At 41.9% G+C, this 57,671-nt stretch carries 48 protein-coding genes and 1 pseudogene (2 of these 49 only partly in view); 28 read left to right on the forward strand and 21 right to left on the reverse strand.

The genetic code is table 11. The features are described from left to right. Together minD and minE are read left to right on the forward strand one after the other, a co-directional pair. Positions 1-577: the 3' portion of a septum site-determining protein MinD gene (gene minD, locus L3V38_RS07515; RefSeq protein WP_062568058.1), read on the forward strand. Its footprint begins 233 nt before the window's first position; only the last 577 of its 810 coding nucleotides appear in the window; the start codon falls outside the window, past its left edge; its stop codon occupies positions 575-577. A gap of 1 nt (position 578) precedes the next feature. Further along, a complete protein-coding gene (minE, locus tag L3V38_RS07520; RefSeq protein ID WP_062568059.1) occupies positions 579-842 on the forward strand; it encodes a cell division topological specificity factor MinE in 264 nt (87 codons plus the stop codon). Positions 843-882: 40 nt separating this feature from the next. Here minE and L3V38_RS07525 read toward each other — a convergent pair whose 3' ends face one another. The 3 genes from L3V38_RS07525 to L3V38_RS07535 all read right to left on the reverse strand — a co-directional run bounded on the left by L3V38_RS07525 (position 883) and on the right by L3V38_RS07535 (position 4,158). Next, the gene (locus tag L3V38_RS07525) at positions 883-1,173 is read right to left on the reverse strand and encodes a GNAT family N-acetyltransferase (protein ID WP_237118950.1); all 291 of its coding nucleotides are present in this window, start codon (positions 1,171-1,173) and stop codon (positions 883-885) included. Next, positions 1,143-1,298 (reverse strand): hypothetical protein, encoded by a 156-nt coding sequence (locus L3V38_RS07530; protein WP_237118951.1) that lies wholly within the window; start codon positions 1,296-1,298, stop codon positions 1,143-1,145. The genes L3V38_RS07525 and L3V38_RS07530 overlap by 31 nt, the downstream gene beginning before the upstream one ends. 70 nt (positions 1,299-1,368) lie before the next feature. After that, positions 1,369-4,158, reverse strand: coding sequence for a TonB-dependent receptor (locus tag L3V38_RS07535; RefSeq protein ID WP_237118952.1), 2,790 nt, complete (start codon positions 4,156-4,158; stop codon positions 1,369-1,371). Positions 4,159-4,547: 389 nt separating this feature from the next. Between L3V38_RS07535 and L3V38_RS07540 the strand changes: the two genes are divergently transcribed. Further along, a complete protein-coding gene (locus L3V38_RS07540; protein ID WP_237118953.1) occupies positions 4,548-5,276 on the forward strand; it encodes a copper homeostasis protein CutC in 729 nt (242 codons plus the stop codon). Between the two features lie 2 nt (positions 5,277-5,278). Beyond that, a complete protein-coding gene (locus L3V38_RS07545; protein WP_237118954.1) occupies positions 5,279-6,139 on the forward strand; it encodes a BadF/BadG/BcrA/BcrD ATPase family protein in 861 nt (286 codons plus the stop codon). On the opposite strand, the gene L3V38_RS07550 is transcribed toward L3V38_RS07545, so the two are convergent. Continuing rightward, a complete protein-coding gene (locus L3V38_RS07550) occupies positions 6,136-6,861 on the reverse strand; it encodes an AraC family transcriptional regulator (RefSeq protein WP_054552042.1) in 726 nt (241 codons plus the stop codon). The two genes, L3V38_RS07545 and L3V38_RS07550, sit on opposite strands and share 4 nt — an antisense overlap. Positions 6,862-7,024: 163 nt before the next feature. On the opposite strand from L3V38_RS07550, the gene L3V38_RS07555 reads away from it, so the two are divergent. The 7 genes from L3V38_RS07555 (at position 7,025) to L3V38_RS07585 (ending at position 14,558) form a co-directional block, all read left to right on the forward strand. Further along, positions 7,025-8,185: a Gfo/Idh/MocA family oxidoreductase gene (locus L3V38_RS07555; protein ID WP_237118955.1), complete on the forward strand. Its 1,161-nt coding sequence runs from the start codon at positions 7,025-7,027 to the stop codon at positions 8,183-8,185. Positions 8,186-8,191: 6 nt separating this feature from the next. Continuing rightward, positions 8,192-9,244, forward strand: coding sequence for a sugar phosphate isomerase/epimerase (locus L3V38_RS07560; protein ID WP_237118956.1), 1,053 nt, complete (start codon positions 8,192-8,194; stop codon positions 9,242-9,244). Positions 9,245-9,277: 33 nt separating this feature from the next. Further along, positions 9,278-10,498: an MFS transporter gene (locus L3V38_RS07565; RefSeq protein ID WP_130152236.1), complete on the forward strand. Its 1,221-nt coding sequence runs from the start codon at positions 9,278-9,280 to the stop codon at positions 10,496-10,498. A 24-nt stretch (positions 10,499-10,522) separates the two neighbouring features. After that, positions 10,523-11,215: a DUF1080 domain-containing protein gene (locus tag L3V38_RS07570; RefSeq protein WP_237118957.1), complete on the forward strand. Its 693-nt coding sequence runs from the start codon at positions 10,523-10,525 to the stop codon at positions 11,213-11,215. Between the two features lies 1 nt (position 11,216). After that, positions 11,217-12,896 (forward strand): GMC family oxidoreductase, encoded by a 1,680-nt coding sequence (locus L3V38_RS07575; protein ID WP_237118958.1) that lies wholly within the window; start codon positions 11,217-11,219, stop codon positions 12,894-12,896. A 2-nt stretch (positions 12,897-12,898) separates the two neighbouring features. Beyond that, positions 12,899-13,654 carry a gluconate 2-dehydrogenase subunit 3 family protein gene (locus L3V38_RS07580; RefSeq protein ID WP_237118959.1) on the forward strand — a complete coding sequence of 252 codons (756 nt, stop codon included), beginning with the start codon at positions 12,899-12,901 and terminating at the stop codon, positions 13,652-13,654. A 73-nt stretch (positions 13,655-13,727) separates the two neighbouring features. Next, on the forward strand, positions 13,728-14,558 hold the full coding sequence (locus L3V38_RS07585) for a sugar phosphate isomerase/epimerase (RefSeq protein ID WP_237118960.1): 831 nt from the start codon (positions 13,728-13,730) through the stop codon (positions 14,556-14,558). Between the two features lie 133 nt (positions 14,559-14,691). Here the strand turns inward: L3V38_RS07585 and L3V38_RS07590 are convergent, their stop codons facing one another. The 5 genes from L3V38_RS07590 to L3V38_RS07610 all read right to left on the reverse strand — a co-directional run bounded on the left by L3V38_RS07590 (position 14,692) and on the right by L3V38_RS07610 (position 27,043). Beyond that, positions 14,692-23,295, reverse strand: coding sequence for an Ig-like domain-containing protein (locus L3V38_RS07590; RefSeq protein ID WP_237118961.1), 8,604 nt, complete (start codon positions 23,293-23,295; stop codon positions 14,692-14,694). 187 nt (positions 23,296-23,482) lie between these two features. Further along, complete coding sequence (locus tag L3V38_RS07595; RefSeq protein WP_237118962.1) at positions 23,483-24,100, reverse strand: tail fiber protein; 618 nt, start codon at positions 24,098-24,100, stop codon at positions 23,483-23,485. Between the two features lie 138 nt (positions 24,101-24,238). Next, a complete protein-coding gene (locus L3V38_RS07600) occupies positions 24,239-24,724 on the reverse strand; it encodes a hypothetical protein (protein ID WP_237118963.1) in 486 nt (161 codons plus the stop codon). A 142-nt stretch (positions 24,725-24,866) separates the two neighbouring features. Beyond that, a complete protein-coding gene (locus L3V38_RS07605; RefSeq protein WP_237118964.1) occupies positions 24,867-25,793 on the reverse strand; it encodes a formyltransferase family protein in 927 nt (308 codons plus the stop codon). Next, positions 25,790-27,043 carry a hypothetical protein gene (locus L3V38_RS07610; RefSeq protein WP_237118965.1) on the reverse strand — a complete coding sequence of 418 codons (1,254 nt, stop codon included), beginning with the start codon at positions 27,041-27,043 and terminating at the stop codon, positions 25,790-25,792. The genes L3V38_RS07605 and L3V38_RS07610 overlap by 4 nt, the downstream gene beginning before the upstream one ends. 484 nt (positions 27,044-27,527) lie before the next feature. Here L3V38_RS07610 and L3V38_RS07615 point away from each other — a divergent pair, with 484 nt between their 5' ends. Beyond that, positions 27,528-28,043 (forward strand): hypothetical protein, encoded by a 516-nt coding sequence (locus tag L3V38_RS07615; protein WP_237118966.1) that lies wholly within the window; start codon positions 27,528-27,530, stop codon positions 28,041-28,043. A gap of 132 nt (positions 28,044-28,175) precedes the next feature. Here L3V38_RS07615 and rnd read toward each other — a convergent pair whose 3' ends face one another. From rnd to L3V38_RS07630, 3 genes are all read right to left on the reverse strand, one after another. Continuing rightward, the gene (rnd, locus tag L3V38_RS07620) at positions 28,176-29,306 is read right to left on the reverse strand and encodes a ribonuclease D (protein WP_130152246.1); all 1,131 of its coding nucleotides are present in this window, start codon (positions 29,304-29,306) and stop codon (positions 28,176-28,178) included. Between the two features lie 48 nt (positions 29,307-29,354). After that, the gene (gene fadD, locus L3V38_RS07625; protein ID WP_237118967.1) at positions 29,355-31,016 is read right to left on the reverse strand and encodes a long-chain-fatty-acid--CoA ligase FadD; all 1,662 of its coding nucleotides are present in this window, start codon (positions 31,014-31,016) and stop codon (positions 29,355-29,357) included. 117 nt (positions 31,017-31,133) lie between these two features. Further along, a complete protein-coding gene (locus L3V38_RS07630; RefSeq protein ID WP_237118968.1) occupies positions 31,134-31,985 on the reverse strand; it encodes an alpha/beta hydrolase in 852 nt (283 codons plus the stop codon). Between the two features lie 110 nt (positions 31,986-32,095). Here L3V38_RS07630 and L3V38_RS07635 point away from each other — a divergent pair, with 110 nt between their 5' ends. Continuing rightward, positions 32,096-33,385, forward strand: a complete 1,290-nt coding sequence (locus L3V38_RS07635; RefSeq protein ID WP_237118969.1) for an alkaline phosphatase — start codon at positions 32,096-32,098, stop codon at positions 33,383-33,385. A 68-nt stretch (positions 33,386-33,453) separates the two neighbouring features. Here L3V38_RS07635 and L3V38_RS07640 read toward each other — a convergent pair whose 3' ends face one another. The 5 genes from L3V38_RS07640 to L3V38_RS07660 all read right to left on the reverse strand — a co-directional run bounded on the left by L3V38_RS07640 (position 33,454) and on the right by L3V38_RS07660 (position 40,682). Next, positions 33,454-33,777, reverse strand: a complete 324-nt coding sequence (locus L3V38_RS07640; RefSeq protein ID WP_237115691.1) for a hypothetical protein — start codon at positions 33,775-33,777, stop codon at positions 33,454-33,456. A gap of 76 nt (positions 33,778-33,853) precedes the next feature. Further along, positions 33,854-34,546, reverse strand: a complete 693-nt coding sequence (tsaB, locus tag L3V38_RS07645; RefSeq protein ID WP_237118970.1) for a tRNA (adenosine(37)-N6)-threonylcarbamoyltransferase complex dimerization subunit type 1 TsaB — start codon at positions 34,544-34,546, stop codon at positions 33,854-33,856. 10 nt (positions 34,547-34,556) lie between these two features. Continuing rightward, positions 34,557-36,473 carry an ATP-dependent DNA helicase gene (locus tag L3V38_RS07650; protein ID WP_130152252.1) on the reverse strand — a complete coding sequence of 639 codons (1,917 nt, stop codon included), beginning with the start codon at positions 36,471-36,473 and terminating at the stop codon, positions 34,557-34,559. Positions 36,474-36,568: 95 nt separating this feature from the next. Beyond that, positions 36,569-38,374 carry a M28 family metallopeptidase gene (locus tag L3V38_RS07655; protein WP_237119329.1) on the reverse strand — a complete coding sequence of 602 codons (1,806 nt, stop codon included), beginning with the start codon at positions 38,372-38,374 and terminating at the stop codon, positions 36,569-36,571. A gap of 118 nt (positions 38,375-38,492) precedes the next feature. After that, entirely contained in the window at positions 38,493-40,682 is a 2,190-nt protein-coding gene (locus L3V38_RS07660) for a pre-peptidase C-terminal domain-containing protein (protein WP_237118971.1), read from the reverse strand. 382 nt (positions 40,683-41,064) lie between these two features. Here L3V38_RS07660 and L3V38_RS07665 point away from each other — a divergent pair, with 382 nt between their 5' ends. Both L3V38_RS07665 and L3V38_RS07670 read left to right on the forward strand, forming a co-directional pair. Continuing rightward, on the forward strand, positions 41,065-42,144 hold the full coding sequence (locus tag L3V38_RS07665) for a mechanosensitive ion channel family protein (protein ID WP_237118972.1): 1,080 nt from the start codon (positions 41,065-41,067) through the stop codon (positions 42,142-42,144). A gap of 226 nt (positions 42,145-42,370) precedes the next feature. Beyond that, entirely contained in the window at positions 42,371-43,654 is a 1,284-nt protein-coding gene (locus L3V38_RS07670; RefSeq protein ID WP_237118973.1) for a sodium:proton antiporter, read from the forward strand. A gap of 116 nt (positions 43,655-43,770) precedes the next feature. On the opposite strand, the gene L3V38_RS07675 is transcribed toward L3V38_RS07670, so the two are convergent. Beyond that, positions 43,771-44,004, reverse strand: coding sequence for a hypothetical protein (locus L3V38_RS07675; protein ID WP_062568088.1), 234 nt, complete (start codon positions 44,002-44,004; stop codon positions 43,771-43,773). 344 nt (positions 44,005-44,348) lie between these two features. Between L3V38_RS07675 and hisG the strand changes: the two genes are divergently transcribed. From hisG to hisIE, 8 genes are read left to right on the forward strand one after another with little or no spacing between them, the layout of a single operon-like run. Beyond that, positions 44,349-45,248 carry an ATP phosphoribosyltransferase gene (hisG, locus tag L3V38_RS07680; RefSeq protein ID WP_237118974.1) on the forward strand — a complete coding sequence of 300 codons (900 nt, stop codon included), beginning with the start codon at positions 44,349-44,351 and terminating at the stop codon, positions 45,246-45,248. A 6-nt stretch (positions 45,249-45,254) separates the two neighbouring features. Then, entirely contained in the window at positions 45,255-46,556 is a 1,302-nt protein-coding gene (hisD, locus tag L3V38_RS07685; protein ID WP_237118975.1) for a histidinol dehydrogenase, read from the forward strand. After that, complete coding sequence (hisC, locus tag L3V38_RS07690) at positions 46,546-47,643, forward strand: histidinol-phosphate transaminase (RefSeq protein ID WP_237118976.1); 1,098 nt, start codon at positions 46,546-46,548, stop codon at positions 47,641-47,643. Before hisD ends, hisC begins: the two co-directional genes overlap by 11 nt. Next, positions 47,640-48,701 carry a bifunctional histidinol-phosphatase/imidazoleglycerol-phosphate dehydratase HisB gene (gene hisB, locus L3V38_RS07695; protein WP_237118977.1) on the forward strand — a complete coding sequence of 354 codons (1,062 nt, stop codon included), beginning with the start codon at positions 47,640-47,642 and terminating at the stop codon, positions 48,699-48,701. The genes hisC and hisB overlap by 4 nt, the downstream gene beginning before the upstream one ends. Then, positions 48,698-49,288 (forward strand): imidazole glycerol phosphate synthase subunit HisH, encoded by a 591-nt coding sequence (gene hisH / locus L3V38_RS07700; RefSeq protein WP_237118978.1) that lies wholly within the window; start codon positions 48,698-48,700, stop codon positions 49,286-49,288. Before hisB ends, hisH begins: the two co-directional genes overlap by 4 nt. A gap of 27 nt (positions 49,289-49,315) precedes the next feature. Next, a complete protein-coding gene (locus L3V38_RS07705) occupies positions 49,316-50,050 on the forward strand; it encodes a 1-(5-phosphoribosyl)-5-[(5-phosphoribosylamino)methylideneamino] imidazole-4-carboxamide isomerase (protein ID WP_063707479.1) in 735 nt (244 codons plus the stop codon). After that, positions 50,032-50,811 carry an imidazole glycerol phosphate synthase subunit HisF gene (gene hisF, locus L3V38_RS07710; protein ID WP_054552014.1) on the forward strand — a complete coding sequence of 260 codons (780 nt, stop codon included), beginning with the start codon at positions 50,032-50,034 and terminating at the stop codon, positions 50,809-50,811. Before L3V38_RS07705 ends, hisF begins: the two co-directional genes overlap by 19 nt. Then, positions 50,802-51,416, forward strand: a complete 615-nt coding sequence (hisIE, locus tag L3V38_RS07715; protein WP_054552013.1) for a bifunctional phosphoribosyl-AMP cyclohydrolase/phosphoribosyl-ATP diphosphatase HisIE — start codon at positions 50,802-50,804, stop codon at positions 51,414-51,416. The genes hisF and hisIE overlap by 10 nt, the downstream gene beginning before the upstream one ends. Before the next feature lie 33 nt (positions 51,417-51,449). Here hisIE and L3V38_RS07720 read toward each other — a convergent pair whose 3' ends face one another. Next, entirely contained in the window at positions 51,450-52,340 is an 891-nt protein-coding gene (locus L3V38_RS07720) for a LysR family transcriptional regulator (RefSeq protein WP_237118979.1), read from the reverse strand. A 111-nt stretch (positions 52,341-52,451) separates the two neighbouring features. Here L3V38_RS07720 and L3V38_RS07725 point away from each other — a divergent pair, with 111 nt between their 5' ends. The 3 genes from L3V38_RS07725 (at position 52,452) to L3V38_RS07735 (ending at position 54,799) form a co-directional block, all read left to right on the forward strand. After that, positions 52,452-53,639, forward strand: coding sequence for an MFS transporter (locus L3V38_RS07725; RefSeq protein WP_237118980.1), 1,188 nt, complete (start codon positions 52,452-52,454; stop codon positions 53,637-53,639). Between the two features lie 196 nt (positions 53,640-53,835). After that, a complete protein-coding gene (locus L3V38_RS07730) occupies positions 53,836-54,657 on the forward strand; it encodes an alpha/beta hydrolase (RefSeq protein WP_237118981.1) in 822 nt (273 codons plus the stop codon). Continuing rightward, positions 54,635-54,799, forward strand: coding sequence for an alpha/beta hydrolase (locus tag L3V38_RS07735; RefSeq protein ID WP_237118982.1), 165 nt, complete (start codon positions 54,635-54,637; stop codon positions 54,797-54,799). The genes L3V38_RS07730 and L3V38_RS07735 overlap by 23 nt, the downstream gene beginning before the upstream one ends. A 107-nt stretch (positions 54,800-54,906) precedes the next feature. Here the strand turns inward: L3V38_RS07735 and L3V38_RS07740 are convergent, their stop codons facing one another. After that, positions 54,907-55,821 (reverse strand): AraC family transcriptional regulator, encoded by a 915-nt coding sequence (locus L3V38_RS07740; protein ID WP_237118983.1) that lies wholly within the window; start codon positions 55,819-55,821, stop codon positions 54,907-54,909. A gap of 176 nt (positions 55,822-55,997) precedes the next feature. Here L3V38_RS07740 and L3V38_RS07745 point away from each other — a divergent pair, with 176 nt between their 5' ends. Continuing rightward, a complete protein-coding gene (locus L3V38_RS07745; RefSeq protein WP_105181850.1) occupies positions 55,998-56,489 on the forward strand; it encodes a cupin domain-containing protein in 492 nt (163 codons plus the stop codon). A 14-nt stretch (positions 56,490-56,503) separates the two neighbouring features. Then, positions 56,504-56,851, forward strand: a pseudogene (locus L3V38_RS07750) (cyclophilin-like fold protein). A 69-nt stretch (positions 56,852-56,920) separates the two neighbouring features. On the opposite strand, the gene L3V38_RS07755 reads toward L3V38_RS07750, so the two are convergent. Further along, positions 56,921-57,671, reverse strand: partial view of a serine hydrolase gene (locus tag L3V38_RS07755; protein WP_237118984.1) — the 3' portion only. 629 nt of this gene lie beyond the right edge of the window; 751 of the gene's 1,380 nt are visible here — the last part of the coding sequence; its start codon lies beyond the right edge, outside the window — the gene reads right to left on this strand; it ends in the stop codon at positions 56,921-56,923.

Consider the following 57,671-nt stretch of genomic DNA (forward strand, 5'->3'; position numbering starts at 1 on the left):
GCGAGTTGATAAGTTACACATTTTACCTGCGTCACAAACACGTGATAAAGATGCCTTAACCCGTGACGGTGTTGAACGTGTACTAAATGATTTGAAGAAAGACTTTGATTACATCGTATGTGATTCGCCAGCGGGTATTGAAGCGGGCGCAATGATGGCAATGTATTTTGCTGATGAAGCAATTATAACAACAAATCCTGAAGTATCATCAGTACGTGACTCCGACCGAATTTTAGGTATTTTGCACAGTAAATCTAAGCGTGCTGAAGAAGGCCTAGAAAGCGTTAAAGAACACTTATTATTAACACGTTATAACCCTGAGCGTGTTGAAAAAGGCGAAATGCTATCAGTTGAAGATGTGCAAGAAATTCTTGCGATTAAACTTTTAGGTGTTATCCCTGAATCACAAGCAGTATTGAGTGCATCAAACTCTGGTCAACCAGTGATTTTAGACGGTGAATCAGATGCAGGCCAAGCCTATACTGATGCAATTAATCGTCTACTAGGTGAAACAGTCGATTTCCGCTTTTTAGATGTAGAGAAAAAAGGCTTATTTAAACGGATTTTTGGAGGTTAATGTGTCTTTACTTGACTACTTCCGCTCAGAGAAGAAGAGCAGTGCGTCATTAGCAAAAGAGCGATTGCAGATCATTGTCGCACACGAGCGCTCACAACGTGGTACACCTGATTATCTGCCACAGCTAAAACAAGATATTCTTGATGTGATACGCAAATATGTGAATGTAAATACCGATGCTGTTCAAGTTCAGTTTGATCAAAATGAAGATGACTTAGCAGTACTTGAGTTGAACGTGACTCTGCCAGAAGAAGAAAAGAAATAGTCAAAATTGGGCGCTTTGTTAATGCTAACAGCGCCCTTTTTTATTTCTGCCACTGCATATGAAACTCATAGTCGTCTGCACCTAGCGTTTTGAATCCTGCCCGTTGATATAGCCCATACGCTGGGTTTGCTTTTAGCACCGTTAAATTAATTTCTGATGTTTGTGCTTTTAGTGCATTTAACACCTGAGTGCCTAGCCCTTTGCCCTGCTGTTTGGGTGCTATTTGTAACTGTAATAAACTGATTGTTTTGTCACTAACAATGAACTTAGCAGCGCCTACACATTGCCCATCATTTAACACTAAGTGGCTGTGTTCAAAGTGTTCCGCCACTCTTGCTTGATGTTGTTCAAGCGATAAAATAAACCTTGGTTCTCAAGGTGTTCAACCATGGTATTTAACCTTAAGTCTAGTAAATAGGCTTTGTCTTGTTCTGTAACCGCTACAAATTCAATCATTATTGTCTTAAAAAAGAAAAAGGTACTTTAGTAAAAGTACCTTTTTAGGTTGCAACAAACAACATGTCGGTTAGAAGTTATAATTTGCGCCTAAGTAAAAACGACGACCCGAATACTGGTTATAGGTAAAGCGATTACTCTGTTTCCAATAACCTTCTTCAAGCTCTTCTGTTAGGTTTACTACAGATGCAGTAAACGAGAGCTGCTCAGTTAGATTATATGATGCATTCACATCTAGCTGACCATAGTCTTTGGTGTAAAAGTTATATCCTTTGTGTATGCCGTTAGCACGGTCATCTTTCCAGTTATAAGAGGCGCGAACGCTAAAGTCATCGTTCTCAAAATACACTGAAATATTATATTGATGCTTAGCTGTACCTGGGATCTCAGCATCTGTTTTTTGCCCGTCTGTCGAGACTTCGCTAGTGCTGGTATCTGTGTAGGTATAGTTAGTTAAAATACCAAAACCATTATCAAACGAATGCTGGAAGAACAGCTCTAAACCCTCTGATTTTGCATCACCGCCCCCTACTTTGGTGTTCATTTCAACTTCAATTGGGCCATTACAGCAATCATGCTCTCGCTGCACAATTTCGAGAGTTGAGATTGGTAGGTTTGAGATATCTTTTGAAAATACCGTCGCCCCTAACGCAGAACCTTCTCCATAATACCACTCGACACCTAAATCGAATTGATCAGACAACATAGGGTCAAGACCAGTATTCACAGATGTTCCTCGGCCTCGTCCTGTCCATGAGTCCGGCGAGTTTATATTCACCGGAGGACCATAAGTTTCAGACTGGCTTAAATCTGAATAACTAATTCGTGACATGGTTCGTGCCGCAGCAAAACGCACAACTAAATCTTCTGTGGCATCCCAAGCGAGATTAAAACTTGGTAAGACTTCGCCGTCATCACTGCTACGCTCATTTGGGTCGGTATCATTATTATCTTGGCCAATCACTTCATCATACGTAAGTGTTGTCAGCTCAGTATTAACATAGCGTACACCTAGGTTACCGCGAAAGTTTTGCCATTCGAAATCAGCTTGCGTATACACAGACCAGATCTTTTCTTCTAATGCATAAGTACCCGAAAGTGACGGTACAACGGTTCGACTAAAATTGTCTTTTAAGTAATTATCAAGGGCATTGAAATCAAACGCTAAAAAGTTAAATGCGCCTGTATCCCCTGCGCTATTATCCACCACATGATCGCTCACCAGTGTTGGTGCATCTGGGTGAAAATCAGGATTATGGAACCACTCTGTACCTGGTAAATAGCCACGGTAACCGCCGTTGTCAGCTATGCCATCATCCCAACGAAAATCATTACGCATGCCTTTAATTTCGTGGTCGCGATATTTTCCCCCCACATACACGCGGGTAAAAAAGCTGCCATCAAGGTCAAATTTTACGTCTGTTTGAATGTAATTTTCAGAGTCTTCATTTTCAGATGAGTAAGAGTCAAACCAATCATAGTATTGATACGCTTCTTTATCGGTGGCTAAATCTGTAGATACTTCGTAAGATGGCTTGCCCCCTTTTGTTGACCAATGCCAGCTATTTACAGAGCCAAGGCGAGCATCAATATTTGCATAGGTTTCTTTTGATGAACCACCGTCAGCTTTTGTATGTCCAAGCTTTAACGTAATGCTGTATGCATCACCATAATAAGTACCTTCAAAATCAAATGTATTAGACTTTGATTCACCAAAACGCTCACGACCCGTTAGTTGAGGCGACAATAAACCACGGCGAACCGGCACGCCGCCGTTTACATCGGCATCACCCCAGTTATTCTCATTTAATAAACCATTATCACCATTACCATAAGCAACGACTGTGTCGCCGTCTAATTCAACACCAAAATAGGGATTGTGATTATCATTCCACTCGGCAAAGAACACTTCTTGTCCGACTTGGTCATAACTTAATTTTGCACCAAAATAATTAAAGCTCAGATCTAAACGGTCTGTTGGCATCCATTGAATAGCAACTTGATACCCATCACGGTCACGATCTTGGTCTGCGTTTTTCACATGTATGCCAGACGATGCCCAAACATTATCATAAACTTCACCTGTAGCTTGGTCTACAATAGCTGGTTGATCTGCATCTTCCGCCGAATCAGAGTAAAAACGCCAACCAAAAGACTCATTTGAAACAGTAACCACCCGTCTTTCTTGGCGTGTAAAGCCTGCTAAAATACCGAAGTTTTCCTCATCGTTTTTCCATGAGTACAATACATTCACTTGTGGTTTTGTGTCCTCAGACACATCATCGTAAGTCACCTCAGCGCTTAGCGCCCCTGAATTTGCTTCCATTTCAAGTGGTTTACGGGTGTGTAATATAACCGTGCCGCCAATACCGCCCTCATCAATACGAGCTTCAGCACTTTTGTACACTTCTACACTTTTGATCATGCTTGATGGCAATAGTGTGTAGTTGAAACTGCGTGCAGGGCTCCCTGTGCCAGACGAAGCAATATAGTTACCGTTTAATTGGGTGAGAGTCCAATCTGGTGACGTACCACGAATACTGACACGACTACCTTCGCCACCATCGCGATCAATGAGTACGCCTGATACACGTTGTAATGAATCAGCGACGTTTTTATCAGGAAATTTACCAATATCTTCTGCGGTGATTGCATCAACCGTGGCAGCTGAAAGTCGTTTTATTGCTAAGTTTTCTGCGGTTGATGAACGAATACCTCGGACTTCAATCACTTCTACATCTTCATTCGCTTGCTCTGCCGCGTAACCTGTATTGATTGCCGCGAGTAACGAAATCACAATTGCATTGTGTTTAAAATGCCGTCCTTGCCCTTTTATTTTTATCGCACTTTGCTTGCCCATGCCTATCTCCAGTTGTGTGTTCTGCAAGCTTTATGAGGTCTATACATCTCATAAAACATCTTATTGTTGTCGGTTTTAAACTGATTATTGGGAGTTAATAGCTTGTTAAACTCAGTTTCAGAATAGGGGGGAGCGGTCAAAAAGTGATAATAAAAATTCGGTGACCGATATAACAAAATCGGCGTAAGGAATATTTTATATTCACTTTTGTATTTTCTGACTTATAGTTAGCCCAACAACATTTTAGTTTTTAAGCAGTGCTATGAAACAACCAAAATAAAAATAAATCACTGATTATAAATAGTAAAATAATAAAAACTGTTCTTATTGAATAGGTATAAAATGAGTAAATAAAAACTAGGTGTAATAGATATGGTAAAAACACGACCATGAACAATGGTAAAATTCTCGAAGTGTGCATAAACGAAGGCGATTTAAAGCTGCTTGCTAACAACATTTCGACGGCTAGTAACTTAGGCGCAAAGCGCTTTGAACTGTGCAGTAATTTACACCTAGGTGGCTTAACTCCGAGTTTGTCTGCAATTGATTGTGCTGTAAAAAGCCTGACCAATAGCGCAGAGTTAATGGTGATGGTTCGCCCTGAAGCGGGCGATTTTATTGTTAGTGCTGAGTGTTACGAATTAATGGAAAAGCAAATAACAATGGCAGCTAATGCGGGGGCACATGGCGTAGTATTTGGTGCAGTTAAAAGAGGCGAACTTGATTTAGAAGTGACCCGCTCTTTAGTTGCCACAGCCAAACAGCATGGCCTGATGGTGACCTATCACCGTGCATTCGATACCCTTACAAACTCGTTAAGCGCACTTGATAAACTGATTAGTTTAGGCGTTGAGCGCATCTTAACAGCAGGCACGCCGTGGCAAAGCGGTCAGAGTGCAGTTGATGGTCTAAATCAGCTCAACACATACTTAGCGCACAGCGCTAATCAGATAGAAATTGTAATTGGTGGTGGCGTTACTTTAGAAAACGCGCCAACACTTTGGCAATTAATAAAAAACCATTCAGCAAAGGCAGCTGTGCATGTACACTCATGCGTGCACAACGAAAATGGTGCAATTAATGCTGAGGCTATCAATAAGCTTCTTTCAAAGGATTAAGCATGGCAATGTATTTTTTAGGTATTGATGGCGGTGGCAGTAAGTGTAAAGTTCGTTTAGAAAACGAAAACGGCTCATTGCTTAGCGAAGCCATAAGTGGCTCAGCAAACGTGGCCACCAGCTGCCAACAAAGCCAAGAGTCAATACTCCACGCAACTGAACTTGCATTTCATGAAGCTGGGCTTGCCTTAAGCGAGCTGAAAAACACCTTTGTGCATGCCGGACTTGCCGGTGCTAATATCGACTCGGCCTATCAAGCTATGACCAAATGGCAGCACCCTTTTGCCAAATTTACCCTATCAACAGATATGCTGATTGCCTGTAAAGGCGCACATCAACACCATGATGGCGCGGTGATTATTCTTGGTACGGGCTTTTGTGCGGGTTATCAGCAGCAAAGCCAATTTAGTGAATTAGGTGGTTACGGATTATTGCTAAGCGATGGTGCCAGTGGTGGTTGGTTAGGCTTACAACTTTGCCGAAAAGCATTTGAAGTACTTGATGGTGTTGCGAAAAGTTCTGCAGCAATAAATACCCTACTCACCCAGCTTAATTGCGACTCAAGCCAAGCGTTAAGTCAGCGTTTAATATCAGCGCGCCCTGCAGAGCTTGCCAAATTTGCGCCGCTTGTTTTTAGCCATTCTGACGATGCTTTTTGTCAGCAATTAATCAATGAAGCGTGCGCATACATCACCCGCTATATCGCTTACTTTGAAAAACAAGGTATTGAAAATGTTACCTTGATGGGCGGCATTGCCAATGCCATCACGCCTTACTTATCTGATGCCAGTAAAGCGCATTTAACCCCCGCTCTTGCCAGTGCTGAGCAAGGAGCTATTTTAATGGCAAGAGCTGCAATTTAATCACCTAATTGCGAGCGCATTTGTGAAGGGATTTCACCAAACAAACGCCGAAATTGTTTGCTGAAGTAACTCGGTTCAGAAAACCCACACTGGTAGGCCACTTGTGAAATGGGCAGTTGCGTTTCAATGAGTAGCTTACGGGCATTTTCGAGGCGCACTTCGTTAATAAATTGATTGGGAGTTTTTGCTAAGTGCTTTTTAAAGCGGCGCTCTAAAGCACTTACCGACAAGTGCGCAAGCTCTGCTAATTCATCAATGCTGATCTGACGATGATAATGCTCGCGAATAAATTTTACCGGCTCTTCAATTGCCCTTACATGAGAAAGTGCTTTTGAAGTTTTTTGTAGATGTCGGGTCACTCCATAAGTACCAATCACATTGCCATCGTGATCTTTTAAAGCATGCTTTGACGTTGAAAACCAACCAAGCTCACCTTGTTGAGTTTGGTTGAGCTCTAAACGGTCAGTTACTATGTAGCCTTCCATCACCCGTTTATCGTCATTGACGTATTGAAACGCAAGGTGCTTTGGTGAAAAATCGAAGTCTGTTTTTAGCAATATTTGCTCCAGCGTTTTATAACCCTGATGCTCAATAAAATGCTGATTACAATGCAAGATTCTACTATCTGTGTCTTTTACCCAAAAGAGGATGTCTGGCAGTAAATCAAATGCAGCAATTAGCTGATTTACACCAGCTTTTTTTATTATCTCTTGAATATCCATCGCTTAATTTTGTCTCAATAAAGAACAGCCTTATATATTTTAAACGCCGATTTTGTTGCATTGTCAACCGAATTTTTATTAGCGCTTATTGGCTAAGCTTTCCTATTATCAATAACATGACATTAACAGTAGCAGACGCTATTTAAATTTAGGAGCGCTTAAGATGAGCAAAGCTAAGATCCGCATGGCAATGGTAGGCGGTGGCGATGGTGCCTTCATTGGCGCTATTCATCGAATTGCAGCGCGATTAGACGGAATGATAGAGCTTGTTGCAGGCGCATTCAGTTCAGACGCAAACAAATGTAAAGCAACTGGCGAACTACTTGGGCTTGATAGCAGCCGTTGCTACGACAGTTACCAAACGCTTTTTGCCGAAGAAGCAAAATTACCTGCTGATCAGCGTATTGATTTTGTGGCTATTGTCACTCCAAACCACTTACATTTTCCGGTCGCGAAAATGGCGCTTGAACATGGTTTTCATGTGCTCTCAGATAAACCTGCAACGCTTACTCTCGCAGAAGCAGAGCAATTACAAAGCATTATTGCAAAACAGCAGGTTTTATATGGGTTAACCCACACTTACACCGGTTACCCTATGGTCAAAGAAGCCAAGCATCGCGTAAAAGCAGGCGAGCTAGGCAGCATACGTAAAGTCATTGTTGAGTACACTCAAGGCTGGTTAGCGCACAGCGAAGACGAAGGTTCAAAACAAGCAAGCTGGCGTTTAGACACCAGTAAGTCTGGCATTAGTTGTTGTATGGGCGACATTGGCGTGCATGCGGCTAACTTAGCCGAGTATGTCTCTGATCTCGAAATTACCGAGCTTTGCGCCGACTTAAACCATGTAGTCGAAGGCCGAGCCCTCGATGATGATGGCACTGTGCTACTTAGATTCAATAATGGTTGTAAAGGCGTTTTACTGGCAAGCCAAATTGCTGTTGGCGATGAAAACAACTTACGCCTGCGTATTTATGGCGATAAAGCCAGTCTTGAATGGTCGCAACTTGAGCCTAATAGCTTATGGCTACGAGGCCACAATCAAGCCGCCACATTACTTAGAGCGGGCGTGGGTGAATTACACCCTGACACACAAAATGCCCTGCGCGCCCCTGCCGGTCACCCAGAGGGCTACCTTGAAGCATTTGCCAACATTTACAGCAATTTTGCAGCGCAAATTCATGCATTTAAGCAAGGCGATAACGCAACGAATTCAGCATTTGATGTGCCTGGCATTAAAGATGCTGTGCGTGGCATGGCGTTTATTGAGCATGTTGTTGCTTCATCGAAGCAAGATACTAAATGGCACAAATTACAGATTGGATAAAAAAGAATGAATAAAATCAAAGGGCCAGCAATATTTTTGGCGCAGTTTATTTCAGATCAAGCCCCGTTCAATAGCTTTCAAGGTTTATGTAAGTGGGCAAGCGGTTTAGGTTACAAAGCGATTCAAGTGCCAACCTCAAACCCTGAAATTTTCGATTTAGAAAAAGCAGCTCAAAGCCAGCAATACTGCGATGAAGTCACTGGTATTGCCACAGAGTATGGACTTACAATTTCAGAGCTATCGACACATTTGCAAGGCCAGTTGATTGCTGTACACCCTGCATACGATGAAATGTTCGATAACTTTGCCGCAGAGCATGTAAAAGGTAACCCTGCTGCACGTACTAAGTGGGCAACAGAGCAACTGATGCTAGCAGCGAAAGCAAGTAAAAACCTTGGTTTAACAACCCATGCGACCTTCTCGGGTTCTTTTTTATGGCATACCTTTTACCCGTGGCCACAGCGTCCACAGGGACTTGTTGAACAAGGCTTTAGTGAGCTTGCTAAGCGTTGGTTACCCATTTTAGATTGCTTTGACGAGCATGGCGTGGATGTGTGTTATGAATTGCATCCGGGTGAAGACCTACATGATGGTGTGACATTTGAGCGCTTTTTAGCGGCAACCAATAATCACCCTCGCGTTAATATTCTTTATGATCCGAGCCACTTCGTATTGCAACAGCTCGACTATTTAGCATTTATCGATATCTATCATTCGCGCATTAAGGCGTTTCATGTCAAAGATGCCGAATTTATCGCAAATGGCCGCTCAGGTGTTTATGGCGGATTTCAAAACTGGCAAGACCGACCAGGGCGTTTTCGCTCTTTAGGTGATGGCCAAGTAGATTTTAAGCAAATCTTTAGCAAGTTAACACAATATGGCTTTGATGGTTGGGCTGTACTTGAATGGGAATGTTGCTTAAAGCACCCAGAAGATGGGGCAAGAGAAGGCGCTGAGTTTATTAAAGCACACTTAATAAACCCAACAGACAAAGCCTTTGACGATTTTGCCAGTGGCGCAACAAACACTGAGCGTAATAATCGAATTTTAGGTTTATAAACCGACAACAATAGAACACACAGGACACACAATATGGACAACAATAATTATAACCGCATTGTCTTTCGGCTTTGCTGTATAGCACTGATTGTGACCTCTATGACCTTTGCCATTCGTGCTGGTATTTTGGGTCAACTTGGCAGTGAGTTTGGCTTAACCGACACCGAATTAGGTTGGGTTAATGCCATGGCATTTTTAGGCTTTCCGGTTGCGACTATGGTCGGCGGTATTATTTATAATGCCATTGGCGCGAAGAAATTAGTGGCGTTAGCGTTTATCTGTCATTTACTTGGTCTTGTTTTGACGATAACAGCTGATGGTTTTTGGGGCTTACTGGTTTCTACTTTTTTGATTGGTTTTGCCAACGGCGCTGTTGAAGCAGGCTGTAACCCATTAATTGCAGAAATGTACCCTAAAAACACCACCACCATGCTAAACCGTTTTCATGTTTGGTTTCCAGGTGGCATTGTGATTGGCGCCCTTGCGTCGAATTTTATGTCGGGAGCGGGTTTAAATTGGCAATGGCAAGTGGCCTTAATTTTAGTCCCTACAGTTATTTATGGCGCTATGTTGATTAAAGCACAATTTCCACGCTTTGATACGCGTACTCACTCAACCAGCAGCAATATTCGCCACTTATTCACGCCGTTATACCTCTTTTTAATTGCCTGTATGACACTCACAGCAACCACTGAGTTTGGCACACAACAATGGATTGAGCGTATTCTAGGTTCATCGGGTGCCTCTCCTATGGTGGTATTAGCTTTAATAACAGGTCTGATGGCAGTTGGTCGCTTCTTTGCAGGCCCTATTGTGCATAAGCTCAACCCTACTGGGGTATTACTTGGCTCTGCCATTTGTGCAAGCTTAGGAATCTTTATGATGAGTCAGGCCGAGGGCAGCATGATTTATCTTGCAGCGATGCTTTTTGCACTTGGGGTTACCTACTTTTGGCCAACCATGCTTGGTTGCGTTGCTGAATACATTCCAAAGTCAGGCGCGCTGGGTATGTCGTTAATGGGCGGTGCTGGCATGTTTGCTATGAGCATTTGGAACCCTGTGATTGGTAGCTGGATAGATACAGCACGCTCATCAGCACAGGCAAGTGGCGCAAGCGCTGAACAAATTGAAATTTTAGCCGGACAGGCTGTATTACAAAACCTACTGATCTTCCCAATTATTTTAATCGTCGCATTCATTGGGTTGTATTTAGTAATTAATAACAACAAACGCACCGAGAAATGTGCGTCTTAAGCAAGTAAATCGTCGAGGAACACTATGTTTAAATCTCTTAAAGCACTGACTTTAATACTCACCGTTAGTAGCTGTGCACTCGCTAATGCGGCTGACAATCAGCTTACACAACAAGAAAAGCAAGCTGGCTGGCAGTTATTATTTGACGGCAAAGATATGTCGCAATGGCGTAACTTTAAAAGCGAATCTTTAAATCCTGCATGGGTGGTTGAAGATGGCGCTATGACATTAACCAAAGGTGGCGGTGATCTGCTTACTAAAAAGCAGTACAAAAACTTTGAACTACAGATTGATTGGAAAATCTCTACCAAAGGCAATAGCGGTATTTTTGTATTGGCCGATGAAACCGGACAGATGATTTACTCTCATGCGCCTGAAATTCAAATTATTGATAACGAAGAACACCCAGATACTGAAATTGACTCACATCTAGCGGGGTCAATTTACGATTTATTTGCAGCGCCAATTGCGGCGCACAAGCCAGCAAATAGCTGGAACCATGTGCGTATTAAAATGCAAGACAACCATTTACAAGTTTGGCAAAACGGTATCAGCACCACCAGCATTGTGATTGGTAGTACAACATGGAACACCCTTGTTAAAGGCAGTAAGTTTGCAACTTGGCAAAACTTTGCAACTGCAGAGCAAGGTCACATCGGGCTTCAAGACCACGGCGACAAAGTATGGTTTAAAAATATAAAAATCAAGGAGCTATAAGATGTCTGATTTTAAACACAAGGTATTGGTTGTTGGCTCTGGTGCTGGCGGTGCAATGGCTGCTTATACGCTTACTAAACTTGGCCACAAAGTATTATTACTTGAAGCGGGCCGTAATTATGACCCGAAAACAGAAAGCCCGATGTTTCGTCGTAACAACGAAGCCCCACTTATGGGTGCAGGTAACAAAGACAAAAACTTTGGCTTTTACGACGCAACCGTTGATGGCGGCTGGCAAGTACCTGATGAGCCATATACCAGCGCCAAAGGAAGCGACTTTTATTGGTGGCGCGCACGTATGTTAGGTGGTCGAACTAACCACTGGGGCCGCTATTCATTACGCTTTAGTGAACACGATTTTAAAGGCAAAAGCCGTGATGGTCATGGTGCCGACTGGCCATTTGAATACGCTGATTTAGCACCTTGGTACGATAAAACTGAAGAACTTGTGGGTGTATGTGGCACTAATACAGGCCATGAGGATATGCCAGATTCGTCACCGGGTATTTTACAGCCGCCACCAAAGCCGCGTGTTCCTGAGCTTTTAATTGCCGCTTCTGCAAAGAAAATGGGCATTCAAGCAGTGCCTATGCACCGTGCGGTATTAACCCGCCCGAAAGATGATCGCATGGCGTGTTTTTATGCAACGCCTTGTGGTTCTGGTTGTTCAATTGGTGCTGCTTTTCAAACGACGACATCGCTATTGCCTATGGCAAAAGCCACCGGTAACTTAAAAGTTATTACTGATGCCATGGTTAAATCAGTCAAAGTTGATGAGCAAGGTAAAGTCACTGGCGTCACTTATGTTGATAAACACACAGTAACCGAACATGCTCTTGATGCAGATGTGGTTATCTTAGCGGCCAGCGCCTGTGAATCAGCGCGTATTTTATTAAATTCAAAGAATAAAAAGCACCCTAAAGGCCTTGCTAACTCAAGTGGCCAAGTAGGTCGAAACTTAATGGATTCGACAGGTGCATGGTTAGGTGCGCAAATTCCAGCACTTAAAGGTCGCCCACGTTATAACGAAGATGGACACACCGCTAATCACTTATTTATTCCTTGGTGGGGACACCAAGCACAAGCTAACAATGAATTAGATTTCCCACGTGGTTATCACTTTGAAATTGGCGGTGGCTTTAGACAACCAGGCTCGGGTGTATCGGGTGATAAACAAGGCTATGGTCCTGCCCTTAAACAGCAAATTCGTGATGCATATGGCTCTTATGTTGGTTTTGCTCTGCGTGGCGAGATGTTACCGAACAAAGATACCTACATGGAAATTGACGAAAATGTGAAAGATAAATGGGGTATTCCGGTATCAAAATTCCACTTTAAGTGGTCTGACAGAGAATTAAAGCAAATTGAACATGGTTTAAAAACCGCGAAGCAAATCTTAGAAAACATGGGGGCGACCGTTGGCGAACTCCCGCCTGCAGAAAAAGCCATTTCTAAAGGTGGCGAAATCATTCACGAAGTGGGCACCACACGAATGGGCAGCTCAAAGAAAGACTCAGTCACCAATCAATGGGGTCAAACATGGGATTGTAATAACCTATTTGTAATGGATGCGGGTGTATTTGCTTCTAACCCTCATAAAAACTGTACGCTCACCATCATGACACTGGCAATGCGTAATTCAACTTGGCTTGCTCAACAAATTGATAACGGGGTACTTTAATTATGCATCATCGTAACGAACATGACTCATATAACTATGTTTCTAACATGAGCCGCCGTGAGTCTTTAAAATGGCTTGGTCTATTAGCTGCGGGCTCGGCGGTTGGTTTAACTGCTGGCTGCACAAAAGCACTGGAAGATGACGGTGCACTCTCTGCAAAAGAACATTGGCCTGATTTAGATATCAAGCCTGTAACCGCTAAAGGCTATGGTCAAGATCCTAATTTGGTGATGCCACCAGAATCACCTTGGCCGCTGACCTTAACGGCGGATGAACTCACTTTGGTAGCGCTTTTATCTGATTACATTGTGCCGCGTGAAGGCGCTATTCCTTCAGCCAGTGAGCTACAAGTACCGGCAGTTATTAATGAGTGGGTAAGCGCGCCTTATGAAGGCCAACAACGCGATAGAATTAAAATTTTAAATTCACTCGCGTGGCTTAACGATGAAGCACAGCTTCGTTTTAAAAAGCAATTTGTTGCACTTAATGAAAAGCAACACCGCGAGATTTTAAACGATATTGCGTTTTTAAACGAGCAAACACCTCTGCAATTTCAGCGTATTGGTAAAGCCTTTTTACGCTTTAAAGAGTTAGTGCTCGCAGCCTTTTTCTGTACACCTGAAGGCTGTAAAGACATAGGTTACCTTGGCAATGTGCCTATTGCAGGTGATTACCCAGGCCCTTCTGATGAAGCAAAAGCTCATTTAGATCAGGTTTTAGCTGAGCTTGGTTTAAGCGAGTACGCCTATACCGATTAACTTTCCCCCTTGTGTTGTTTTATAACACAGTTTAATGCAGGGGAGCTCTCCCCTGCTTTTTTAGGATTTAAGTATGTTTAAAACCCGCATTTTATTGCTCATTTTTAGCCTTGTATTTAGTGGTCAATTATTCGCAAAACTGCCAGTGAGTGTGCAGTTATGGTCAGTCAAAGACACCTTAAAAAATGACTTTCATGGTACGCTTAAGTCTCTTGCAGAAATGGGCTTTGACGGCGTGGAGTTTGCCGGAGATTTTGGCCCATACTCAAATAACCCAGCAGCCTTAAAAGCAAAGCTCAGTGAATTAGGCTTAGTCGCCAGTAGTGCCCATATAGGCTTTGATGCACTCAGTGAAAACACAATTGATAGCACCCTGCTGTTTTACAAGACTCTTGGCGTTACGACACTTTATGTACCTTGGGATGAGCGAGCATGGCACCCAGAAGGTGTTAAATCTCTGGTTAAAGAACTTACTAAAGTCAGTGATTATGCAGGCCGCTTTGATATGAAGATCGGTTTTCACAATCATAATAAAGAGTTTAATGCTTTTAATAACGCAACGTTTTGGGATTATATTGCCAGTAATACACCCAAAACTATGCCATTGCAGTTAGATATTGGCTGGGTCAATTACGCAGATAAAGATCCAATCTACTTTATTAAAAAGTACCCTAACCGTACACTTGCAACGCACATTAAAGTACGCACGACTGAGGGCAGCAACATGAGCCCGATTATTGGTGAAAACAACATTGATTGGCCTGCCATCATCGATACTTTAGAGTCTCACGGCAACACCAAGTGGTTAGTGCTTGAACAAGAAGAATATCCGAGCGGATTAACCCCACTACAAAGCGTTGCTAAATCAAAACAGAACTTGGATAAGTTTTTACATAATCGCTAAAGAGCTTGGTATTATAGGCCCACACTTTTTGTAAAAATAAGTATGGCTTTGCTAATTCAACTCCACGTGTTTTTTTGCTCTACCGGCTAACTCTAATAAAAAAGCCAGCACAAAAGTGCTGGCTTTTGAACAGTTAAAATTGATAGTTCATTAAAAAAGCAATTTCATTAATATCATTCTTAGAAACAAAATACCGTGTGTAGTCAACACCAATACTAACCGAATCAAGTATTTGATAATTGATACCTGCGCCAATAAAAAGGTCAGTTCCTTCATCCCGTTTGACGATAGTATTTAAATTATCTCTACGACTGTTTATTTTATATTTCCAGTGATACGCACCTAGAAACAATTCCCCTTTGAGCGATGAAGCTAAATCAACTAAGTAGTTAGCTTGGATTGCTAGGCCATTAGGTAAGGCTGGCGCTTTGTCTAAAACCTCTGAATGCGCTTGCTCTGGGTTACTCGTTTCTTTAGAAAAATTAACACTCGCTTCGCCTAAATCAATATATCTAATACCCAACTTCCAATTAGGTTTTAAATTATAAAAAGCACCAACGGACCAACTAACGCTTTCGTCATCAATCGCGGTTTGTACCCATTGCTCAGATGAATATGAACTTTGGGCTGTCGCTTGACCTAGGGTTGCAGACACTTGCCAATCTTCCGCGGCTGCTGAACTTGCTAATACACAACTAGCGGATAGAAAAGCAAAACTCGGTAACCTAGACACTCTACGTCTCACAACAAAAGCAGAAACAACGAGCAAAGTGATCATGCCAAGGCCACCACCTGATGATTTATTGCTCACATTAACAGTTTGTTTTAACTCAACGGTTACTGAAACGCTTCCCTGAGATTGCGCACCTTGTGCATCTCTCACAATATAGTTAATGGTATCCACCCCTTCAAAACCACTCGCTGGTGAGTAGCTCAACGTACCATCACTGTTAACAACGGAGGTACCAAATTCTGTAGTAGCCGAAACTAAGAACAGTTCACCTTGTTCTGGGTCGCTGTCATTAGCTAAAACATCAATTGTGATGGTTTCTCCATTGGTAGATGCGCTATCATTTTGTGTCACTGGAGCTTGATTAACTTTAATAGTCACAATTGCAGTACTATTAGCCGTTCCTCCCATCCCATCAGAGATACTGTATTGAATATTCGCATCCCCGATAAACCCGACTATAGGCGTGTAAACAAGCTGATTATTCTCAATGACAACAGTACCGAAATCAACCGTTGCACCAGTAATGGTAAGGGTATCATTGTCGATGTCTTCATCATTGGCGATCACATCAATAACGACAGATTCCTCAGCCATAATTGTCACAGCATCCGCATTCGCGATTGGGGCGTTATTTCCTGTGGTTGGTACAGCAACACCACCAGGGTCTACAATACTACCATTGGCAACACCATCATCATCATTTGGACCACCGTCAACAATACGTAGTTGTACACACCAATCCCCTTCAGATAGCCCTGTAGTCCATTCATTACTACCAGGCGGAGGACAGAAACCTACTTCACCTTGCGCTGACAGTACTTCATTGTCGTCAACAATTACAAAGTTCTGCCAATCTCCATTAATTAATTTCCGATAAACAGCATTTACAGGAATAGGTTGTCTCTGCGGTAAAACAATACTGTAGGTATCACCAACTTGTGGTAAACCCGTTGCTATAAAGTCGAATAGCCCACCAGTGTTGCTTGCAGTTGGATCTTCCGGTAATTCTGTTTCTAGCAACTGCAAACCGCCCGTATTATTTTGCGGGACCGTAGCCCCTTTGCGTAGACATACTCCAGGGTCTCCTTCTACTAAAAATTTTGACGACTCTAATGCTTGCTCTTGCATTACGTTACAATCAGAGATTGCATCCATAAAATCAGGAATACCATCACTATCAGAGTCAACATACCCTTCTTGATCATCAGGTATTAAATCGCCATCGCTATCAACCGCAGTCAGTTCAGGTAGTGACGGTATTACTTCAATATAAACATCTTTCATAGTCGACAAACTTTGTACAGCATCATCTTTTGCAGTAACACGTACTTTGTAAATGCCAGAAGCTACAACGGCTGGATTAAACTCAAAAATGAACGGATCATTTGAAGTGTTTACAAACTCTGGCGCAGAATCCCACTCAACAGTTACTTCATCCGTTGGATTTGGATCTGATACGTTTGCGGTAATTGTCACCAATTCATCTGAAGCAGTAATAATGCTGCGTTGTTGGTTATTCTGTAAAACTAAGGTCTCAATGTTTGGCGCGACATTGTCTTCGACAATTGTCACCGTTGAAGTAGATTTTGCGCCCTTATTCACGGAGTCACCAAGTGTTATAACGATAGTTTCATTACCTTCATCACTACTGTCGGCAAAAATCATTAGTGGAATACTCGCCGACACGCCAGAGCTAATAACCAGTTCGCCAGATTGTAAATCATGATCAGCGCTGTCCGCTGTGCCAGATACAGTGTAAGGAATTACCACTGGATAACTTGGAGCAGGTCCGTTTAAATACACTTTAACGGCATGCTCTTTATCTTCAGCAACTCGACTATCTTTTTGTAATGATACAAGAGGATTGACGTTTAATTGCTGAGTTGTCGTTACTTGTTGACCTTCATTATCCTCGGTTTGCCAGTACACTAAGTGTTTACCCGGTGCAAAAATGGGGGCTCCACGTACGAGCGAAACAGGTAGAGGATTATCTGAGCTATCAAACGCCATTGCTATCCCCAAATCAACTTTGGTGAATAAACCCGTTGCATTGACAGTTAAATCTGCAGGGGCTGTGATTACTGGCATTGCAGACGAGTCATCACTATTGATAGCAATCGTTGCGGTCGCTTCAGCTCGAGCTTTATTCTCATCTTCAATAATATAATGAATAAGAATTGGGCCTTGAGTATTCTCAATTGCTTGATAACTCAACGTGTTATTGTTGATAGATACTGTGCCTATCGACGCTTTTGCACCAATGATACGCAATGCATCGCCATCAGCATCGGTGTCATTTTCAAGTACTGATAATGTATATTGATTATCAGATACGGCTGCAAAATTAAAGTTATCGTCATTCGCCACAGGGACATCATTTACCGCACTTACATTTATCACCACTGAAGCGTCATTAGATGATAATTGTCCATCAGAAACACGATAAGTAAATGTATCATTGCCATGAAAATTTGGACTCGGTGTGTAAGTAAAAATCGTCCCTTGTACTTGTACGTTACCATTTTCAGGTTGCGAGATAAGTTCGATAACTAATGGATCATCATTGGCGTCTTGAACATCTGCCACAAAGCTCGTTGTCCCATCTTCTTGGACATTTCTCTGCATGTTATTGGCTACTGGCGCTGCGTTAGTCGCAGTAACAAGGATAGAGAACCCTTCTAAACTTGCTTGTAATGAACCATCACTGACACTAATGACAATATTTTCATAATTACCTACGTCAGTAATATCAGGCGTGCCTGACAGTCTGCCCGTAGACGTATCAAAACTCAGCCATGCAGGTAGATTAGAGACAGAAAAGCTGAATGTGTCTGAATCAACATCTTCAACGGTAGGCGTGAAACTATAGTTTTCACCTTGCTTCACCTCGATGGGCGGTACACCGAAAATAACAGGTGCATCATTAACTGGATTCACACTAATATTAAATGCAGCTAGAGCTGATTCAAGTTCACCGTCGGAGACTGTAATAACAATATTATCGTAACTACCACTTTGTCCCTCAATTGGCGTGCCTGAGATTGTTCCCGTCGTATTATCAAAACTAGCCCATAATGGTAAGTTCGTTATACTGAACTCCAAGCTATCGCCATCTGAATCTGTCGCAGAAGGCGTAAAGCTATAAAGTGTGTCTTCATCTATCGAAGTAATAGGTTGACCTGAAATGACAGGGGCATTATTCGACGGAACACTTGGAGGTACAATTGTTACAATCGCCTGATTGGTGCCCGTACTATCTATCACCCCATCGTTAAAAGTATAGTTAAGCGTGACTGGTGAGGCAGGGTTATTGGCATTATTAATGTAGCCAATTGCTTGCAACACACTATCAACGATAACTGAAGTCGCATTACTGTTGAAAGTAAGTTGTAATGTTCCTGCTGAATTAGTGGTTACCGCTCCCACCACATTGCTATTATAGCTCAGCGCACCTCCTTGAGTTAAGGCTCCCAGCAACCCTGTGTTAGTAAAGAGATCATTACTGTTGGCCCCACCCGCTCGCGCGATAGTTACCGATGCGCCATCATAATTACCATTGCCACTATTAAGTGCGTCTAGCTCACTATCTGCGACTGTGACATTGGCATCAATTACGATCGCTGAACCGCCCTCAGTAAACGTGCTTCCTCCATTCAAGCCACTAAAAACAGGGCCACTATTTGAAGATCCAAAAGTAATCACAGTATCACTGCCCGAGTCAGCGACTGTATACACAAGATCACTCGCTGGAGCATTTGTAAGTGAGAGTGATATTTCAGGACTTGAGAAGTCAGTAGCATCAGTATCAATCTCGAGAGTACTGCTGCCATTAAAACGCACATTACTGGTTGATAATCCAGTAATACCAGTAATCGTTATTACGTCACCAATACTCAGATCTGTCAGTGTATCACCATTTAAATCACTTGATTCACCAATGAAGTTATCATTTCCACCATTACCTGTGATGGTATCTGTTCCCCCACCGGGGCGGAAAGTATCTGCACCACTACCACCAATCATCGTATCTGCTCCATCGAAGTCAGCAGCGGTAATTTCAAGAACATCGCCAACAAACGCTGAAGCATCAATTACTAGATCAGCAGTTATTGCACTGCCAGTGGTATTAGTAACAGACACTGTTTGTGTATCTGCATTGAAGTTATCAGTTAAATTAATTGTTGCTAAATTATTAGTGCCAATTGCGATCCCTTCGATCCCAGTAACATTAGTTGTAGCAAAGTCAAAGGTTCCCCCATCCATAAGGTTTAGTGTTTCAATACCTGTATTGCCAGTAATCCCAGTTGTAAAATCATTTAAATTTTCAGCATCAATAGCAACACTTGCACCACTCGCTAAGCTGAGCGTTCCTATACTATTAAATACACCACCACTGACGTCTGCACCATCAGTTACTAATAGACTGTCAGCAACACTACTATCGCCAGTTAATGTGCCACTGTAAGCACTTCCGCCGATAGCAAATGTGATAGCATCTGAGGTTGAATTAGCTGTAACAGATGTCGTACCGCTTAAAATTGTGATTGTTCGAGTATTAGAACTATCATCACCAACCAGATAGTTTTCGATACCTGTTAGTGCTGTTATATCCCCGTCACCACTTAGCGTAATAGTTTCCGACCCACTGGCAGTCAATGTACCGTTAAAGTTTTGGTGCTGACTGACTGTCATTGCAACATTGGCACCCGATTCTACCGTTAAATTACTTACTCCATTGATAGTTGCAGCAGTAATATCAGCACCAGAACCCAAAGATAATGTGTCCGCAGTCGTATTGTCACCCGTGATTGTGCCTGTGTAAGTAAGCGAACCTAAATCGAAGGTCACTGCATCTGAAGTTGAAGTAGCTGTAACAGAGTGGTTAGTGTTGCTTACTGTCACTGTTCGTGCGTTTGTAGAATCATCAGACAGTGTGTAACTTTCAATTGCAGAAATAGTGGTAATATCACCGTCGCCTGACAGTGTTAAAGACTCACTTCCACTACCAGAAACTGTTCCGGTAAACGACGATAATTGCGCTACCGAAATTGTAGCTGAACCATTTTCTGCTACTGATAAATTTTCAAAACCACTAACCGTTGCGCCAGCAATATTCCCACTATTGCTGAGTATGAGTGTATCTGTTCCACTTCCTCCAGCCAGCGTTCCAGTTGCATTCAATGTGCCTATATTTACTGTATCGTCACCACTGCTTCCTGTTACGCTTTGCCCAACAGCTCCGAGCGTAAAGGAGTTAGCTGCTAAAAGTATGTAAGTTTCAATTGCACTATTACCCGTTAAACCATCACTCACATCACTGATTGTAATCGTCTCGGTTGCCGCAGCTGTGATTGTTGAGAAGCTGTCATGCTGAGCTTCCGTCATAGTGACTGACGCATTATCACTCAAGGTCAATGACTCAAAGCTGCTAAGCGTTGCACCACTGATGTTTGCGCCAGTATCCGCTCGTAACGTATCTGTACCCGCACCACCTGCAAGCGTACCTGTTGTCGTAAAACCTGCAACATCTATAGTATCAACTCCAGTGCTTCCCGTAACACTCTGCGCAGAACTAGCCAGTGTAAAGCTCATTGCCGCACCCAGCACATAAGACTCGATATCGCTATCACCGATTAGGGTTTGATCTCCATCAGCACTCGATATTGTAAATTGGTTAGTACCTGAGCCATTGATCGTGGTAAACGCATCATGCTGCGTTTCTGTAAGTGTCAGAGATCCATCATTTTCTGGCGTTAATGTTTCGAAATTAGTTAATGTCGTAAAATTAGCTAGATTAGAGCCTGTTGCTACAGACAAGATATCAGTACCCGCGCCACCATCTGCAATTGAGCCGACAATATGGCTGGGATCAGCAATAGTCAGTGTTTCATCATCACTGGTGAAGGTAATTGCTGGAGATAAATTCGTGCCGTTTGTTGTATTAAAACTGGCTGCAGTACTGATCGCCGCTGTGGTATTATTCACGGAAACAGTCGCTGTGCGAGAGATACTATTATCTGTACCGTCATTTATGACAACGGTGACGGTTCTAGACGTTTGATTCGGTGAACTGGAAGTATTGTTGTAAGTGATGGCCTGTAGAAATGTTTGTACTTCTGCTGCAGAAGCAGTTGCGCCAGTTATAGATATTGTATCTTGTAGCGTAATATCAGACGATCCTGAAACTCCCGTCAATGCATCTTGGGCTGATGCACTAATATTTAACCCTTCAGATACACCATCTTGATCGTTTGTAAGACTTACGGTAATGGTTGTTATCGTGTCGCCATCTGTTTCTGTCACAGCCGCATTCGCTGCAATATTGACCGCACCAGCCCCTTCAGAGAATGATACACTGCTATCGTCACTGCCGCTCGTTGAATCTAAGTCAACTTCAGGTGCAGTGTTACCTGTCGAGAAATTAAAGCTTGTATCATCATTTATACCTGGAAAGCTGTTTCCCGCAGAATCATCAACAGCAGTTGCGTCAATACGAATAGCGTAGTTACGATTACCCGTTAAATTATTGCTAGGGTTTATATAAATTTTATCATTTGTAATGCCTATACGACCGGCACTTGGGCTTGTCGTTGTACCATCGCTCTCGGTTGCTACATTAAATACTTCAAAGTCACTATTGCTACTGACGTCACGAATAGTAATGTTCCCCGTTCCAAGGGATATATTTTCATTAAAGTCGACAACGATATTCGCATTTCCTGCAACACCTGTAGCATCATCATTTGGCGTCGAATTTGCCCCATCAAACGTAGGCCCTATACTGTCAATTGTAAAAGCAGTTATCGCCAGTGGCGTATTAGTATTACCCGCAGCATCCGTTATTGTAATCGTACAATTACTGTATGTACCATCGACGAGCGGTGTGCTGTTATCGGTTTGCGTCAGAGTAATGGTTTGGTTACCTGTTGAACTAATCGTTGTTGAGCTTGAGGTGCCACAACTCCCTCCTACTGAAAGTGTGCCCGTTTCAGTGGTACTAAATGTATAGCTTGGAGTACTGTCACTCCCTGGAGTGGTCACTGCGGTCACTTCTGCAACCGCTGGCGCTGAAGTATCCACTGTGAAACTGGTTATATTCAAAACTGAACTAGGATTATTAGCTGCATCGGTCACAGTGATAGTACAGTTGCTGTAAGTACCGTCAGCCAAAGCAGTTGAATTATCAGTTTGAGTTAAAGTTATAGTTTGATTACCTGTACCACCGATAGTTGTAGATGTCGACGTACCACAGCTACCACCTACAGACAAGGTACCAGCCTCATCGGTAGTAAAGGTGTAGTTAGGCGTATTATCGTTCGTTGGGGTAGTAACAGATGTCACTTCACTGATTGTTGGTGGGGTTGAATCGGAGGCTACAGGGTTAGTTACCACCATATTCAGAACAGCTATCTCCTGAAAGTCTGTAGTGCCAACCACACCACCAGAACCATCTGAGGTTGTAGCCCAAGTAACAACTAATGTATCTATATTTTGCCATTCAACATCATCCGACCAAGTACCTGAGCCTCTGGTAAAGGTTTCAGCACTGCCTGCCGAAAAAACACTCCATGTTAAATCATCGGTAACAACCGCGCTACCACTTCGGTAGCCTGTAATAGTAAAAACGTTATCACTAGTGCTACCAGTAGCTCTTCGCGCTAAGTACATAGAGTCTAATGAAAAGTTATTTGTAGCTAATAGCTGAAAACCACCTGTAGAAGCATTGAAAGCGATATTTGATACCGTGTCAAATGGCAACATTGCAGCATTCGCTGCATATACTTGTTCATCGGTGTATACGTTACTACCTTGTAGACCGGTTCCCCAATCAATTGTAAAGTTTGTGCTAGTAGATAGACTGACTGTTGAGGTATAGTCGTTTACTGCCCCCCCTGTATTTACATTGGTATAATCAATTGTTGCAGCCGAGGTTGCTATTGATGCAGTCAAGGTTGTTGATAAACCAACAAGCCTAATAGAATTAGTTATTTTATTTAATCGCATGATACTCAACCCCTAACCTGCGCTTGATACGCATAAAATCCCATGATTTGAAGCAATTTCTGCTTTTTTCCATACTTAATAACTACTTACACAACACTTTTTGGAGGTGTTGAACAAAAAGCTTTTCAATTTTCGAATCTAAAGAACGAGTTTTGCTTAAGCCTTTGCAAAGCTCGCTCTTTCTAATTTATGAACGAGATGGGTATATTCCCTCCAGTACCATTTGCCAGTTAACTACCTGATATGGACTAACAATGCTAAATGATTCTGAGTTGCCAGTGTTCCCCACAACGACATTACCTGACACACCACCACCCTCGACAGTTAACCCCGATATATCAGTCAATGTTGGAGCTGGCGAAAAGCCTTGCTCTTTATAGTACATTTCGCTACTTGTATTCGCTGCCAAGTAAGACTCAGCATCCGGCGTCGGTGTATTGGGGCCGTTTGTTGCAACCTGTAGTCGCCCAGTTGCTTGCGAAGCACCTGTAGACTCAAATATTGCAGTATGAGTATGCTGCGGCAATTGCGATAAAGTTAAGGTTCTATATTCGGAACCAAAGCGTTGGCCAAGATTATAAGTAGCACCACCAGGCATATTGCCCATACCTAACGGGCTTCGACCGCGTAAATCAGGTATACCAAACGTCGTTCTTGCATCACCACCATAAAAATCTCCAATTAAAGAGAATAAGGCTGTGTTTTGAGATATTGCCATTAACTGGCCCTGACAAATCGTCCAGCTACGAATTGTAAAATTGCCACCAAATGGTCTCATGGTGCCGATATATGAATCTGCTGACATAATTGGTCCTTAATAATTTTTGAGTTGTAATTGGCGAAAAAATGACTTTATAACTGCTTTCAAATGCCTCACCAACTAGGTTACTTGCGATTAAATTAGATATATTTTGTACAACTAAAGTCACCTCGTTTATTGAGATTATTCGTTATCTTCTGGTTTACTTCCCACAGGGTGAGCAGAAAACACTGGGGGAACAAACAATTCTGGTAATGCCACCTGACGAACACTTCCAGAGGATACTTTACCTAAACAAACAGTACCGACATCATTAACACCTAAGTTAACTGAAGGATGCTCTGGATGTGTAGTAAAACGCCAATAAAGCTCAGAAGTCTTATAGCGTATCAATACCATTTGCTCGTATTGATCAAATTCATCTGGCTGTTCACAAAATTTATCGTGGTATTCAGACAGCCGCTGCTCACCCAAAAACTGCACCAACACGCTCCCCATTCCTGGCACTTTTAAAATTGCGGACTGCCCACGCTCTACAATTAACTCCCCTTTACCCTCAAGTTTGGCGATAGTTTGGGCCGATTCAGGACTAGGCACAGCACCATCGTTATATGGATATGCTGCTAGGTCATAGCCATAATTATTGGTAAGTTCTATTTTTATCTTCATTTGTTATCTCGCATCTGAAGTGTTACCTAGAGCACCGCGCACATGGAATTACGATAACAGCCCAACTTCTATTGCCTTTCATGCGACTTTGCTCACCATCTTTAATATTATTCTTAACTTGTTGCCTGAGAAGCCAACTCCACTAAATCAAAGAAAAGCCTGCATCAAGTCCAAAAAGTACAGCAAATCTATAACCATCAAAGAGTCCTTGCTGTGTGCCAATAACATCTAGACAAACAGCACCATCAAGGGTTTTAATAACTAAACCTTCTCGACGACTTAGTTGAATAACAGTACCTGCTTGTACGCCTTTGATATCACATTCAACTTCAGTCGCTTGTAGTACTTGAAACATCTCTTCTCTTAGACGAAAGGTGGCACAACCAACATCGACATTGCCAGCACGGCACATGTTCACAATTTCCGAAGTTGGCTGTTTACACCAGTTAATAGCCAGCTGCTGCGGTTCGAGCATGGGTGCAAAATACTCAAAGCATGTATCTTGCTCACGCCAAGAGATATTTTCTTGCTCTTCTAATTGACAAAAAGTATTGAGCAAATGAGGTAAAGCCTGCGAGACCTTTTGATTTACTACACTTATCGTATCGAAAGGATGAATAATAAGGTCAATATCAGTAGCTATATCTCCGCTATCCACTTCTGACGTAACACGGTGCAACGTAAGCTTAGTGGCTTGTTCACCGTTTCTAATTTGCCAATAAAGCGGGAAAGGTCCACGGTATTCAGGTAGAGGGCTAGGGTGAATATTGACTAAGCTGCCATCAAAGTAGCTTATCAAAGTTTGTTTTATAATATGTCTAAATAGATAAATTACACCGTGATTAGCACCTAGCCTGTCCAAATCCGCTATAAGAGTCGTATCGTCATGCTGGTTATACTTTAAAGTAGGGATCTGCGCTTGATGTAGTAGCTGCTGCAATTGCATTAAATCCGGATTTGGCTCAGCATCCACCAAAACTACACATGCTAATTTATGAGTTTGTTGGAGGTATTGGATCGCCGATAAACTCTGGCAGCTACCCGTAAACACCGCATACCTTTGCATCATATACTCTCCTGTACTTTTACAGGCACAAAACCCGGCAGCCCAGTCAGTTGATAGTAAAACTGAATGGTATCCCCGCTACTAGCAACAAAGTGAGTATGTTCAATATCTTTAGGTTTAAGATCTATGTAGACGCTATTGTCTGGTCTTGGATGTGTGATCCCTGAATCATATTGGCCAACCTCTTCTTGCGCGAAGGTTTCTATGTGAGCATAGACCGCAAAAATACGTTTACTCATATCTTCGACACCCTTAGGTAATACAATTTGATTCGCAGGGATCACTTTTATGCCGCCTTCAAGTTCAAGCTCTTGCATTTCTAACAAACTAGACTTATTGATCTTAAGGATTTCGCCTAGCTCCACTCGGTCTTGTTGTGCCTCATTAGCTACATTACTTGAATGACTAAACTCTTGAGTTTTCCATTGTTGATTAAACTCAGTTTCCCCAACAACCATCATGCCTTTTACCGACACATTTTGCGGGATCATCCAACCGTCTATGGATAAGTATTTTACTAAATGTTTAGCAATACTTAATTGGCCCTCTTTCGTAAAACCATGTTGCATCGCTTCTAACACTAAAAGATCAATCGCATTTTCTGGCTCAAATATGCTCGCATCAGCCTCTTCAATAAGTGATATATACTCTTCTAGCTGCAAGTCACTAACGAGCTGTTTAAGGGTTAATACTGCACCGGGCTGAATATCCACAAGTGTCACTTGGATTTGACTCGGCTTGATAGTTTGAGTCTCTTTGTAATAACTAAGTAAAGGTAGTAATAAAGGGGCGAAAGGGCCGCATGCTGGATACAACACATTAATTGAGGGTTTATTTTTTAACTTACCTTGAATTGCTTTATCAAGCCCGCGTGCATATCCCTTTATCCGGTATATATCCTTTATTGTGTGCTTACAGTTATAGGGTGACATAATCAAACCCGTCGCTGAAATATACTGATTCGTAAGTTGCTCTTGGCTTAATCCCGCAACTGCCATAGACAGCACTGCTTGGTCATACATTTTTTCAAATGTTTTCACTAATTGAGTGTGAGGGGCAGTTATTTCAGAAAGTACCAACGTCATAGCTTTAACAAAGCTCTGTTGCAATACAACGAGTCTTTGTTCAACACTAATAGAAGTCTTCAGCAATGATTCCAACTGTGTTCTGACAGAGTGTTTTAGTAACGTGTCTATCTCAGGGTTAGCGTAATCGTATAAAGTCTTACTGTTTGTACCGTCTATTCTATCCATGTAATAAAAACTCAGATTTGTTAAGTTGCCAATACCTATAGTTATAGATAATTTTATCTTTAACTAAACAATGTCACGCTGTTTTAGATCAAAGCGAGTTACATCAGTATAGTTTTAATACTGTTATTTACAATTTAAGGGTACACTTAAAACAACAAATTATTTATTACACTTTATTACAGGATATTGCATTACCAATTACCTGGTGGTATTTTGAAAAAATGGCATAAAATAAATTGATAAAATTAAAATACTATCTAGGTGTGGTAAATATTATTACCCGTATTTATTTTCCTAGGGTTCAGCCAATATTTGAAGAGAAAATCACAGAAAAGCTTGCCATGAACAAATTTGAAAAAATATCTTTTCAGATGGAAAATAGCTTGTTATTTCATCCTCGAAAATAAACTTTCGAGATCCACGTTTATAGCATTCCAAAAAGTTTTCACTGTTCTTCCCTTATTTTTTAGAGAGGATCTCTAATATGAAAAATTATATTGAGACTATTTTAAATTTTTTAACAAAAATAAAAATAGCTTATGAAATGACTGATCTTAAAAATAAAACCCTTTTACCTGGGTTATTTATTCAAAATGGAATTCTTCAAATAGATATAAATAAGCTTAAGTATCCCGGAGATATTTTACACGAGGCAGGCCATATCGCTGTGTGCGAACCTATTTTTCGCGAGCAGCTAACGGGTGATGTTTACAAAAATGGCCTATCGATTAAGAGAGAGCCTCAAGCAATGCATGGTGAAGAAATCGCCGCTACAGCTTGGTCAGTTGCTGCAGTAAAATATTTAGGCTTACCTATGGAGCTCATTTTCCATGAAAAATCTTACAAAGGATCTGCACAAAACCTTTTCGATTTATTTGAAAATGGCGGATTGTTTGGTCAACCGTTATTGCAAGCGTGGGACATGACTTGCCCAAACTCTGGCTTTCCAATTATGCGAGAATGGATAAGAAAAACAAGGTGGATTAATTCGCTTTCTTAATGAGCGACTAGGCGCTTAGTAAAGAGCTAGCTTCTAAAAAAACACTTTATAATAATGGACTTATAGTGTTTGAGCTGGCTCTGCCACATATCAGACAAAGCCACAACAAAGCTCTTTTAAACTAAACGAGCCTTATTTTTCCCAAGCAGAGAGTACATCTTTCACCAACTCATAGCGCCATGAGTTAAAAAGGTCCGGCTTTGACGCAGCTTTACGTTCTTCATCATCGAGCTTCCAATTCCAGCTGATAAGTTGATTAATTTGTTTTTTAGAGGCTAATACATCTTCAGGAATACCCTGCTCTTTTGCAGCTTTAGTAATTTTTTGTTTAATATCTTTAGCGGCTTTTTTGTATGCCGGAAAATCAATTAAACGTTTTAATTGAGCTGGTTGCTCGCTTACAGGGATGGCTTTACCACGTTCAATACATTTTAAAATTTCGACGCCAGAGCGGTTAACTTCCATCGACTCAACACCAGGGACTCTGCGAAGTGCATTTAAGCTTGTTGGCTTACGTTTGGCAATTTCGACCATGTTATGCTCTTTTACCACAAAGTTAAGAGCAAGGTTTTTGCGCTCTGCTTTTTCACGTCGCCATGCAGCAAGTTCGCGTAATACAGCTAAATCATGCGGTCGTAATTGCCATGCATTTTTAATGTCTTTGTAAAGCTGCTCTGCAGGGGTTTGATAGGCACGTTTTTGCGCAACTAACTCGCTTTCGCTGAGCACTATGTCAAAAAAGCCAGCTTCATCAATTTGTTTTTTGATAATTTCAAAGCAAGGCAGTAAATGATACGTATCGGCAGCGGCGTAATCTAGCTGTTTTTCTGTGAGTGGACGTTGTAACCAGTTAGTGCGCGATTCACTTTTATCAATTTCGATATCAAGCAACTCTCTCACCATGTGCGCAAAGCCCATGCAATTGCCATGTCCTAAAATTTGCAGTGCAAATTGGGTATCAAACAGCGGCGTTGGTACAAAGCCAGCATACTTTTGAAACACTTCAATATCTTCTGATGGTGAATGCAGTACTTTTAGCACTTCTGGGTTTTTAAGTACTTGCCAAAAATCAAAAAGCGACAACTCAGCCAGTGGGTCGATTAACGCTAAATGCTCACCATCATATACTTGAATAAGTGCAACTTCAGGATACAGTGTGCGACGACGCATAAACTCGGTATCAATTGCCAGTACCGGTTTACCTGTAATTTTTTCTACAAAATCATTTAATTGGTTTTGTGTTTCGATCAGTTGATATTGCACTTACACTCCTATAGGAAACATAAAAAAGCCGGCTGATGCCGGCTTTAATTATTTCTTTTCGTCCTTTAAGGCTCTTCTTAGAATCTTACCAACATTTGTTTTTGGTAATTCATCTCTAAACTCAACGAGTTTAGGCACCTTATAGTTCGTTAAATTATCACGACAGTGCTTTATTATATCTTTTTCAGTTAAAGATTGATCTTTTTTCACAACAAAAACTTTAACTTGTTCACCACTTACCTCATGAGGAACACCAATCGCTGCCACTTCAAGCACGCCATCGTGCATTGCAACAACTTCTTCAATCTCATTTGGGAAAACATTAAAGCCAGATACGATAATCATGTCTTTCTTACGATCAACAATATAGAAGAAACCTTCATCATCGTAAGTTGCAATATCACCTGTTGCAAACCAACCATCTTTTAAGCATTCGGCTGTTGCATCAGGGCGGTTATAGTAACCTTGCATAACCTGCGGACCTTTAACCCAAAGCTCACCAGGCTCACCTTTCGCTGCTTCTTCACCATTTTCAAGCATAAGCTTAATATCAGTGCTTGGTGCAGGTAAACCAATGGAACCATTATAACCTTCAAGGTCATATGGGCTCACTGTTACAAGTGGAGCACACTCAGTTAAGCCATAACCTTCCATTAATTTGGTTTTCGTTACAGCTTGCCATTTTTCAGCAACGGGGCGCTGTACCGCCATACCACCGCCAAGTGACATTTTTAAGCTTGAGAAATCTAGTTCAGCAAAGCCTGGGGTATTTAGTAAGCCGTTAAATAACGTATTTACCCCCGTCACCGCAGTAAATTTGTGTTGTGCTAACTCTTTTACAAAACCTGGCATATCGCGAGGGTTCGTAATAAGCACGTTCAAACCACCGTATTTCATAAAGGTTAAGCAGTTCGCAGTCAGTGCAAAGATGTGGTAGAGCGGCAGTGCCGTAATAACGACTTCTTTGCCTCGCTCAAGAACAGTATCTAAACAGCCCGAAACTTGTTCAAGGTTACCAACCATGTTGCCATGCGACAGCATTGCGCCTTTTGATACACCCGTTGTACCACCTGTGTATTGTAAAAACGCTAAATCGTTTAAATCTACATCAGGCTTTTTATAGCTTGCTTCATCACCTGCCAATGCATCTGAAAACTTGATTACATCTGGTAGTGAGTAACTTGGCACCATTTTTTTGATGTATTTAACAACAAAGTTAACAATGTGCTTTTTAAGACCACCTACCATATCACCCACTTGGGTAACAACAATGTGTTTAACATTGGTTTTTGGAAGGGCTTTTTCTAGAGTATCGGCAAAGTTGGCAAGAATGAAAATTGCTGCTGACTCTGAGTCATTTAATTGATGCTCTAATTCACGTACGGTATAAAGTGGATTGACGTTAACCACCACACAGCCAGCACGAAGAATACCTAAAATAGTCACAGGCGTTTGTAGTAAGTTCGGCATCATCACCGCTACTTTATCGCCTTTTTTTAGACCAAGGTCGTTTTGAATATACGATGCTACACGTTTTGTAGCACTGTCTAGCTCACTGTAGGTCAACTCTTTACCCATGTTGGTAAAGGCTGGAAGGTCACTATAGTCAGCAAAACTTTTTTCAAACAAGTCGAGTAACGAGTGATAATGCTCAGGGTCGATTGTTTCAGGCATACCTTCTGGGTAGCGCTTAAGCCAGATTTTTTCCACTCTTAGCTCCTGTTTATAATTATATTTTTTAATAACCTTAATCTAACTAAGGCTGTTTCACAATGGAGTAAATACTCTAATGGTGCAGATAATCCCACATTTGGTGCAATTATACAATTAACTTGCTTTATAGTGCTCAATAAATGCATGAATGTGCTCTAAGGTTAATGCAGGATTTTGCATATGGCAATGGTGGCCGCCAGGTATCTGATGAATTTTCAACTCCTTGTAATATTTGCCATATGCTTCTAGGTTTTGCTTAACGAACGGGAACCCTTGCTCACCAAGGATTAGCTGGCATGGTGCCTGAATTTGTTTGATGGTTGCAATACATTGTGCTTCATCAAAACGAAAACCTGAGTGATTTTTAAGCTTAGGATCCGTTGTTAAATACCACTTACCTGCTTTCTCGTAACTATTTCTGCTCATCAGTAACTCTGCTTGTGGGTATTCAAGGTCGCCACTGGCAAGCCTTGCACTAATAATGTGCGCTTTGGACTCAAATGCTCTTGGCCCTTTAGTACTGACTCTTGCTCTGTTTAAAATTGCTTTACGAAGCTGGCTGCTAACGTCATTGCTGTTTGTTGTAACGCCCCCGATTCCCTCAATAAAATTCACCGATGCCACTTTTTCAGGGAAGCAGCTGGCAAAAACGCCAGCAACCATAGCGCCCATTGAATGGCCAACTAAATGCACTTTGCTCACTTCAAGTGACTCAATAAACTTATATACGTCGTCAATATAGTCAATAAAGTAATAATGGGCATCGTTACTTCGCCAATCAGATAAACCATGGCCAGGGAAGTCTATACAGTACCAAGTATGATTGAGCTTGGCATTCTCTAACATAGGAATGTAACTGTGTGCATTATCAAGCCAGCCATGTAAGGCAACAACAGCCTCTTCACCATGGCCAAAGGTTAGGCCACGTAATGTCTGAGTGCCAGTTTGAAAAGAAAAAGGTTGCACAATTACTCCTATTTATTAAGCGTTTCAACTTAAAGGCGTTTATTTATCGTCTAGCTAGTATACAATAATCCTCGCAGTATAAATAAGGGCACAATAATAAGGTTACATCAATGAAATTAAAATTAAGTCTTTTAGCATTATTATGCTCAGCAGGCTCTGTAATGGCTGAATCAGCACCAAAAAACATCATTTATATGATTGGTGATGGTATGGGCCCAGCATACACAACTGCATATCGTTACTTTAAAGATGATCCAAATACTAAAGTTGTTGACCCAACTGTTTTCGATACGATTTTACGTGGTATGGCTCATACCTACCCTGACGATCATACCTATGTAACAGACAGCGCTGCTGGTGCAACAGCACTGAGCAGTGGTCATAAGAGTTATAATGGCGCAATTGCTGTTGATACTGATAAAAAACCAGTAAAAACCATGCTTGAAGTTGCCAAAGAGCGCGGTATGACAACGGCACTCGTAGCTACTTCGCAAATTAACCACGCCACACCAGCAAGCTTTGCTTCACATAACGAATCACGCCGTAACTACGACGAGATTGCTAACGACTATATCGATAACAAAATCGCGGGTAAATTACCGGTTGATTTAATGTTAGGTGGCGGCACGAAATATTACGTTCGTGAAGACCGTAACCTAGTTGAAGAATTCAAAGCTGCAGGTTATCAGTACAGCGATAACTTCGCAGCAATGAGTGACTTAAAACAGGTTCCAGCACTTGGTTTATTCGCTGAAGTGGGTTTACCGTTTGCGCTTGACGAAAATCCAACGCGCCTTACGCAAATGACAACTAAAGCGCTTGATTTACTTGATGGTCAAAACGACAAAGGCTTCTTTGTGATGATCGAAGGCAGCCAAATTGACTGGTGTGGCCATGCAAACGACATCGCATGTGCAATGGGTGAAATGGACGACTTTGCTAAATCGATTGAACAAGCAAAAGCGTATGTAGATAAAAACCCTGATACTCTGCTTGTTATCACTGCCGACCACTCAACAGGTGGCTTAACACTTGGTGCTCATGGTCAATATAAGTGGGAAACTGACATAATTAAAGGTGTTAAAGCAACAGCTGGCACTATCACAAAAGATCTACTTGAAAGCGATGACTTAAAAGCAGTATGGCAAAAGTATTCTGATATCGAATTCACTGATGCTAACAGCATTAAGCTAAGCGAAGCTAAGAAAATGGGCGAGAAAGCACTGCTACTTGCTGTAAAAGATATCATCAATCATGCCAGCTTCACGGGTTGGACTACTGGCGGCCACACCGCTATTGATGTGCAAGTGTTTGCCTATGGTAAACGTGCTGAAGATTTCTACGGTTCGCAAAACAATACCGCGATTGCCAATAAGTTGATTGATTTTATTAAAGAGTAAATCTTTTAATCATAAAAAAGCCTAAACACTGTTTAGGCTTTCTTCATTTAATTCAGTTATTTTATTAATTATGCGTACACATCAACGCCAATTAAACTTTGCACTTCGGCACGGCGATCTAAATTAGCAAATTCTGTATAGGTTGAAATTGCACGGCTTATTTTTGGATTGCTTGGTTTGTCATAAATTGTTTGCTGATAGCTTTGCGACTCAGCTTTAAACTTATCGGCAATAACAACAGCTTGAGGACTCGATTTAACATACTCTGTTGACGATTTTTGCTCAGCCGTTCGGTCTGATATCGCCTTGGACGTATCAGTAACGGTATTTTTACGGCTATATTGACCAGGGATGTCACCGGTATAAAAGCCTGAGCCAATAGGTAAAGTCAAACGAGTATTTCCACATCAAACATGACTAAATTATGTGCCATAACTGACGGGCACGCAAGTCCCGTTGCTCTTTCAATTACTCTCGGCCTGGTAGCTTTTTCCAAGTCACTGTATCGCGAACATATTTAGGCTGTGCATTCGCAGCAGTTACCGTTTCACCGTTAGCAAAAGCAGATTCAACAGAGGCCAGCATGTATTTCGCATCAGGCAATAAGATGTTTTCACACAAGCTTACATTTGCAAGTTCTGTAACAAGCGAAGGATAGGTTTGCCAACCCGTACCCACCGCTATTGCAGCCATTTCAGGTAGCGTTAGCAACTCAGGTTTAATAACTTGCTCTTCATCAACAAGTAGCATTAAGCCATGTTCATTCGCTTTATAGTGAGCGTAATAAATCTCCCCCATACGTGCATCAATGGCAGAAAACACATCACATACTTGATGTTGCTCAAACGCTTGTTGCGCCATCATCTGTAATGTTGATACCCCAACCAAAGGCAAGCGTGCGGCATAAGCTAAACCTTGTGCAATCGCAACACTTATACGCACGCCCGTGAAGCTTCCAGGCCCTTGACCAAACCCAATCACATCTAAATCGGTTAATTTACATTCTGCCTTTGCGAGTAACTCATCAATTAAAGGCAAGATCTTTTGGCTGTGCTGCTGTGGGCACTCTTCAAAATGATGAAATGTTTGCCCTTGATAATGTAGCACCAGCGATAAAGCTTCAGTTGATGCATCTAAGGCAAGAATATTGTGTTTAATCATCTAAGTTACTCTAATTGATCTGTTCTAAAAACGCGTTTGCCATTGCTAAATCACGCGTGCGGCGCATGGGTGGCAAACTTTTTAAAAATACTTGGCCATAATGGCGCGTTACTAAGCGGTTATCGCAAATAACCAGCACACCTTTATCTTTACTATCGCGAATAAGCCGCCCTACTCCTTGCTTTAATGCAATCACTGCTTGGGGTAATTGAATATGTGCAAATGGGTCTTTACCTTGCAACTGGCAATCTTGCATTTTTGCTTGCAACAATGGGTCATCCGGCGCGGCAAACGGCAATTTATCTATAATAACACAACTTAATGTACTGCCTCTAACATCCACGCCTTCCCAAAATGAGGCTGTACCGAGTAAAACGGCATTACCATGGCGGGTAAACTTTTCAAGGATAATGCGCTTTGACATCTGCCCTTGCATATAAACAGGGTAATCCATTTGCGTGGTTAAACCTTCCGCCACTAAGTGCATCATGCGATAACTTGTAAACAGCACAAAGCAGCGACCTTTTGCTGATTTAATCAACTCAAGGGTTAGCTTGATAATAGCATGGGGCATATTATTCGCGTGAGACTCAGGTAAGTAGCGCGGTAAGCAAAGCAGTGCTTGTTGTTGATAATCAAACGGACTTTCAACAATCATGCTTTGCGTAGGTTTCAAACCAAGGCTAGCGTTAAAGTGCGCTAATTCGTTATCGACCGATAAAGTCGCCGAGGTAAACACAAAACCTGCACCTGTGTCTTTCATCATTTGCGCAAATTTAGCTGATACATTGAGCGGTGTAATGTTTACCGTTAAATAGCGGCGAGTTGTCTCATACCAATAGCTATAGCCTGTTTGTGCGGTATCAAATACACGTTCTAACTGACCTTTAAAAGCGAGTGTACGTTCAAACGGATGCTCTATTTTTTCACTACGATCTAAACATAACTTCAACACTTGATATAAAAAGTCGAGGTCGCTTATCACGCGGTGCAGTGCTGCACAAATAGCTTTATCGGCCAACTTTTCACGCCAGTCACCGCGACTGCCATCTAAGCCAAACTGCAGACGTAAATCTGCCACGCTAGTTTCTAACTTATTGAGGGTTTTACCTAATTGCAGCATATCGGGGATATCTGCACGGTAAATCGCGCGTAAGTCATTGATTAAATCAACCAGCTTTTTAGTACTAACACTTTCACCAAAATAGTCACTGGCTATTTCACTGAGCTGATGAGCCTCATCAAAAATATAGGCATCGGCAGTGGGCATCAATTCAGCAAAACCCGTGTCTTTCACGGCCATATCAGCAAAAAACAAATGATGGTTGATCACCACCACATCGGCTTCCATCGCATTTAAGCGCGCTTTACGAATATAACAATCTTGAAAATCGGGGCACTCTTTACCCAAGCAATTATCTGCAGTTGAGCTAACATAAGGCAGTACTTTGGCGTCTTCTTCAATACCAACACAATCTGCTAAATCGCCAGAACGCGTTTCACTGGCAAACTTTGCCACCATCGCCAGTTGATGCATGACATCTGGATCATCTGTTGGTACATGCGCAACGTGCTGACTTAAGCGATAGGTACATAAATAATTTGCACGGCCTTTTAATAGGGCTACTTTTTTCGTGGCACTGAGTGCTTTTACTAAATTGGGTAAATCACGATGAAACAACTGTTCTTGCAGTGCTTTTGAACCCGTTGAGATGATAGTTTTACCTTTTGATTTTAACGCAGGCGCTAAATAAGCATAAGTTTTACCTGTACCTGTTCCCGCCTCAACCACTAATTGGTGACGTTTTTTCAAGGCATCATCAACCGCAACAGCCATATCAATTTGTGGCTGTCTTGGAGTGTATCCATCAAGAGAAAGTGCAAGCGGACCCGTGGCACTGAAAAGTTGTTTGATAAACTTCGCCAATAAGATTAAAAGTGGTGGGCAGATTTTACGTAACTGGTTAACCTAGGGCAAGACTAAATGAGGAACCAAGGCTTCCTCATTATTAAAAACATGGGTTATTGTGCTTCTATAGTGAGTGTCACACCCAATGCAGAGCTATAACCTTGCAAGTCTATATACCAAGTACCCGCTTGAGGATTACTAATCTGGCATGTCTCTTCGTTGCCATTTTTATAAGGTCGACATTGATAATTTGAACTCGTCGAAGGTGAGCCGTAATTAACATATAAATCAGCATCACCACTGCCCCCAGAAATAGTCACTGTTAGATTACTCATACCGCTTGGGATCGCTTGAGTAAACCTCTGCCAAGTACCACTGGGTACATTAACATTCGTTTCTGTGCGGTCTATAGGTGTACTGCCAGAGCTTTGGCTATAACTTCCCGTTAATGCAACACCAGCAATTTCATTCCATGCTTCAACCATAACGTGATAAGTCCCCGCTTGTATTGATGAAATCGCACAGCTTTCGTTACTTGAAGATGTTGTACTTTTACAATCAAAATCTTGTAAAGTCGGCTTGCTGCCAAATTTGACATATAAATCGGCATCACCTGTACCACCTTGTGTCGTAAACTCTAGGTTGCTGCTCATTGCTGGCACTTCAAGGGTAAAAAATAGTTGCTGTTTTGCAGCCGCAGATAAACCCGTTTTTGCTACACCATTTTCAAGTTCATTACTTGGTTCGCTCACAACATCACCGGCGTTTTTTGCCATTTCAGCAAGGTAGCTCACAGCCAGTTTGGCAAATTTGCTGGCATGTTGCGCGTCGAACTGCGAATCGTTTGAAGTATGGATGAGAGGGTTAATATCGCTCATTCTTGATTCAAATGGCATTGATGCAGCAAAACCTTGCTGATACCAAGATGCATGATCTGAACAGCCATAACCGCATTGGTCAAAACCGTAGCTAACACTTGGTTGATAAGCATCAAGTAATTGCGATAAATACTGGTTTTGTGGTGAATTGGTGTAATCTGTCATCATCACAATGTCTGTACTGCTGCCGTTATTACCTGTCATATCAAATTGCACCATACCAACCACATTTTTAGCCTGTGATTTATAACTCTGGGCAATATCTTTAGAGCCCCGAAGGCCGACTTCTTCTGCAGCAAACCCCATAATTTGGATAGTTCGTTGAGGTTGATAGTTATTATCAACAATCGCTTTTAAGGCTTGGGTAAGCACAGCAATGCCTGATGCGTTATCGTCTGCACCAGGCGCACGCCCATTGCTTGGGTTTGATTGATTTATTGAATCTAGGTGACCACCAATCACGACAATTTCATCGGCTTTTTCAGCACCTGGAATAGTCACAACAACCGACGACTGTGAAAAGCTATGATTGAAGTATTCGACGCTAATATCACTACGGCTACTTGCTATTTGTTGCCAGTGATTTTTTAACCACTGAGCTGCATCTACACCGCTTTGCACTGAATAGTATCGATTATGGAAATTCATCATACTATTCACTGTATCAGTCAGCTCACTTGCATTAATTGATGAAAGCAACGCATTGACTGTCGTAGCGTTATCAATAGTATAACTTGCAAAGCTGCTCGTCGAAGCAAGTTGTGAAACACTATTTAGCTTTTGAGTATACAGTTCGGCATCGGCTAGAGATTCATGAGCCACAAAACCACCACAGCGATGGTAGTTATCGTGCATAAATTCGCTTAACCCTGCTATATCTTGTTTATTGACACGCATAAAGTTTACATCATTTATAACTGACGATTGCAAAGCGAGGTTACGTGTTTGTTTTTGTTTACTTAGCGCATCTTGTTGAAAATGTTTTGCGGCTAGGGCATCAATTGTCACCCAAACTGTTTCATCATCTTGAGCGAAACACATTTGGCTTAACGACAGTGAGGCTACACCGACTAAGCACTGCTTAAGAAGGGTTGTCATAATGGGTCCTTTTCTTTGTGAGGGAAAGTAAAGGGAGCAAATGCTCCCTTTTTATGATTGGCTAATTAGCCGAGATGGAGAGTGTTACGCCACTCGCTGCGTTGTAACCACGTAAGTCAATATACCAAGTGCCTGCTTGAGGATTGGTAAAGGTACACGTTTCGCTGTTACCATTTTTATATGGGCGGCAATCATAGCTAGAAGTTGTTGATTGCGAACCAAACTTAACGTAAAGATCTGCATCGCCAGTGCCACCTGAAATAGTGACATCCAATGATGAATAACCCGCCGTTAAATCTTGTGTGAAGCGTGTCCAACTACCTGATGCAACACTCACATTTGATTCTGTACGATTGATAGGTGTCACTCCACCTGAACCATTATCAAAACTACCTGTTAAAGACACACCAGAGATTTGGTTCCATGCTTCTACCATCACATAGTATGTGCCTGCTTGTACATTACTGATTGCACAGCTTTCAGTGCTAGTAGATGATGTACTCTTACAATCAAAGTTGTTAAGTGTTGGTCTAGAGCCATACATTACATACAGATCGGCATCGCCACTTCCACCTGTGGTATTGAATTGCAGGTTTGTAGCACCGCTCGGAACATCTAAAGTGAAGAACAGCTGTTCTTTGGCTGCGCCACTAATCCCTGTGCGCGCAACACCATTTGTTAACGCTTCGTCAGTCGGTGGCTCAGTTGTACCACCACAGCTACTACCTGCGCTTAAGTTTGAACTAACACCTACCGCAGCAAGCGCTGCTTGAACATCGGCAGGATCGTAGTTTAAGTCACATGCCGCATCCATAACGCCATTACCTGCAAGGTCCCAGTTAGTGCTTGCTGTCCAATAAAGTTGGTTAGCGCGTGCCATAACCACAAATGCCTTTTGCGTATCCCAACCCGATGTGGTTGCAAGATTATAAAATGCTTTATTGAATACGCCTGAGCTGTAGTGAACATCCATACCAGAGTAGTAATCATTTTGATGATCAATTGAGCTACCATCTTGAGTTGGATTATTCATGTAGCGAAGTGCGCCATTACCTTTGAAGATCTCCTGACCAACTAACCAGTCGTTTGAGCCTTTCATGTAAAACTCAGCGGCTTCACCAGCCATATCAGAGAAAGCTTCGTTTAAACCACCCGATTTACCAGAATAAACAAGTCCTGAGTTTTGCTCAGTAAAGCCGTGGCTCACCTCATGAGCTGATACGTCTAGACTTACTAGAGGGTAAAACGTATTTTGGCCATCACCAAAGGTCATAGCACTGCCATCCCAAAATGCATTTTCGTAATTATTACCATAGTGAACACGCATTTTTAATTGGAAAGTTAAAGGTGCAGTACCTAACCAATCGTTATACATATTAAAAATAACGTTACCAAAATAATGTGCGTCATTGAGTGGTGAATATGCACCATTAATTTCTTTAAAGGTATTTTCAGGGCACGTAAACGAATAAGCCGTAGAACCACTCGTACCGCCATTGAGGTTAATCGTTCTTACGTTGGCGTTATTCATCGTACATGTGTTGCCCGACTGAGAAACATCAAGGCTACTGAAGTCACTGCCATAGAGGTACTTACCCGTTTTTAAATTACCGCCTGGGCCTGTTGCACTTGCATGTTGGAGGTTATCCATACTAAAGAGTACTTCACCAGTATTCGCATCAATAATTTGATAAGGGCGAGACGGGTTTTCACCATAAGTGACGTATGACACTTCGTAAACCAAATGCGCAACGCTATTCTCATCAAGCCAAATAGCTAAACGAGACTGCTCATTGTGTCTCTCTAGGCCTGACGATTTTTTTGCAACGGCTGAATTAGCAAGGCCATGCGCTAGCGCTTTTTGTTTTGGTAAAGCAGGCGAAACAGAACCGATATCTGAAGCAATATCATAGACCGCAGCACCATGTGCTGTTTTTAACTGCCCCGCATCATCAAAGGTAAGAATAACTGTATCACCAATAACGGGGATATTCTTATACATTTGCTGGTAACGGCGGGTTGTCGTACCGTTATTGCTTTTTATTTCTTTTAAAACAGTTAGTTCATTTCCAGCTTCCAAACCAATTAAATGTTTCGGATTAGACATTAATACTGATGCAGCATTAGTCTGTAATGCCTTATTAATGCCTGTTTGCTTGTTTAGATATTTTTTATTTGCAGCTTCTGCATTTGTTGCTTGAGCTAATGCCAAAGCAGCAAGAGTAGCTATTGTGAGTTTTGATAAATTCACGTTTACGCTCCGTTAGATTGTTATTTAATATTTTCCTAATAATCGGGTTACACACGTTCCCGATTGCTAACCAGCCTAGCGCGATCAAAAAGAAAACAAAAATTAAACAATAAATTAACAATTGAAATTACAAGATCTCTTCAAAGCGCTTATTTTTTAGTAGGTTAACAAAAAGACATGATAGATAAAGCTTAGAATCGGCGTGAAATTGTAAAAAAATAATTACAGATCGTTAACAATTTTACTACATTAGTCCCTTTTTTATTGATTATTTCTTAGCGTTGTTTAATCAGCTCCCCATTCATTTCCTGTTCGTTGAGCACTTTAAAGCTGGGTACATAAATTGCAACGACGACACAGACTTTAGCTTATAGGATTAACTATGTTAGGCGAGCTGTCGCAAAGCGAATGGGTAAACAAACCATGGTTGCTAATAATTGGTGGCACAACCCTAGCTGCTATTATCTTGTTTATAATAAGGTTTTTAATTGTTTACTGTTTAAAGAAATGGACAAGACGAACAGACTTTGTATTCGATTCACTACTTGTTGACTCACTTATTACTCCGCTGACCTTGTGCACAATGATGGTGCTTGTGATCATATTTGGGCAGTTATTAAGTGTTACCGGATTTATGACAGAGCACCCCTTGCCTATTTCAACCACTGCTAAAACAATATGTATTATTGCGTTTATATTGTTTTTAGATCATTTTTTATTTGGCACAGTTGATTATTATAGTGCGCGTTCAGCAATGGTATCGAATAGTCATAGCATTATTAAAGGACTCATACGCTGTGTAATTGTATGTGTTGGCCTGCTGGTTTTATTGGGTACTTTGGGCATATCAATCACACCTATAATTGCATCACTTGGTATTACGTCTCTTGCTGTTGCACTCGCTTTGCAGCCTACACTTGAAAACTTCTTCTCCGGCGTTCAGTTGGTGATTGATAAACCGATTCGGGTGGGTGACTTTATAGAGCTTGAAAGTGGCGACCAAGGCTTTGTCGAGAAAATTGGTTGGCGCTCAACTTGGGTAAAAATGTTGCCGAATAACATGATAGTCATCCCAAACAGTCAGCTGTCTAAATCACGCATCATTAATTACTTTTACCCCGAAAAAGAGCTCAGTGTACCTGTTGAAGTGGGTGTTCATTATGGGTCGGACCTAGAAAAAGTTGAACAAGTGACACTGGATGTAGCAAGGCAGGTTTTAAAAAGTCATAAATGGGGCGTGGCTGACTACGATACATTTGTGGTATTTCATACCTTTGATCAATCAAGCATCAATTTTACCGTGATGCTAAGAGCAAAAGAATACTTCAATCGATTTTGGGTAAAATCTGCTTTTATTAAGGCACTGCACAAGCGTTACGCTGAAGAAGGAATTGTGATCCCTTATCCAATAAGGGCTATTAATACGAGTCAGGAATCGACGCAATTAAAAAAAGTTGATTGACCTAGCTAAACTAATCCTCAGCGTACTTTTAATCAGGTTTATTTTGTCTCTTTTGAGACATTTTTAACAGCAATTATACAATTGCAATCAGCCACCTGAATTTTTACTCTAAAATATCATAAAAATCGCATAAACACTGTGACATACGTGAGATAGAGGCGTACCATATGCGGCCAGAAAGTGACAGCTTTCTGCGTCTTGTTATACAAATATTTAAGGTCAAACAATGAATGCTTGGTACCTCATTTGTTTTCTTTCAGCATTAGCTATTTTTATTGCTTTTGCTAACCAATATATCCTCAAAATGCAAACCACAATTGCTATAACAACAGGCTCTGTTGTTATTTCTTTACTGCTTATACTTGCCGTTAAAATGCTCGGTGATAGCACCGCCCTCGAAATGACCCAAATAGTCTCTAGTATCAACTTTAATCAGTTGCTATTAAAAGGCATGCTCGGGTTTTTACTGTTCGCAGGTGCACTTGAAATCAACTTAGCAGCCCTTCGTAAACAACGCTGGGAAATAACCGCATTAGTGCTATTTTCAACCATTACATCCACGGTCATCGTTGGTTACTTAAGCTACTACTTATTTGCTTTTGTTGGCTGGCCGGTGCCATTTATTTACTGCTTATTATTTGGTGCATTAATCAGCCCAACCGACCCGATTGCAGTGTTAGCCATTATTAAACAAATGCGAGCCCCAGAAGGTATTTCTGTGCAAGTCGAAGGTGAGTCTTTGTTTAATGATGGTATTGGTTTGGTGATTTTTACTACTATATTTTCAGTTGCATTTTATGGTACCGAAGCAAACTTTACCGATGTTGCCGAGCTATTCTTAGTTGATGCAATTGGTGGCATTGTATTTGGTTTAGTGATTGCTTTAGTCGGGCATTTTTTAATTATTAATAGCCGTGATGTGAACATTCGTTTGCTACTAACCCTGACCATTCCAACCGCTGGCTTTGCTGCTGCAAACATTTGGGAAATCTCAGGCGCATTGGCGATGGTAACAAGTGGGATTTTACTAGGTAATATCACTCGCTCAAAAGCAACAGAGCGCACGGGCCCTGAAGATACTCGCTACGTAAAAGACTTCTGGCATGCCACCGATAGCTTTTTAAATGCCTTGCTGTTTTTGATCATCGGTATGCTCATTGTCACTATGCCTATTACTCTTGAAGAGATTGGCCTTGGCTTACTTATGGTACCTGTGGTGCTACTGGCACGCTTTGTAAGTGTGGGTGCACCGTTTGTGTTCTTTAAAAAATACCGTCAATACGACAAGCACTCAGTGAAAATTCTCACTTGGGGAGGCTTAAGGGGTGGTTTAGCGTTAGCTATGGCTGCAGCTATCCCACGCGATCAAGTGATGATTGCAGGCTCTGACCTTCACAACCTAATTGTTATTGTCACCTACGTGGTAGTGATCTTTTCGATTATCGTACAAGGCTTAACAATATCGCCGCTGATCCAAAGTAGTATTCAATCAGCAGAAGCGAAAAATTAAGCACTGCTTTAAAACCATAAAGGCTCGTTTATCGAGCCTTTTTACGCTTCTTGCACATACGACCACCACCAGCTAACTTTTTAGTTACTAAATAAGACCGCAGACGAGAAAATTCGCTATGCCCAGGTGTCGAGATGCTGATTGCCTTCTTCATCTTCTTCGGTGGTGTTTTTATTATTTTTATCCGCTTTTTGGGCTGTTTTTTTTCGTAACTCAATCTCTCGCTTTTGTCGCTTTTCAAGCTCAATTCGCTGCACATTCGCGTCTTTTACGCCCGCAATGTGAAATGCACCTTTACTTTCCAACTGTAAGCGCGTAATTCGACCTAAAAAGGGGATCATGATATCCATTTGTACCTCCTATCAATCCATTTATTATCGGCAGTTATAGCATATACTTTAATTTCGCAAAAAAATGCTTGCCAAAGATTAGCAAAGCATGTTTATCTATATACGTGACTTATTTAAACAGATTTACGCACTGGTTTATACAAACGAGTGCAACACAGGAAAAATTATGCGCTTCAGTCTGACAACTATCCATCATCACCATCATTCACCGGAATAGCCTGTCAGGTTTTTCGCTGAGAGGTTATTCCTAAAAGGAACCTCTGGCGAGCAATCAACCAAATTATTTATTTTCGCCCTGAGGTTCCCTCGGGGTTTTTAGTTTTTGAATTAAAGGAAAATGAATAATGAGCAATACCAACCGTTTACGAATCGCCATTCAAAAAGGCGGCCGCTTATCAAAAGACTGCCAAGAGTTACTAAAGCAACTTGGTGTTAAATTAAATCTTCGTGAACAACGTTTAATCGCACACTCTACCAACATGCCAATTGATGTACTTCGTGTACGCGATGACGATATTCCGGGCCTTGTTATGGACGGTGTGTGTGACCTAGGTATCGTTGGTGAAAACGTACTTGTTGAAGTACAAGCCGAGCGCGAACGCCAAGGTGTGGCATTCGAAGTAAATAAACTTTCTAAACTTGATTTTGGTTACTGCCGCCTAGCACTTGCATGGCCACAAGAACTTGGCCCTCAGGAAAAAAGCTGGTTCGAAGGTAAACGCATTGCCACTACTTACCCTGAAATCTTAAGCCAATATCTAAAGCGCGAAGGTATTAACGCAAGCACGGTAATGTTAACGGGCTCTGTTGAAGTTGCACCGCGTGCTGGTTTAGCTGATGCAATCTGTGACCTAGTGTCTACCGGTGCAACGTTAGAAGCCAACGGCTTAATGCAAGGCGAGACCATCTTAGAATCAAACGCATGTTTAATTCAAAACAAGGACCTTACTGATCAAAGCAAACTTGATTTAATCAATACGCTAATGCCGCGTTTACGTGGTGTGCGCCAAGCAAAAGAAAGCAAGTACATCATGCTACACGCACCAAAAGCAAAGCTTGATGAAGTATGCGACTTATTACCAGGCACAGGCCAACCGACTTTACTATCACTTGCTGGTAGCGACGATTATGTAGCACTTCATATGGTTAGCAGCGAAACCCTTTTCTGGGAAACAATGGAACAGTTAAAAGCACTAGGTGCCAACTCAATTCTTGTTATGCCAATTGAAAAAATGATGGAGTAATTATCCATGCTTCGCTGGAATGAGGAAAATCAACAAGCACAGCAGGCGGTACTTACCCGCCCTGCTGTTACTGCAAGTAAAGAGGTTGAAGCAATTTGCATCGACATCTTAAATGCAGTTAAAACACAAGGTGACGCAGCGTTATTAAAGATGGCAAAAGAGTTTGATAAGCGCGAAACACCTCGCTTATTAGTGCCAATTGAAGAAATTAATCAAGCTGAGCAGTTATTATCAAACGAGTTAAAAGCCGCCATCGAAACGGCCTATGCCAATGTTAAACGCTTTCACCAAGCACAATTACCTAAAGACATTAAGTTAACCACGCAACCTGGCGTGTTATGTGAACTTAAATATCAAGCCATAGAAGCGGTAGGTATTTACGTACCTGGTGGCAGTGCACCATTGCCATCGTCAGTGATTATGCAAGGGGTGCTTGCACAGTTAAGTGGTGCACAAACCGTTGTACTAACTACACCTGTAAAAGCCGATGAAACTATCAACCCTGCCATTTTATATGCGGCAAAACTATGTGGTATTAAAACCATTGTAGAAAGTGGCGGCGCCGGAGCGATTGCAGCTATGGCTTACGGTACAGAGTCAGTGCCTAAAGTGAACAAGATTTTTGGCCCGGGAAATAGCTTTGTCACCATGGCAAAACAACTTGTTGCGCAAACTATTCCGGGCATGGCGATTGATATGCCAGCGGGCCCTTCTGAAGTGCTAGTAATTGCTGATGAGCGTGCAAACCCAGAGTTTATTGCGGCAGATTTATTATCGCAAGCGGAGCACGGTGCAGATTCACAGGTTATTTTACTGTGTAACAGCGAACGCATTATTGAAAAAACACAGCAAGCATTAACAGAGCAACTAGCAAAGTTGAGTCGTAAAGATACTGCCGAGCAAGCCCTTGCAAACTCAAGCTTGATATTAGTTGACTCGGTTGAGCAAGCTTTTGCGGTATCTGCTCAATATGGCCCTGAGCACCTTATTCTTCAGCTTGCTGATGCGCAGCCTTATTTAAGCTTAGTGAAAAATGCCGGCTCAGTATTTGTGGGTGATTACACCCCAGAGTCTGCCGGTGACTATGCGTCTGGCACGAACCACGTACTACCAACGTATGGTTACAGTGCGACCTATTCGAGCTTAAACTTACTGGACTTCTTTAGAACTTACACAGTGCAAACCATCAGTAAAAATGGCTTACGTGAATTATCTAAAGCAATTTTACCTTTGGCCGCAGCAGAGGGACTTGATGCTCACGCTAATGCTGTTTCAATTCGTCTTGAGGCTATGAACAATGAGCGATAATTCAAAAATAACAACGCTGTTGCCAGATAACATTGCAGCGCTTACAGCCTATAGTTCGGCGAAAAGTGAAAAGCTAACAGGCACAACGTGGTTAAATGCCAACGAAAGCCCGTATTCACGTACGCCAAATATCAATTTAACTGATTTAAATCGCTACCCAGATCCACAGCCTCAGCAAGTGATCAATCGTTACGCTTGCTATGCTAATTTAGAGCCAGAGCAAGTACTGATGACTCGTGGAGCTGATGAAGGTATCGAACTATTAGTACGTACTTTTTGTAGCCCTGCTAAAGATAGCATTGCACTTTTTTTGCCAACTTACGGCATGTACAAAGTCACTGCTGATACCCACAACATTGCGATTAACGGTTTAACTCAAGAGCTGTTATTAAAAGGCACGGTTGATGAGATAGTCACTGCGGTTGCTGATTCAAAGCTGGTGTTTATTTGTAATCCAAATAACCCTACCGGCAGCATGACAAGCCTAGACAAAATCAGAAAAATCACCCAGCAACTTGCGGGTAAAGCGATTGTAGTGGTGGATGAAGCTTATATAGAATTTTGCCCAGAACAAACAGCAGCAAGCCTGATCAACGAGTTTAGTAACCTTGTGGTACTAAGAACCTTATCAAAAGCATTTGCACTTGCGGGTTTAAGAACAGGCTTTACGCTAGCCAACAGCGAGCTACTTGCGCCTATTCGTAAAGTGATTGCGCCTTACCCTGTATCAACGGTGGTTGCGAGCATTGCCGCAGATGCATTAAGTAGCGACAACATCGCTTCAATGCGCCGTCAGGTGACGATTCTAAATAGCTTAAAAGCCAAACTGAAAAGCTGGCTTGAGCAATCACCTGCCGTTATCAAAGTACTGAGCGGTGAAGGTAACTTTGTCACCTTAAAATTAAAAGACAAACAATCATTTAATATCGCACTTGAGCAAGGACTCGTGATGCGCGCCTTCACTTTATATGGCGAAAATGATTGGTTACGAATTTCTATCGGTAACGAGCAAGAACTAGAACAAGTAAAAATTTGGTTAGATGGCTTATCACTGACCAGCAATACAGTAGAACAGGAATTATCATGAGCAATCCGTATTTATTTATTGACCGCGATGGCACGATTATCGAAGAGCCTATCACCGACAAACAGGTTGATAACCTAGAAAAATTAGTGTTTTTGCCAAATGTGATCCCTGCTCTATTACAACTTCAAGCGGCAGGTTACCGCCTTGTTATGGTATCTAATCAAGATGGTTTAGGCACTGATAGCTTTCCGACGGCTGATTTTGATATTGCTCAAGACAAGATGATGGATATCTTAAATAGCCAAGGGATTAAATTTGATGAAGTTCTGATTTGCCCTCACTTTGATGAACAAAATTGTGACTGCCGTAAACCAAAAACAGGCTTACTTACTGAGCTTATGCGCTCGGGTAAAGTCGATTTAGCGCGTTCATTTGTGATTGGTGACCGCCAAACTGATATTGGACTTGCCAATAACTTATGCTGCGAAGGCATTTTGTATGATGGCAGTTGGGATGCCATTGTCACTAAGCTGACAACCGCGAACCGTGAAGGCCGTGTCACTCGCAATACCAAAGAAACGCAAATCGATGTGCAAGTTAATTTAGACCAAACAAAAAATGGCGAAATTAGCACTGGCCTTGGCTTTTTCGATCACATGCTTGACCAAATTCGTACACACGCCAATATCGGACTTAATATTCAAGCCAGTGGCGACTTACACATTGATGAGCACCACCTAGTTGAAGATATCGGCATTGCACTTGGCCTTGCCCTTAAACAAGCGCTAGGAACAAAAACGCAAATTGGTCGCTATGGTTTTGCACTCCCTATGGATGAATGCAAAGCAGAAGCGCAAATTGACTTATCAGGCCGTGCCTCATTTGTATTAAACGCTGATTTTAGTCGTGAAAAAGTGGGCGACTTAGACGTGCAAATGGTTGAACACTTCTTTAAAAGCTTGAGTGATAATGCCGCCATGAGCCTTATTTTGTCGGTTAGCGATGGTAACTGTCACCACCAAGTTGAAGGTCTATTTAAAGCGTTTGCAAGAGCACTTCGCGCTGCGATTGCAAAAGATGCTTCACAACAAACAGCAAGCTCTAAGGGGTGTTTATGATTGCCATAATTAATACCGGTTGTGCCAACATTAACTCTGTTCGTTTTGCCTTTGAACGCTTGGGCGAAAAACCTGAGGTGATCACCTCACCTGAGCAACTAAAAGGCTTTGAACGTGCTATTTTACCAGGCGTAGGCCATGCTTCTGTTGCCATGAAACGCCTAAAAGACGGTGGTTGGCAGCAAGCAATTGATGAATATCAGCGCCCGCTGATGGGCATTTGTTTAGGTATGCAATTACTTTGCGACAGCACTGAAGAAGGCAACGTTGATTGCCTTGGCAAAATTCCAGGTATTGTTAAGCACTTAGATGTGGGTACATTAACCTCACCGCACATGGGGTGGAACGACCTAAGCGTGTTAAAAGAGCATGCCCTTACCAAAGGGTTATCAGCGCAAGATCAAGTGTACTTTGTGCATAGCTTTGCTCACACAGTAAACGATGCCACCCTAGTTAGCGGTGAATACGGGCAAGCTTTTTCAGCAATTGTTGCCAAAGATAACTACGCAGGCATGCAGTTCCACCCAGAGCGAAGCGCCAAAGTAGGCACCCGACTTTTACAAAACTTTTTAGATTGGCAGCTGTAAGCGCAGCAAAAAATAAGAGAAATAAACGTGATTATTCCAGCACTCGATGTATTACAAAACCAAATTGTGCGCTTATACCAAGGTAAGTATGATACCGCACAATTTTACCCTTACGAACTTGGCGCCCGCTTACAAGAGTACGCAAATAGCGGCGCAGGTAAACTGCACCTAGTTGATTTAGAAGGCGCGCGCGATCCAAATAAAAAACAGTGGCAGCATATTCAAGCTGCAACCAAAGCGCTTAATGTGCCTTATCAAGTGGGCGGTGGTATTCGCTCTGAGCAAGATGTTGCTGACTGGCTTGAAGCCGGTGCTAACCAAGTCGTGATTGGCTCAATGGCTGTTGAAAAGCGCGAGCAAGTAAAGGCTTGGATTGAAAAGTTTGGCAGCTCTCACTTTGTTATCGCACTGGATGTTAATAAAACTGACAACGGCTGGGCACCAGCAACACATGGTTGGTTAAGTGAATCTGAGTTTGGTTTGTTCGAACTTGTTGATTTTTACGTGGCACTTGGTGTGGTTGATTTTCTGTGTACTGACATCAGTAAAGACGGCACCATGACTGGCCCTTCATTTGCTCTTTATGAAGATTTAACCAACCACAACAGCGAGATTAAAGTTCAAGCATCAGGCGGTGTAAGCTCTCTTGATGATATTGCAAAGCTGAAAAAACTGGGTGTTGGCGGTGTAATCTTAGGTAAATCATTACTCGATGGTGCCTTTAATGTTGAGGAGGCGCTAGCATGTTATCAAAACGCATAATTCCTTGTTTAGATGTAAAAGACGGCCAAGTCGTTAAAGGTGTTAAATTTAAAGGCCATGAAGTGGTTGGTGATATTTTAACGCTTGCTAAAGCTTACAGCGATGCCGGTGCGGATGAACTGGTGTTTTATGAAATCAGTGCCAGCGTCGAAAAACGCCTTCTTGATGTCAATTGGGTAGAGAACATTGCGCGCCATATTGATATTCCATTTTGTGTGGCGGGCGGCATTAAATCTGTTGCCGATGCAGCACGTGTTTTAGAGCGTGGCGCAGATAAAATCAGTATTAACAGCCCTGCAATTGCTCGCCCAGAGCTAATCAAAGAATTACACGATGAGTTTGGTAAACAATGCGTGGTTGTGGGTATTGATAGCTTTTATGATGAAAACACTGGCGAATATTTAGTGTACCAACTAACAGGTGATCCAAATGCATCAAGCCGTACTCGCTATAAAACCGAAGAATGGGTTAAACGCGTGCAAGATCTCGGTGCTGGTGAAATCGTACTCAATTGCATGAACCAAGATGGCGTGCGTAAAGGCTACGACAATGTTCAGCTATCAAAAATGCGTGCACTGTGCGATATTCCTCTGATTGCTTCGGGTGGCGCAGGGACGATGCAAGATTTTGTTGATGTATTTCAACAAAGCCAAGTTGATGGCGCGCTCGCTGCCAGCGTATTTCACAAGAACGTCATTGATATTGGCGAACTAAAACAATTTTTAACTGATAATAATGTAGCGGCAAGACTATGCAATTAACCAAAGACACTCTTTCTCAAGTCGACTTTGCCAAAAGCGAATTGATCCCAGCTATCGTGCAAGACGCGCGCTCTGGGGTGATTTTAATGCAAGGCTTTATGAATCAAGACGCATTAGCTGCCACTTTCGACAAACAAAAAGTAACCTTTTACTCGCGCTCTAAAGAGCGTTTATGGACCAAAGGCGAAACATCAGAAAACTACCTTGAAGTCGTTTCGGTGCATACCGACTGCGATTACGACTCACTATTAGTGCTGGCAAACCCACTTGGGCCAACATGCCACCTAGGCACACAAAGCTGCTTCGGCGATGATGCTAAACCTAGCTTGTCGTTTTTAGCTGAGCTTGAACAAGTGATTGTCTCGCGTAAAGACGACGATCCAAGCAAAAGCTACACAGCGTCTTTGTTTGCAAAAGACTTAAGCCGTAGTTGCCAAAAAGTAGGTGAAGAAGGTGTTGAAGTTGCCCTTGCAGCCATGAAACATGATAACGATGAATTAACCAATGAATCGGCAGACTTACTGTATCACTTAACTGTGTTATTACAGCGCCAGGGCCTATCGCTGGCTGATGTGGTTAGCTGTTTACAAGGCCGCCATAAGTAATAAATATAGAGTGTGGCATCTAAATACCGCACTCTATTGCTGTTTTAACGCTTCTAACACAATTTTAAATGCCGGAGACGGTTGTCTACGGCTCGGGTAATACAAATAATAACCGGGAAATGCGGGGCACCAATCAGCTAACACTTTAATTAAATTACCATTTTTTATATGCTCACCGAACTCTTCTTCAGGTAGAAACGCAATACCTAACCCCTGTAACGCCGCCTCAACAATATGATGAGAGGTATTAAAGATTAATTGACCGCGTACATTCACATTAAGTTCTTCACCCTCTTTTTCAAACTCCCACGCATACAAACCGCCATGGGTCGGAAAACGAATGTTGATACAATTATGTGCAGTAAGATCCTTTGGCGTGTTAGGCTTTTGATGCTTAGCAAAATACTCAGGGCTTGCAACGGCTGCCATATTGAGCTCTTTACCAATAGGCACTGCAATCATATCTTTATCTATAGTTTCGCCAAGACGAACGCCAGCGTCGATACGCTGAGCAACAATGTCTGTGTAGCCATAGTTAACATTAAATTCAATATTAATATCGGGGTATTGCTTTAATACATTGGCCAGTTTTGGGAGTAATGTGTTCTGAATGATAAAATCACCACAAGTAATTTTTACCGTACCCGCAGGTTTGTCTCTGAGTTCAGTTAACGCTTCTAACTCATTTTCAATATCATCAAAACGATGCCCTATTGCATTGAGTAAACGCTCCCCGGCGAGTGTAGGCGATACGCTTCGAGTTGTTCTGGTTAACAAACGAATATCTAAATTTGCTTCTAGTGAACGAATAGTCTGACTCAAAGCTGACTGAGTTACTCCTAACTGCGCAGCAGCACGCGTAAAACTGCCAGTTCTTGCCACAATGACAAAATAGTTCAATTCATTGAGGTTTTGTTTGATCATCCATCAGCCTATTAATAAGTATTACTAATAAAGCATATTAGTATTCATTAGCTAGTCTATTCAACCTATGTCTGAAAAAATACTCCATCACATTTAACTGTATGGACTAGCATGACAAATTACTCAACCTATCAAGATGATCAGCCTATGGAGCAGCAAGCTAATTGGAGTGGGGTTTTTGCGATGACATTATGTATTTTCGCCTTAATCGCCTGCGAGTTTATGCCTGTAAGCTTATTAACACCTATGGCTGAAGATTTATCAATTAGTAAAGGCATGGTTGGTCAGGGGTTAGCAATATCGGGCTTTTTTGCGGTGATCACGAGTCTATTCATGAGTCCTTTATTTGCTAAAAGTGACCGAAAGACCTTACTAGTCGCTCTGACCTTGATAATGCTACTGTCAACTTTAACAATCTCTGTAGCTGATAGTTACACTGTTTATATGCTTGGTCGTGCGTTAATCGGCTTAGTCATTGGTGGCTATTGGTCACTTTCAACTGCTTCTGCAATGCGCTTAGTTCCTGAGGACAAAGTGCCTAAAGCACTGGCAGTATTTAATGGTGGCAATGGTCTTGCCATGATAATTGCAGCACCACTTGGCAGTTACTTAGGCAGTGTTCTTGGCTGGCGAGGTGCGTTTATGTGTTTAGTGCCATTTATTGCTATTGCTGTATTTTGGCAATGGCACGCATTGCCTAGCATGCCAGCCCAGCAGCAATCAAAAGGGCCTTTTTCTGCATTTAAGTTATTTAAAAAGCCACTTGTCTGTTTTGGTATGCTAGCTGTCGCGCTGCTATTTATGGGGCAATTTACTTTATTTACCTATGTAAGACCCTTTTTAGAGTCAGCGTTTCAAGCCACCAGCCAACAAGTCTCTATGGTGTTATTTGTTATTGGTTTTGCAGGCTTTATTGGCACCTTATTGATCAGCAAGGTCATAGAACTCAGTTTAGCGTTTGCATTAATAGCTGCTCCTGCGGTTATGGCTTTAATTGCATTTTGTTTAGCTAATCAAATATCCCTTTTTTACATCAACATCGTATTACTTGGATTATGGGGGTTAATTGCAACTGCAGCGCCTGTTGCTTGGTGGAGCTGGGTAGCTCGTGCTTTACCAAAAGATGCTGAAGTTGCAGGAGGATTGATGGTCGCAATGATTCAGTTTTCGATAGCGCTAGGCTCAACGGTTGGCGGTATATTATTCGATGTTTATGACTACTCTATTACCTTCTTTGTTAGTGCATTTATTTTATTGATTGCTGCCATTACCAGCTATTTCACTATAAAAACACCCTAAAAAGCCATTAGGTAGCTCATACTTGGGCTACCTAATGTTCATTTTAAGCACCTAAAAATACATTCGACACTTTTAGGCAATAAATCGACTGTTCTAATATAACGCCAAACTGCACAAATAACCGACAATAACCTCATCAAAGCTGCATTGTGAAAACAAATTGCAGTCCCTGTTAATCAAAAAATAGGAGAGTGTTATGACAACCTCAACTGATAATTTTTACCAAAGCGATGCTGTTAACTTTGAAAAAGTAATTTTCAAAAACCAATTACAAATGAATGTAGTCGGTAATCTTTTTACACCTAAAAATGCAGAGAAAGGTGCGCATCTTCCGGCACTTGTAATTGGTCACCCTATGGGTGCGGTAAAAGAGCAAAGTGCTACTTTATATGCAACTAAACTTGCAGAGCTAGGCTTTGTAACTTTAGCAGTTGATCTTAGCTTCTGGGGCGAAAGTGACGGCGAACCTCGTAATACTGTACTACCTGATTTATACGCAGAGTCATTCAGTGCGGGTGTTGATTACCTTGCTAGCCGTTCATACGTCAACAAAGAAAGTATTGGTGGCTTAGGTGTATGTGGTAGTGGTGGTTTCATCATTAGTGCCGCAAAAATTGACCCACGTATCAAAGCTGTGGCAACAGTGAGTATGTATGACATGGGTGGCGCAACGCGCAATGGTTTAGGCAACTCTATTGATCTTGATATGCGTAAAGATATGCTCGATGAGGCTGCAGAGCAACGTAATGTTGAGTACCTTGGTGGCGAAGTACAATACACCGGCGGCTGCCCGCATCACATTGATGAAAGCTCACACCCAATTGCAAAAGAGTTTTATGACTTTTACCGCACTGAGCGTGGTGAATATACACCAGAGCGCTCATCAGCAGATTTAACAACACACCCAACATTAAGCAGCAATGTGCGTTTTATGAACTTTTATCCATTTAACGATATTGAGACTATTTCACCACGTCCATTACTGTTTGTTGCTGGTGAACACGCTCACTCCATTTGAGTTTAGCCAACAAGCCTATGATTTAGCTGCTGAACCTAAACAATTATTGGTTGTACCAAATGCAGGTCATGTTGATTTATATGATGATGTGGGTTTAATTCCATTCACTAAAATTGCTGAATTTTTCACAGCAAGTCTTTAACTAAAACGTGTCATGGTAACGAATGGGACATAGGGATATGCCCATTCGTTTTTTATATCAATTCGCTTAATTAACTATTATTGCCCATTGGTATTATAAGTAGCCGGCTATTTAGCCGTTGCTAAAAAAGCTTCAACATCTCGTTTTGGTGATAAACCAAAAAACCGGGAATACTCGCGAGAAAACTGTGAGGGGCTTTCGTAGCCAACCTTAAAAGCAGCACCTGACGCGTCCATACTCTCGCCAACCATCAACCTTCTTGCTTCCATTAACCTTAAACGCTTTTGATATTGCAACGGACTCATTGAAGTTAGATCTCGAAAATGATGGTGGAAAGTCGATTTACTCATTTTCGCAAGACCCGCTAAGTCCTCTACACTCAAGGGTTGATCATAGTTTTCTTTTAACCACTTAACACTACGTGCAATTCTAAGTCCTTGGCTACCTGTTGACACTATATGGCGAAGCTCCGCCCCATGCTCACTGTTAAGTACACGCCAAAAAATTTCGCGCTTTATTAATGGCGCCAGCACTGGCATAGACTCAGGATCATCAACCAGCTCAATTAATCGTGTAAAAGCGTTAAGTAGCGGCTCTGTCATCTCACCTAAGGTCATTCCCTTATTGAGTGATTGCTTGTTTAATTTGTCGAGCGGTATTTGCGAAATCAGTTCACCTAACATAGCCAAATCAAGCTTTAACACTAAACCTAAATAAGGTGCGTCGTCTTTCGCTTCAAGGACTTGCATTTTTGCTGGCAAATCTATAGAAGTAATCAAATACTTGTGTGGGTCATACTTGAACACATCTTCGCCCAAGGTCATGCTTTTCGCCCCTTGTAAAACCAGTGCAATACTTGGTTCAACCACACACATAGAACAAGAGGTGGCGGCCTGAGTTTGTCGATAAAAAAACAAATCCTCAATTACACTATCAGCGGTTTCTTGCTGGCCGATAAGTGGTGCAATTTTATCTGCTAAAGCGGCGCTCATTTTAGCAACAGCTTCATGATCTGAATGCATAACCAACCTTATTAAATTTAAGATACTTAACTATACGCTCGGTTATACAATATTGACTAGTAATAAATTTGCCACCTCGGACTAATAGGCAATAACTTGCGTGCATTGTACTTTTTAAAGGCACAATTATTAGCCAAAATGAAGATTCATTCGGTTACAAACACATGGAGAAAAGTATGAAGTATATTATCGGCACCCTTATCTTAACGATGAGCGCATTTAGTCATGCAGAAAACGCCTCTTCACAACGTTTAGAATTACCGCAAATCACAGTGCAAAAAAATGGCACTCAGTACCCAATGACTGGGCTCGACAAGTATTTCACGGGCAAAGTACGCGTCGAGCCTAGTTTCCAAGCTCATGGCGAGGCGAAAGCCGCTGGTGCCATGGTAACCTTTGAGCCCGGCGCTCGAACAAACTGGCACACTCACCCTGTTGGCCAAACCTTAATTGTTACATCAGGTATGGGTTGGGTTAATCAGTGGCATGGACAACCTCAGGTTATAAAACCAGGTGATGTTGTACATATCCCAGCTAATGTTAAACATTGGCACGGCGCTACAGATAAAACAGCCATGATGCACTTAGCTATTCAAGAGTCAAAAGACGGTAAGGTTGTTGATTGGTTAGAGCCAGTAACAGATAAGCAATATTTAAAAAAGCAGTAAAGATGGTAAGTGAAATGCAAATAAAGTTCACCAGTAACGGCAAAACTATGCAAGCGACTCTAGAAAGTAACAATGCCGCTAAGCATTTTTACCAACTTCTACCACTGACTCTAAAAGTAGAAGACTTCGCTAATGCTGAGAAAATTGCCACTTTACCAGAGAAATTAAATCTACAAGGCTTACCTGCTGGCACCGATGCCGACGCAGGAGACATTACTTATTACGCACCTTAGGGTAACCTTGCGCTCTTTTATAAGCAGCAAAGTTATGCAAATGGTCTGATAAAACTTGGCAAAATAACGGGCGATAGTCAGTTTTTTAAAAGTTTAGGCCAAGCGAATGTCACTATAGAGCCTTTGTAGTAGATACTAACTCTCCAGTTAGCAAAGCTGCTTCTGTACGCCACAAAGCAGCTTTTTTATTGCCTGACTTTATCTGCCCAGTGCTTTTAAAACATCACGAGCAAAATCATGCTCACTAAAGCCTTTAAGCCCTGCAAGGTCGTACCCTCGCCTAACAATCACTAACTGCTCGCTTGGAATGATCACTAAAAATTGACCACGGTTGCCTCGCGCTGCAATGGTATCGTTTGGTAACTCAGGAAAACGCTCGTTATAAAGCCACCACTGTGCGCCGTATCCTGGTGACGTTACAGGGGGTTGAGCAGGGGCTGGTTTACTAATATAACTTAACCAGTCTTTTGGTAATATTTGCTCCCCTTGCCAGCGGCCATTATTGAGGTGTAATAGCCCTAAGCGAGCAAGATCCCTTGAAGTAGTCCACACTTGCGATGACAAAATAAAGTCACTTTGCCAGTCTGACTCTAAAAATGTGTGCTGCATACCGATTTTATCGAGTAAGTTGTCATATGGGTAACGCAAATAGCTCGCCTCATCGTTGAACGTTTCTCGTAACGTGCGAAGCGCTAACATGGTGTCGTTATTGGCATATTTCCAGCGGCTACCTGGCTTTACTTCTAATGCAGTATGCGTTGCAGTGTCAGACACTAAACCGCCCCCCATATACACCCGATCTGTGCGGTTGCCCGCTTTATTACTGTCTAAGCCTGATGCCATGTGAAGTAAGTTTTCAAGGGTAATCTCACCACGCGGATCAAGCGGATGAGACCAGCTTTCAAGCCCCGCAGGCTTAGTGACATCAAGTCGTTTTTGCGCTACCGCT

The sequence above is a fragment of the Pseudoalteromonas sp. L1 genome (assembly GCF_021728095.1).
Lineage (GTDB): Bacteria > Pseudomonadota > Gammaproteobacteria > Enterobacterales > Alteromonadaceae > Pseudoalteromonas.

Coding starts and splice junctions, on each gene's coding strand:
- L3V38_RS07530 (WP_237118951.1), bottom strand. CDS start 1,298: ATGATTGAATTTGTAGCGGTTACAGAACAAGACAAAGCCTATTTACTA.
- L3V38_RS07535 (WP_237118952.1), bottom strand. CDS start 4,158: ATGGGCAAGCAAAGTGCGATAAAAATAAAAGGGCAAGGACGGCATTTT.
- L3V38_RS07540 (WP_237118953.1), top strand. CDS start 4,548: ATGAACAATGGTAAAATTCTCGAAGTGTGCATAAACGAAGGCGATTTA.
- L3V38_RS07545 (WP_237118954.1), top strand. CDS start 5,279: ATGGCAATGTATTTTTTAGGTATTGATGGCGGTGGCAGTAAGTGTAAA.
- L3V38_RS07550 (WP_054552042.1), bottom strand. CDS start 6,861: ATGGATATTCAAGAGATAATAAAAAAAGCTGGTGTAAATCAGCTAATT.
- L3V38_RS07555 (WP_237118955.1), top strand. CDS start 7,025: ATGAGCAAAGCTAAGATCCGCATGGCAATGGTAGGCGGTGGCGATGGT.
- L3V38_RS07560 (WP_237118956.1), top strand. CDS start 8,192: ATGAATAAAATCAAAGGGCCAGCAATATTTTTGGCGCAGTTTATTTCA.
- L3V38_RS07565 (WP_130152236.1), top strand. CDS start 9,278: ATGGACAACAATAATTATAACCGCATTGTCTTTCGGCTTTGCTGTATA.
- L3V38_RS07570 (WP_237118957.1), top strand. CDS start 10,523: ATGTTTAAATCTCTTAAAGCACTGACTTTAATACTCACCGTTAGTAGC.
- L3V38_RS07575 (WP_237118958.1), top strand. CDS start 11,217: ATGTCTGATTTTAAACACAAGGTATTGGTTGTTGGCTCTGGTGCTGGC.
- L3V38_RS07580 (WP_237118959.1), top strand. CDS start 12,899: ATGCATCATCGTAACGAACATGACTCATATAACTATGTTTCTAACATG.
- L3V38_RS07585 (WP_237118960.1), top strand. CDS start 13,728: ATGTTTAAAACCCGCATTTTATTGCTCATTTTTAGCCTTGTATTTAGT.
- L3V38_RS07590 (WP_237118961.1), bottom strand. CDS start 23,295: ATGCGATTAAATAAAATAACTAATTCTATTAGGCTTGTTGGTTTATCA.
- L3V38_RS07595 (WP_237118962.1), bottom strand. CDS start 24,100: ATGTCAGCAGATTCATATATCGGCACCATGAGACCATTTGGTGGCAAT.
- L3V38_RS07600 (WP_237118963.1), bottom strand. CDS start 24,724: ATGAAGATAAAAATAGAACTTACCAATAATTATGGCTATGACCTAGCA.
- L3V38_RS07605 (WP_237118964.1), bottom strand. CDS start 25,793: ATGATGCAAAGGTATGCGGTGTTTACGGGTAGCTGCCAGAGTTTATCG.
- L3V38_RS07610 (WP_237118965.1), bottom strand. CDS start 27,043: ATGGATAGAATAGACGGTACAAACAGTAAGACTTTATACGATTACGCT.
- L3V38_RS07615 (WP_237118966.1), top strand. CDS start 27,528: ATGAAAAATTATATTGAGACTATTTTAAATTTTTTAACAAAAATAAAA.
- L3V38_RS07635 (WP_237118969.1), top strand. CDS start 32,096: ATGAAATTAAAATTAAGTCTTTTAGCATTATTATGCTCAGCAGGCTCT.
- tsaB (WP_237118970.1), bottom strand. CDS start 34,546: ATGATTAAACACAATATTCTTGCCTTAGATGCATCAACTGAAGCTTTA.
- L3V38_RS07655 (WP_237119329.1), bottom strand. CDS start 38,374: ATGTGTTTCGCTCAAGATGATGAAACAGTTTGGGTGACAATTGATGCC.
- L3V38_RS07665 (WP_237118972.1), top strand. CDS start 41,065: ATGTTAGGCGAGCTGTCGCAAAGCGAATGGGTAAACAAACCATGGTTG.
- L3V38_RS07670 (WP_237118973.1), top strand. CDS start 42,371: ATGAATGCTTGGTACCTCATTTGTTTTCTTTCAGCATTAGCTATTTTT.
- L3V38_RS07675 (WP_062568088.1), bottom strand. CDS start 44,004: ATGGATATCATGATCCCCTTTTTAGGTCGAATTACGCGCTTACAGTTG.
- hisG (WP_237118974.1), top strand. CDS start 44,349: ATGAGCAATACCAACCGTTTACGAATCGCCATTCAAAAAGGCGGCCGC.
- hisD (WP_237118975.1), top strand. CDS start 45,255: ATGCTTCGCTGGAATGAGGAAAATCAACAAGCACAGCAGGCGGTACTT.
- hisC (WP_237118976.1), top strand. CDS start 46,546: ATGAGCGATAATTCAAAAATAACAACGCTGTTGCCAGATAACATTGCA.
- hisB (WP_237118977.1), top strand. CDS start 47,640: ATGAGCAATCCGTATTTATTTATTGACCGCGATGGCACGATTATCGAA.
- hisH (WP_237118978.1), top strand. CDS start 48,698: ATGATTGCCATAATTAATACCGGTTGTGCCAACATTAACTCTGTTCGT.
- hisF (WP_054552014.1), top strand. CDS start 50,032: ATGTTATCAAAACGCATAATTCCTTGTTTAGATGTAAAAGACGGCCAA.
- hisIE (WP_054552013.1), top strand. CDS start 50,802: ATGCAATTAACCAAAGACACTCTTTCTCAAGTCGACTTTGCCAAAAGC.
- L3V38_RS07720 (WP_237118979.1), bottom strand. CDS start 52,340: ATGATCAAACAAAACCTCAATGAATTGAACTATTTTGTCATTGTGGCA.
- L3V38_RS07725 (WP_237118980.1), top strand. CDS start 52,452: ATGACAAATTACTCAACCTATCAAGATGATCAGCCTATGGAGCAGCAA.
- L3V38_RS07730 (WP_237118981.1), top strand. CDS start 53,836: ATGACAACCTCAACTGATAATTTTTACCAAAGCGATGCTGTTAACTTT.
- L3V38_RS07740 (WP_237118983.1), bottom strand. CDS start 55,821: ATGCATTCAGATCATGAAGCTGTTGCTAAAATGAGCGCCGCTTTAGCA.
- L3V38_RS07745 (WP_105181850.1), top strand. CDS start 55,998: ATGAAGTATATTATCGGCACCCTTATCTTAACGATGAGCGCATTTAGT.